Annotated in this window: 41 protein-coding genes, 1 tRNA gene and 2 pseudogenes; 29 read left to right on the top strand and 15 right to left on the bottom strand. The window is 43.8% G+C overall.

The genetic code is table 11. From position 1 onward, the window contains the following. Positions 1 to 4: 4 nt before the first annotated feature. From DWY57_RS19495 to DWY57_RS19450, 9 genes and pseudogenes are all read right to left on the bottom strand, one after another. Positions 5 to 733: a radical SAM protein gene (locus DWY57_RS19495; protein WP_133302577.1), complete on the bottom strand. Its 729-nt coding sequence runs from the start codon at positions 731 to 733 to the stop codon at positions 5 to 7. A 1-nt stretch (position 734) separates the two neighbouring features. Next, positions 735 to 1,547: a radical SAM protein gene (locus DWY57_RS19490; protein ID WP_227225950.1), complete on the bottom strand. Its 813-nt coding sequence runs from the start codon at positions 1,545 to 1,547 to the stop codon at positions 735 to 737. Beyond that, entirely contained in the window at positions 1,544 to 2,521 is a 978-nt protein-coding gene (locus tag DWY57_RS19485; RefSeq protein WP_117945666.1) for a radical SAM protein, read from the bottom strand. The genes DWY57_RS19490 and DWY57_RS19485 overlap by 4 nt, the downstream gene beginning before the upstream one ends. After that, positions 2,514 to 3,458, bottom strand: a complete 945-nt coding sequence (locus DWY57_RS19480) for an NAD-dependent epimerase/dehydratase family protein (RefSeq protein WP_207805193.1) — start codon at positions 3,456 to 3,458, stop codon at positions 2,514 to 2,516. The genes DWY57_RS19485 and DWY57_RS19480 overlap by 8 nt, the downstream gene beginning before the upstream one ends. A 13-nt stretch (positions 3,459 to 3,471) precedes the next feature. After that, entirely contained in the window at positions 3,472 to 4,719 is a 1,248-nt protein-coding gene (locus DWY57_RS19475; protein ID WP_119962295.1) for a nucleotide sugar dehydrogenase, read from the bottom strand. A gap of 139 nt (positions 4,720 to 4,858) precedes the next feature. Further along, the gene (locus DWY57_RS19470; RefSeq protein ID WP_117945663.1) at positions 4,859 to 5,101 is read right to left on the bottom strand and encodes a helix-turn-helix transcriptional regulator; all 243 of its coding nucleotides are present in this window, start codon (positions 5,099 to 5,101) and stop codon (positions 4,859 to 4,861) included. Positions 5,102 to 5,368: 267 nt separating this feature from the next. Beyond that, positions 5,369 to 5,638, bottom strand: a pseudogene (locus DWY57_RS19465) (M23 family metallopeptidase); the annotation flags it as partial. A gap of 490 nt (positions 5,639 to 6,128) precedes the next feature. Continuing rightward, complete coding sequence (locus DWY57_RS19460; protein ID WP_243634736.1) at positions 6,129 to 7,226, bottom strand: site-specific integrase; 1,098 nt, start codon at positions 7,224 to 7,226, stop codon at positions 6,129 to 6,131. Between the two features lie 242 nt (positions 7,227 to 7,468). Then, positions 7,469 to 7,542: transfer RNA gene (locus DWY57_RS19450), tRNA-Asp, on the bottom strand. A gap of 360 nt (positions 7,543 to 7,902) precedes the next feature. Here DWY57_RS19450 and purU point away from each other — a divergent pair. From purU to DWY57_RS19405, 9 genes are all read left to right on the top strand, one after another. Continuing rightward, positions 7,903 to 8,760: a formyltetrahydrofolate deformylase gene (purU, locus tag DWY57_RS19445; protein ID WP_117600329.1), complete on the top strand. Its 858-nt coding sequence runs from the start codon at positions 7,903 to 7,905 to the stop codon at positions 8,758 to 8,760. 74 nt (positions 8,761 to 8,834) lie between these two features. Further along, complete coding sequence (hisH, locus tag DWY57_RS19440; protein WP_117965314.1) at positions 8,835 to 9,425, top strand: imidazole glycerol phosphate synthase subunit HisH; 591 nt, start codon at positions 8,835 to 8,837, stop codon at positions 9,423 to 9,425. 20 nt (positions 9,426 to 9,445) lie between these two features. Further along, positions 9,446 to 10,168 carry a 1-(5-phosphoribosyl)-5-[(5-phosphoribosylamino)methylideneamino]imidazole-4-carboxamide isomerase gene (gene hisA, locus DWY57_RS19435; RefSeq protein WP_117600327.1) on the top strand — a complete coding sequence of 241 codons (723 nt, stop codon included), beginning with the start codon at positions 9,446 to 9,448 and terminating at the stop codon, positions 10,166 to 10,168. Between the two features lie 56 nt (positions 10,169 to 10,224). After that, entirely contained in the window at positions 10,225 to 10,980 is a 756-nt protein-coding gene (gene hisF / locus DWY57_RS19430; protein WP_117600326.1) for an imidazole glycerol phosphate synthase subunit HisF, read from the top strand. A gap of 120 nt (positions 10,981 to 11,100) precedes the next feature. After that, complete coding sequence (gene hisIE, locus DWY57_RS19425) at positions 11,101 to 11,706, top strand: bifunctional phosphoribosyl-AMP cyclohydrolase/phosphoribosyl-ATP diphosphatase HisIE (protein WP_117600325.1); 606 nt, start codon at positions 11,101 to 11,103, stop codon at positions 11,704 to 11,706. Positions 11,707 to 11,777: 71 nt separating this feature from the next. Then, positions 11,778 to 12,479 (top strand): ATP-binding cassette domain-containing protein, encoded by a 702-nt coding sequence (locus DWY57_RS19420; protein ID WP_117600324.1) that lies wholly within the window; start codon positions 11,778 to 11,780, stop codon positions 12,477 to 12,479. A 115-nt stretch (positions 12,480 to 12,594) separates the two neighbouring features. Continuing rightward, positions 12,595 to 13,914 carry an aspartate kinase gene (locus tag DWY57_RS19415; RefSeq protein ID WP_117600323.1) on the top strand — a complete coding sequence of 440 codons (1,320 nt, stop codon included), beginning with the start codon at positions 12,595 to 12,597 and terminating at the stop codon, positions 13,912 to 13,914. Between the two features lie 147 nt (positions 13,915 to 14,061). Further along, positions 14,062 to 15,222 carry a diaminopimelate decarboxylase gene (gene lysA, locus DWY57_RS19410; RefSeq protein ID WP_117600322.1) on the top strand — a complete coding sequence of 387 codons (1,161 nt, stop codon included), beginning with the start codon at positions 14,062 to 14,064 and terminating at the stop codon, positions 15,220 to 15,222. Positions 15,223 to 15,357: 135 nt separating this feature from the next. Then, positions 15,358 to 15,840: a ferritin gene (locus DWY57_RS19405; protein WP_117600321.1), complete on the top strand. Its 483-nt coding sequence runs from the start codon at positions 15,358 to 15,360 to the stop codon at positions 15,838 to 15,840. A gap of 65 nt (positions 15,841 to 15,905) precedes the next feature. Here the strand turns inward: DWY57_RS19405 and kbl are convergent, their stop codons facing one another. Further along, a complete protein-coding gene (gene kbl / locus DWY57_RS19400) occupies positions 15,906 to 17,093 on the bottom strand; it encodes a glycine C-acetyltransferase (protein WP_119962297.1) in 1,188 nt (395 codons plus the stop codon). A 154-nt stretch (positions 17,094 to 17,247) separates the two neighbouring features. On the opposite strand from kbl, the gene DWY57_RS19395 reads away from it, so the two are divergent. The 5 genes from DWY57_RS19395 to DWY57_RS19375 all read left to right on the top strand — a co-directional run bounded on the left by DWY57_RS19395 (position 17,248) and on the right by DWY57_RS19375 (position 22,628). Then, positions 17,248 to 18,204, top strand: coding sequence for an NAD-dependent epimerase/dehydratase family protein (locus tag DWY57_RS19395; RefSeq protein WP_117600320.1), 957 nt, complete (start codon positions 17,248 to 17,250; stop codon positions 18,202 to 18,204). A gap of 20 nt (positions 18,205 to 18,224) precedes the next feature. After that, positions 18,225 to 19,073, top strand: a complete 849-nt coding sequence (locus DWY57_RS19390) for a DUF4348 domain-containing protein (RefSeq protein ID WP_117600411.1) — start codon at positions 18,225 to 18,227, stop codon at positions 19,071 to 19,073. Positions 19,074 to 19,090: 17 nt separating this feature from the next. Next, complete coding sequence (gene murB, locus DWY57_RS19385) at positions 19,091 to 20,077, top strand: UDP-N-acetylmuramate dehydrogenase (protein WP_117965311.1); 987 nt, start codon at positions 19,091 to 19,093, stop codon at positions 20,075 to 20,077. A 70-nt stretch (positions 20,078 to 20,147) separates the two neighbouring features. Then, positions 20,148 to 20,915 carry an MBL fold metallo-hydrolase gene (locus DWY57_RS19380; RefSeq protein WP_117600318.1) on the top strand — a complete coding sequence of 256 codons (768 nt, stop codon included), beginning with the start codon at positions 20,148 to 20,150 and terminating at the stop codon, positions 20,913 to 20,915. Positions 20,916 to 20,987: 72 nt separating this feature from the next. Then, on the top strand, positions 20,988 to 22,628 hold the full coding sequence (locus DWY57_RS19375) for a DUF3352 domain-containing protein (RefSeq protein WP_117965309.1): 1,641 nt from the start codon (positions 20,988 to 20,990) through the stop codon (positions 22,626 to 22,628). A 164-nt stretch (positions 22,629 to 22,792) separates the two neighbouring features. Here the strand turns inward: DWY57_RS19375 and DWY57_RS19370 are convergent, their stop codons facing one another. Next, entirely contained in the window at positions 22,793 to 23,161 is a 369-nt protein-coding gene (locus tag DWY57_RS19370) for a DUF3127 domain-containing protein (protein ID WP_117600316.1), read from the bottom strand. A 187-nt stretch (positions 23,162 to 23,348) separates the two neighbouring features. On the opposite strand from DWY57_RS19370, the gene dnaN reads away from it, so the two are divergent. From dnaN to DWY57_RS19335, 7 genes are all read left to right on the top strand, one after another. Continuing rightward, a complete protein-coding gene (gene dnaN / locus DWY57_RS19365; protein WP_005831387.1) occupies positions 23,349 to 24,473 on the top strand; it encodes a DNA polymerase III subunit beta in 1,125 nt (374 codons plus the stop codon). Between the two features lie 138 nt (positions 24,474 to 24,611). Next, positions 24,612 to 25,382 carry a 3'-5' exonuclease gene (locus DWY57_RS19360; protein WP_005831385.1) on the top strand — a complete coding sequence of 257 codons (771 nt, stop codon included), beginning with the start codon at positions 24,612 to 24,614 and terminating at the stop codon, positions 25,380 to 25,382. Beyond that, on the top strand, positions 25,383 to 26,612 hold the full coding sequence (coaBC, locus tag DWY57_RS19355; RefSeq protein ID WP_119962293.1) for a bifunctional phosphopantothenoylcysteine decarboxylase/phosphopantothenate--cysteine ligase CoaBC: 1,230 nt from the start codon (positions 25,383 to 25,385) through the stop codon (positions 26,610 to 26,612). A 26-nt stretch (positions 26,613 to 26,638) separates the two neighbouring features. Beyond that, entirely contained in the window at positions 26,639 to 28,309 is a 1,671-nt protein-coding gene (gene recN, locus DWY57_RS19350; RefSeq protein ID WP_098032763.1) for a DNA repair protein RecN, read from the top strand. Positions 28,310 to 28,337: 28 nt separating this feature from the next. Next, complete coding sequence (rlmB, locus tag DWY57_RS19345) at positions 28,338 to 29,078, top strand: 23S rRNA (guanosine(2251)-2'-O)-methyltransferase RlmB (protein ID WP_005831382.1); 741 nt, start codon at positions 28,338 to 28,340, stop codon at positions 29,076 to 29,078. Positions 29,079 to 29,081: 3 nt separating this feature from the next. Next, complete coding sequence (locus DWY57_RS19340; RefSeq protein ID WP_119962292.1) at positions 29,082 to 30,785, top strand: serine protease; 1,704 nt, start codon at positions 29,082 to 29,084, stop codon at positions 30,783 to 30,785. 225 nt (positions 30,786 to 31,010) lie between these two features. After that, positions 31,011 to 31,385 (top strand): RidA family protein, encoded by a 375-nt coding sequence (locus DWY57_RS19335; RefSeq protein WP_005831379.1) that lies wholly within the window; start codon positions 31,011 to 31,013, stop codon positions 31,383 to 31,385. Here DWY57_RS19335 and DWY57_RS19330 read toward each other — a convergent pair. Further along, positions 31,353 to 32,606, bottom strand: a complete 1,254-nt coding sequence (locus DWY57_RS19330; RefSeq protein ID WP_117749765.1) for a folylpolyglutamate synthase/dihydrofolate synthase family protein — start codon at positions 32,604 to 32,606, stop codon at positions 31,353 to 31,355. The genes DWY57_RS19335 and DWY57_RS19330 overlap by 33 nt on opposite strands. Before the next feature lie 168 nt (positions 32,607 to 32,774). On the opposite strand from DWY57_RS19330, the gene DWY57_RS19325 reads away from it, so the two are divergent. Next, entirely contained in the window at positions 32,775 to 34,100 is a 1,326-nt protein-coding gene (locus tag DWY57_RS19325) for a PhoH family protein (RefSeq protein ID WP_117969084.1), read from the top strand. Between the two features lie 184 nt (positions 34,101 to 34,284). After that, positions 34,285 to 35,798: pseudogene (locus DWY57_RS19320) on the top strand (nucleoside-diphosphate sugar epimerase/dehydratase). Between the two features lie 90 nt (positions 35,799 to 35,888). Here DWY57_RS19320 and DWY57_RS19315 read toward each other — a convergent pair. From DWY57_RS19315 to DWY57_RS19305, 3 genes are all read right to left on the bottom strand, one after another. Continuing rightward, on the bottom strand, positions 35,889 to 36,866 hold the full coding sequence (locus DWY57_RS19315) for a dihydroorotate dehydrogenase-like protein (protein WP_009038219.1): 978 nt from the start codon (positions 36,864 to 36,866) through the stop codon (positions 35,889 to 35,891). 18 nt (positions 36,867 to 36,884) lie between these two features. Further along, positions 36,885 to 37,550: a YggS family pyridoxal phosphate-dependent enzyme gene (locus tag DWY57_RS19310; protein WP_057256432.1), complete on the bottom strand. Its 666-nt coding sequence runs from the start codon at positions 37,548 to 37,550 to the stop codon at positions 36,885 to 36,887. A gap of 140 nt (positions 37,551 to 37,690) precedes the next feature. After that, complete coding sequence (locus tag DWY57_RS19305) at positions 37,691 to 38,155, bottom strand: DUF4494 domain-containing protein (protein WP_005831367.1); 465 nt, start codon at positions 38,153 to 38,155, stop codon at positions 37,691 to 37,693. 1,395 nt (positions 38,156 to 39,550) lie between these two features. Here DWY57_RS19305 and DWY57_RS19295 point away from each other — a divergent pair. From DWY57_RS19295 to DWY57_RS19270, 6 genes are all read left to right on the top strand, one after another. Continuing rightward, positions 39,551 to 40,084 carry a UpxY family transcription antiterminator gene (locus DWY57_RS19295; protein WP_034526078.1) on the top strand — a complete coding sequence of 178 codons (534 nt, stop codon included), beginning with the start codon at positions 39,551 to 39,553 and terminating at the stop codon, positions 40,082 to 40,084. 45 nt (positions 40,085 to 40,129) lie between these two features. Continuing rightward, on the top strand, positions 40,130 to 40,612 hold the full coding sequence (locus DWY57_RS19290) for a UpxZ family transcription anti-terminator antagonist (RefSeq protein ID WP_005831355.1): 483 nt from the start codon (positions 40,130 to 40,132) through the stop codon (positions 40,610 to 40,612). Positions 40,613 to 40,786: 174 nt separating this feature from the next. Continuing rightward, positions 40,787 to 42,304: a hypothetical protein gene (locus tag DWY57_RS19285; RefSeq protein WP_005831353.1), complete on the top strand. Its 1,518-nt coding sequence runs from the start codon at positions 40,787 to 40,789 to the stop codon at positions 42,302 to 42,304. Then, the gene (locus DWY57_RS19280) at positions 42,294 to 43,232 is read left to right on the top strand and encodes an ATP-grasp fold amidoligase family protein (protein ID WP_005831351.1); all 939 of its coding nucleotides are present in this window, start codon (positions 42,294 to 42,296) and stop codon (positions 43,230 to 43,232) included. The genes DWY57_RS19285 and DWY57_RS19280 overlap by 11 nt, the downstream gene beginning before the upstream one ends. A gap of 33 nt (positions 43,233 to 43,265) precedes the next feature. Next, positions 43,266 to 44,579, top strand: a complete 1,314-nt coding sequence (locus tag DWY57_RS19275; protein WP_005831349.1) for a UDP-glucose/GDP-mannose dehydrogenase family protein — start codon at positions 43,266 to 43,268, stop codon at positions 44,577 to 44,579. Between the two features lie 8 nt (positions 44,580 to 44,587). After that, on the top strand, positions 44,588 to 44,818 hold the full coding sequence (locus DWY57_RS19270; protein WP_120164414.1) for a glycosyltransferase: 231 nt from the start codon (positions 44,588 to 44,590) through the stop codon (positions 44,816 to 44,818). Positions 44,819 to 44,822 lie beyond the last annotated feature (4 nt).

The raw sequence follows: 44,822 nt of genomic DNA, 5'->3' as shown, positions 1-44,822 counted from the left end.
TTGCTCAGGTACTTAAAAAAAATATTTTATAATAGTGTTGCGGAATTAAGGTTATACATTCTTCATAATGCTCTATGCATTGTGTTGACAATTCTTTCAGTTGACGTTGACTTGTTTTAGTGTGTTCCATCCTTCGAACAAGAATTTGTCTGACCTTTTTATCAACGCCAAGTCCATAAAGCAATTCGAGATCTTTCTGGATATCATAAATAGAACCGGTGAACATAAGTGTACACTTATTTAACGGTGCATACTTCAACAAAGTCATTGTTCTTTCACGTTCAGATCTTGGTATGATAGCCTCCCTCTTACCTTGCATAGTGATGAGTGATAAATCTATACCAAAATTCGGAATAGAATTAAGGAAATCCAATTTGTCTTCTCTGATATATGCACCGGTAGTAACGGTTGTTATCTTTTTTGTCGGGAAATATTCCGATGCAATTTTGATAAAATCATATATCTGAGGATGAAGAAATGGGTCTGTATGAGGTGCGACCAATACACCAGCACCCAGCCTTACGTAGTTAACATTCGGGTTGATAAAAGCAAAACCTTTTATAAGGTCTTCCTTATCAATCATTGGAATCTTTGGATAGTGTCCCAAATAGGAATCTGTGTGCACTTTACAAAATACACACCCTATACCACAGTACTGGCTTAAGATCGGAATATTGCCGAATGTAGCAATCTCCATTCTGAATGCATCAAATTGTTCTTGATTAAGTACCATCTTACACTTTATTAATCCAACTTGTGTCGGGTTCTACATACTTTACCTTGTTTGAAAAGATTAGCTCCTTCCATTTAGTTCCACAATAGTTCCATGTTTGAAATTCTGGATGCTCATTCGCATACATTTTATAGTTTTCTATAGCATATGTACATAGAGAACACACGTCATTCTTAAAATTTTCTCTTATAAACATTGAAACATCTTTTGGAAATTCATGCAAAAAATATTTATGATTTGATTGTTTCGCCATTATACAAGGGAAACAAGGAGCTGTATATGAAAAACCATAGACGGTATAATGAATACCACAAATATTGATTCTATCGCAGATTTTATAGTCTGCGCCAATGTCTTCCGGAGATAATGTTATATTTCTGTGCTTTATATTCTTGATTGAATATATTTCGTTCTTAGTCAATGGCCTACCTTTGTCTTCTATCATTTGACCTACAATTTGTGGCGCAAATACAATGTATGGAGAACAATAAGCAGGAATAGGCAATGTACCGTTGGTCACAATATTGATATTAGAAATATAGCCTTCGTCTTTCAGTAATTCAAAAGCTTGAACCGCCGGCTCTAATATCTTTGACAATAATGGCTCGCCTCCAAGTATTCGGATGGTTTCTATACTTCCTTTACGAATCGATTTAATCTCACGACACAGATAGTCTATATGCCGCATATCCATATCCAAAGAATTCCTAACTATTGCATACTGATTCTCAGCATTACAAAGACGATTGCAATGTCGACAAATAAGATTGCAACGATGTGTAATATCCACTTCTATGATTAACTTTTCCATCATCGTAGTGCTGGTGCGATATATTCATTATACTTCTGTAATCCCTCAATTGAAAGTGGACAAGATAGTACTTTAACTAAATTGGGGCAATGTTTGCAAGGTAAATCAATAGAGGTATCTCTCCCTTCAAAAAGAAGTTCAACTAATGCCTTGAACCCCTCGCTTTCTGTCCATTGAGTCAAAGACCCATCTTTGACGTTTCCAAGACTTCTCCACTTATTAACACTACATCCAAGGATATCCCCATTCCAATTAATTTGTGGACTTGAGAAACAATGATAGCATGGAGCTTTATATTCGTGATTATGCTTCAGACGGTATTCATCACGGTCTGCTACTCCAAGACCACTTTCTCGTCTTACAAATTCCTTGTCTTTTACAGGTGAGAATTGGGAATAATTAAGTTTGGGATTAAAAGCCATGTTGTACTTCAAGCACAACTCTTTAACCTTTGGTAAATCCTGTTCGTTATGGCCGAATATCACGAATTGCCATGATAACTTAGGGTACTCTGAGTTATATCGTTCTTTATAATTGTTCAGTCGCTCGATATTTTGAAGTACATTACAGAGATTACCACCCACGCGATAAATTGAATATGTCTCTTGTGTTGCTCCATCAATAGAAATATTTAGATACTCAACTCTATATTTGACCAGTGCTTCCAATGCTTCTTCCGAAACATTGTTGAAATTAGTACCGTTTCCGCAATATAAAGTAACTCCTTTTCTGAAAGCATACTCTAAAATTTTGACAATATCCTTGTTCAGAAATATTTCTCCCCAATTGGACATTTCTATTCTTTTAATCTCCGGATTAGTGTCAATAAAATTTGAAAAATCCTCAAAAGAAAGTTGACCTTTTCCCACAATCCCTGCATGAGTGATTCCTTTGGACGTTGAACACTCGACACAATGTAATTGACAGATTGTGGATAAATCTATCGACGCTTCTGTTATCTTAGGTAATTTAATCATTTTGTCTAAAATATTGAATTGTTTTACATAAACCGTCTTTCAGACTAACTGTGGGTTTCCAACTTATGACTCTTTCCGCTTTAAGTATTGAAGGCTTGCGCTTCCTGGGATCGTCTTCTAATCCGCTTAAATGTACAACAGGAACGTCACTATGTGTCAATGTTTTAATTATTCCTGCCAATTCATTAATGGTGTGCTCTTCATACGGATTCCCAATATTGATAGGAGTATCGAAACGGACGTCAGATTTAATCAACTGCTTTACAGCTTTTATTAAATCATCAATGAACATAAAGCTTCTAGTCTGATCACCACTCCCATATATCTCTATGGATTCTGACTTAAGAGCCTTATTAATAAACTCCGGTATAGCCCGACCATCAGCAGAATTCATCTTCGGACCATAAGTGTTGAATATACGTATAATCCGAACATCCATCTTGTGTGTGCGAATATAGTCCATACAAAGAGTCTCAGCGGCTCTTTTACCTTCATCATAACATGCTCTAGGACCGGTACAACTTACGTTACCATTGTAGGTCTCTTCTAAGATGTCTACATTAGGATCTCCATAAATTTCACTTGTAGATGCTTGAATTAACATGGCATTTTGAGTAAGAGCATAATCCAAGAGATTTTTGGTTCCCAAAACGGATGTCATTAAGGTGTCTACTGGCTGTTTATAGTAAGCCTTTGGAGAGGCAATGCAAGCAAGATTAATGATGACATCAATTGCGATAGATATAATTCCTCCTAAATCACAGGTTCTAACATCTTCATTAACAAACGTATATGTACCGTCCTCTAAGTCTCTAATATTTGCAAGGCTCCCAGTACTCAGGTTATCAAGGATTACAACTTTGTGTCCATCTTTAATTAATGATGCACAAAGATTAGAACCGATAAAACCGGCTCCGCCAGCGACTAATATGTTCATACAGTGTTGCATTTTATATTAAATCTTTTAATTCAAGAGTACTTATGGTTCCTCTAATATTAAATTTGTCAAATATCGAATGATTGACAAGCTTAATTACAATGTCGTATCTCTGGATAAGTTCCGATTGATCTTTAATAAACAGGGATTCTATTTCCGGTGAAAGAAGAGATGTATCAATTATCGGGTCAAAGGCCATTATCGTAACCCCTTGGTCATGTAGTCTTTTAATTATTTCAATCGACTTTGAATTCCGGATATCGCTTATATTGGCTTTGTATGACGCTCCGAGTATAAGAATGGAACAATCTTTGTCGCCAATTAAATCGGAGATCTTTTTTATCACGATAAAAGTCTCATTCTCATTGATGCATCTTGCTGTTGACACCAACGGCAAATCTAATGATTTGGATTTAGCCCTTTCTATTAAATAATATGGGTCAATACCAATACAATGCCCACCAACTAAGCCGGGGTAAATAGATGCGAAATTCCATTTTGTTGAAGCACATCGAGTGACCTCGAATGAATCAATTCTCTCTTTTCCACAATAAAGGGAAAATTCATTGGCCAAGGCAATGAGGGTATCGCGTTGAACATTTTCATACATCTTAGCCGCCTCAGCCACTTTAATGCTTGAAGCTCGACAGAGCGGAGCCGATATAATCGACGAATAGAGTTTTTCAATTTTATTCAATACTTCTGAGGATGAGCCAGAAATAATCTTAGGTGTTATTGAAAGATGATGTATCTCCTCTCCGACATTAATTCTTTCAGGAGAATATCCAACCCCAAAATCTATGTTAAGCGTTAAACCAGAATACTCTTCAAGGATAGGAATACATATTTCATCAGTTGCACCAGGGAAAACAGTCGATTCAAATATAACCAAATCTCCTTTTTTAAGATTGCTTCCAACAACGAAACATGCGCTTTTTAATGGGAACAAGTCCGGCTCGTGCGACGACGTGACGCCTGTTGGAACACATATTACAAAAACATTACAATCTCTGATAGCGTTACTATTAGAAACAATAATGCTGTTCCTAATAGCTGCATTTATATTTTCCTCTTTCTCGCACCTCTTAGCATCAATACCACGAGAAAGCAGAGTTGTTCTCTCATTATCTGAATCAAACCCTACGCAATGATAGTGTTTTGAAAATAGGCAAAACAATGGCAACCCAACATAACCAAGACCTAATACAGCAATCTTGGGAATAAAAAATTGTTGTATATCTTCGTTTTTATTCTTATTCATGATACTTTTTTTATCTCATATACTTGAAATTAAGAATGACAAACACGCTATAAACTAAAGATGCAAGAAGTATACGATCTGTAATGAATTGCATTCATCAATCTTATCGTATACATTTATAGAATCCGAGCCGTTAATGTCATTTCCATTGTTGTATGGAAGTTCCACCGTTGATGAGTCGGCGAGGATCTATTTTCAAGACAGAAGCTATCTTGATAACCATCTCAAGTGATGGTTGCGCCGTGTTAGAGCACCATCGAGAAACAGTTGCTTCATTTTTTCCTAGTTGCTGTGCCAACCATTTACCAGTACGATTCTTTTCGGCTAAAACCACTTTTAATCGATTAATCATCTTATTATCAGTAACTACCTCCGATTTCATAGATTAATTTATTGATGTAATGTGCAAATTTACAACAAAATCCACAATCTTCATTCATTCCAGAGAATGTTTTCACAGATAGACGACATTCGAAAGTTGAATGATTACTTTACTTCCCATTGAGGCATCATAAATATGTAACACAAAACTTACAATGAGTTTTTAAGTTTCGCAAGTAAATTTTAGCCCACCAGATCAGAATCACCTACTTGTCGAAGACCAATTTCACTGCTTTGATTTGTTTGTCGTTTGATATTACCTATTCAGTCAGATCCATGGTATCATAGTTATATGAGCTATATAATCAACAATTAGAATTGGATTGATAATACTTCCCTTGTATTTGCAGGTGATATGCAGATGTTCCTCGGTGCAGCGTCCCGTATTGCCTGTAATCCCAACAACATCACCAGACAAAACAGCCTGCCCTTGTGATACAGAGATTTGAAACAGGTGGTAATAGCTGACGGTGAAGCTGCTGTGTTGTAACGTGACATACTTTCCGGAGACTTTGTCCTATCCTACCTTTCGCATTCTACAGTAAATCCTCAGTTAGGTTTGTATTTTCTGTTTGATTGGGTAAGGATAAAGTTGAAATGGGTTAATATGAAGTATATCGGATTGCGATAATAATATCTATAGTGCTAAAAAGTCGCCACTCTCTTTGCCCATTCAATGATTTTGGCTACTTTTGCGGTTGAGTTATTTGACAGTAAAACATAGCAAAACGCTGAAAATCGCACGGTTTCTTAGTCGTTACCGCTACTTTTCAAATAGCTTGCTAAAAGTTTATTCCTCAAATGGTTAAGTCAAATCATTGAAAATCTAAAATAGAAGATATGAACTTAGAAAAGATATAAGGCTGTAGGATTGTAGGATTTTTCCAAAAAAATGCAAGAATAAAAATAAAAAAACGCTATCTTTGTGAAATAATAAAGCGTTCTTCAGATTTGATGCAAAATATAACGAATATATGTAGTTCGCTCGTTTCTAAATCGTTACCTGTTCAAAATTATAAGAGCTTTAATTATTTGTTTTTCAATAGGAAAAGGAAAATTGAATGTCGTGCAACATGAGTGGTCAGCCGTTTGGCTATGCCGCATACATCAGCAATTTCTTTTAAATAGGCGTTCATGCGTTGATTACTGATTACAGGCAAAAGTACTCCTTTTTTTATGCACTCTACATTATCTTCATATTTCCTCAATATCCTTTGAGGAATGGATAAAACAGGAATATTACACATCTGATTGGTTTTCTGTCGTGCCTTGCGTATCCACAAAGCACCGTTATTGTCTTTTATTAGGTGTTCACGGCTTAACTGCTGCACATCCACGAAAGCAAGTGCAGTAAAACAGCAAAAGATAAAAATATCTCTTACCTGCTCCAGCCGTTTGATAGCAAATTCCTTGTTCATCAGAATATCCAGTTCTTCACGTGAGAGAAACTCTACATTTACTTCCTCCTGCTTGAAGTGGATGCCGTAAAACGGGTCTTTCTTTATCCAGTCATTAGCCAAAGCAATGCGAACAACCTTTTTCAAGTTCTTCAAATGTTTCAATGCGGAATTGTTTTGGCAATGCTTCTCCGTTTTCAGCCAAAAATCAAAATCACGGATAAATTGCCCGTCCAGTTCTGCCAACATTATATCATCACAGTGGTAACAACTGCGGATATATTCTTTCAGCCGGTTTATGGAAGTATCAAACTTGGTAACGGTGCTTTCTGTATATTCCTTGCCAATCAGGGCACGACATTTTTCGTTATGCTCTGCATACACCTCCAGCAAGCTACGCTGTACCTTATCCCGTCCGTAGAAACAATCCTTAATTGTATCAGCTGTTATTGGCTTGTTGTCTATTTCCAGTTCACGGTGTATCTGTAATACTTTGGCACGAACCGTATTAATATAGTAGTTTAGTTCAGTGGCTACACGGTCTTTTCCTTTGGAACATTCCTTTTTCTGATTCCATAAATCTACAGGAATGCTCCGTTTAATCATAACTTCGGCTACTCGTTTGTTTACGGTGATGCGCATGCAGATAGGAGCTTCACCGTTTTTCAGAAGTTTCGCTTTCTTGATGATGAACAATACGCTTAGTGTGTTTCTTTTCACTGCTCCCATAATTCTTTGATTTTTAAGTGGTACAAAATTAGTTTGCTACACTCAAAACCAGCTACGCAAAAAGCTGACAATCAAAGACAAATGCGTCAATTCGTGGGAACAAAAACGGCTTTCAAAAAGTCCCACGAATAAGCCACGTGAGAACTGCCTGAAACCGCTATTTTTTGCCGAAGCAGAGAAAAAGAAAAAGCTCTGAAATCCTTGAATTTCAGAGCTTTGCTTTCATTTGCTATTTGCTTTCGCGGTGCGTACGGGACTCGAACCCGTGACCCCATGCGTGACAGGCATGTATTCTAACCAACTGAACTAACGCACCATTATTTCATTTTTTTTGTAGCTATCTCTCTCGATTGCGGTTGCAAAGGTAGGCATTTCTTTGATATCTGCAATAGCTATGACGAATTTTTTTTCAAGCGTTTTGTGCTGTATTTGCTTTATATCCTCATATTGAGAAGATTGTAAAAATGAGAGAAAAGTAAATTTAACAACTGTTTAGAAATTTGTTTATGCACTGTTTTGTTCTTGATATGAAAATCTCTCCTGGAGAAAACGAAACATTTCGGAGCTTGTTTTAAACTTCTTGCTCGAAAAGTTCTTTGTTTTGCAATAAATCGTTATTTTTGCGAACTCAAAACGAGAATGTTGTAATTTGAAAAATGATAAAAAACATTTTAGGATGATGAAAACAGCCAAACTGTTGCTGCACTGCCCTGACAAACCTGGCATATTGGCAGAAGTAACAGACTTTATAACGGTGAACAAAGGTAATATTATCTATCTAGATCAGTATGTAGACCATGTAGAGAATATCTTTTTCATGCGTATAGAATGGGAATTGAAGGATTTTCTGGTACCTCAAGAAAAGATTGAAGATTATTTTGCCACCTTGTATGCACAGAAGTATGAGATGAATTTTCGTCTCTATTTCTCCGATACAAAACCGCGCATGGCTATCTTTGTCTCGAAGATGTCCCATTGCTTGTTCGACTTGCTGGCGCGTTATACTGCCGGTGAGTGGAACGTAGAGATACCTCTTATCATAAGCAATCATCCTGATTTGCAGCATGTGGCAGAGCGTTTCGGTATTCCTTTCCATCTTTTCCCCATCACCAAAGAGACAAAGGAAGAACAAGAGAAGAAGGAAATGGAGCTACTGGCAGAACATAAGATAACTTTCATAGTGCTGGCACGCTACATGCAGGTCATTTCCGAGCAAATGATAAATGCTTATCCTAATAGGATAATCAATATCCATCATTCTTTCCTTCCGGCATTTGTAGGAGCGAAGCCCTATCATGCTGCGTTTGAACGTGGAGTGAAGATTATTGGAGCCACCAGCCACTATGTTACCACAGAGTTGGATGCCGGTCCTATCATAGAGCAGGATGTGGTGCGTATTACACACAAGGACACTGTGCAAGATTTGGTGAACAAGGGCAAGGACTTGGAAAAGATTGTACTTTCCCGTGCTGTTCAGAAGCATATTGAACGCAAGGTGTTGGCATATAGGAATAAAACAGTAATATTTAATTAGTTGATAATTGATGGTGTGGAACCAGTCATTACCTTTCAATTATCACCTTTCAATTGTCAATTCTCAATAAAAAAATGAAGGTTGCAGTTATCAAATATAATGCAGGCAATATCCGTTCGGTGGATTATGCTTTGAAACGCCTGGGAGTAGAGGCAGTGATTACAGCGGATGAGGCTGTGTTACGTGCTGCCGATAAGGTTATCTTTCCCGGTGTGGGAGAGGCGGAAACCACTATGGACTTTTTGCGTGCCAGTGGTATGGATAGGTTGATAAAGGAATTACGCCAGCCGGTATTGGGCATTTGTCTGGGCATGCAGTTGATGTGCCGTCATTCTGAAGAGGGGGATGTGGATTGTCTGGGTATTTTTGATACTGATGTGAAACGTTTCATTTCTCAGAGGCACGAGGATAAAGTGCCTCATATGGGATGGAATACCATTGCTCGGATAAATAGTGGCCTTTTTAAAGGCTTTACTAAAGAAGAGTTTGTCTATTTCGTACATAGTTTCTATGTGCCTGTCAGTGATTGTACGGCAGCCGTGACGGATTATATTCATCCGTTCAGTGCCGCTTTGCATAAAGACAATTACTACGCCACACAGTTCCATCCGGAAAAGAGTGGAAGTGTGGGAGAGCGTATTTTGCGGAATTTCCTGGAACTGTAAATCGCCAAATCGTAAATGAAATGATAGAACTGATTCCCGCTATTGACATTATTGACGGAAAATGTGTACGCCTTTCCCAAGGCAATTATGACAGCAAGAAGGTGTACAATGAAAATCCCGTGGAAGTGGCCTTGGAACTGGAGGCTCATGGTATCCGCAGACTTCATGTGGTCGATTTGGACGGTGCGGTTTCCCATCATGTGGTAAACTACCGCACGTTGGAACAGATAGCTGTGCGTACGTCTCTTATTATAGATTTTGGAGGTGGGGTAAAGAGTGATGAAGATTTGGTGATAGCTTTTGAGAACGGTGCGCAGATGGTGACTGGCGGCAGCATTGCTGTGAAGAATCCCGAATTGTTCTGCAAATGGCTTCAAATGTATGGCTCTGAGAAAATTATTCTTGGCGCTGATGTGAAAGAGCATAAAATAGCCGTCAATGGTTGGAAGGATGAGAGTGGTTGCGAACTGTTTCCGTTCTTGAAAGACTATGTGGAGAAGGGGGTTCATAAGGTTATCTGTACTGATATCAGTTGTGATGGAATGCTGCAAGGACCATCGATAGCGCTGTATAAGGAGATATTGGAGCACCGCCCTGAACTCTATTTGATAGCCAGTGGAGGAGTAAGTTGTGCTGATGATATCCGCCAGCTGGAAACTGCCGGTATACCTGCCGTTATTTTCGGTAAGGCTCTGTACGAAGGTCGCATTACCTTCAAAGAGCTGGAAAACTTTGTTGGTTGAAAGGTGAAAATTGAAAATTAAAAATTAATCACTTATAACTCATAACTCAAACCGCCGTGTTAGCAAAAAGAATCATTCCTTGCCTCGACATAAAAGATGGGCAGACCGTGAAAGGTGTCAATTTTGTGAACCTCCGCCAGGCAGGTGACCCGGTAGAACTGGCGCGTGCTTATAGTGAGCAGGGTGCCGACGAACTGGTTTTTCTCGACATCACAGCCAGTTTTGAAGGTCGTAAGACTTTCACAGAATTGGTGAAACGCATAGCTGCGAATATCAGTATTCCTTTTACTGTAGGTGGAGGCATTCATGAACTGGGTGACGTGGATAGGCTACTGAATGCAGGTGCCGATAAAATCTCCATCAATTCCTCTGCTATCCGCCGTCCCGGATTGATAGACGAGATTGCGAAGAACTTCGGTTCGCAGGTTTGTGTACTGGCAGTTGATGCCAAACAGACTGAGAAGGGATGGTGGTGTTACTTGAACGGTGGCCGTGTGGAAACGGATAAGGAACTGTTTGCGTGGACAAAAGAAGCCCAGGAACGTGGTGCGGGCGAGATATTGTTCACTAGCATGAATCACGACGGTGTCAAGACTGGTTATGCCAATGAAGCGCTTTCCAGCCTTGCCGACAATTTGTCCATCCCTATCATTGCATCGGGGGGAGCAGGTGTCAAAGAGCATTTTCGTGATGTCTTTTTGCAGGGAAAAGCAGATGCTGCTCTGGCAGCCAGTGTTTTTCATTTCGGAGAAATCAAAATTCCCGAATTAAAATCGTACCTTTGTGCCCAAGGAATTGCGATGAGAGGATGAAGGTGAGTTTACGATTGGACGATTTACGATTTACGATTGGGATTACTCAAGCAAATCATAAGTCTCCAGTCACTTAAAATAATTCAATCGTAAATAGTAAATAGCTAAATCGTAAATAAAATGGATTTTGACAAGATGAACGGACTTGTTCCGGCGATTATACAAGATGCAGATACCGCTAAGGTGCTGATGCTTGGCTTTATGAATAAGGAGGCTTATGACAAGACGGTGGAAACCGGAAAGGTGACTTTCTTCAGTCGTACCAAGAACCGTCTTTGGACGAAAGGCGAGGAGAGTGGTAACTTCCTGAATGTGGTTTCCATGAAGGAAGACTGTGACCGGGATACGTTACTGGTGCAGGTACATCCCGTAGGCTCGGTTTGCCATACCGGTGCAGATACTTGCTGGGGTGAGAAGAACGAACAACCTGTTATGTTCTTGAAGCTTCTTCAGGATTTTATCTGTAAGCGTTATGATGAGATGCCCGAAGGTTCCTATACGACTAGTCTTTTCCAGTCCGGTGTCAACAAAATGGCACAGAAGGTAGGCGAAGAGGCTGTGGAAACTGTCATTGAGGCTTGCAACGGTACGGACGAACGCCTGATTTATGAAGGAGCTGATTTGTTGTATCACCTCATCGTGCTACTCACATCCAAAGGATACCGCATTGAAGACCTTGCGCGTGAATTGGAGGAACGTCACAGTGCGACGTGGAAGAAACACTAAACAATTAAAAATTAATAATTAAAAATTAACAATTAAAAATTAAAAATTAAAAATTAAAAATTAAAATAGGGGTGGGCGAGGCGCTGATAAGATATACGGACGTAGAGATACACCAGCAGGAGTTGTGCGTACTGAACGGTGTGAATTTGGAACTTCACAAAGGGGAGTTCGTGTACTTGGTAGGTAAAGTGGGTTCTGGCAAGACGAGCCTGCTCAAGACTTTCTATGGTGAACTGGATATTGCATCGGGCAAGGCTGAGGTATTGGGGTATGACATGCTCCATATTAAGCGTAAGCACATCCCACAGTTGCGCCGCAAACTGGGAATCGTATTCCAGGACTTCCAGTTGCTGACAGACCGTACGGTGTACGACAATCTTGAATTTGTTCTCCGTGCTACCGGTTGGAAGAGCAAAGGGGAGATTAAGGACAAAATAGAAGAGGTGCTGAACCTGGTGGGGATGAGCAACAAAGGGTATAAGTTGCCCAATGAACTGTCGGGCGGTGAGCAGCAGCGCATTGTGATTGCGCGTGCAGTTCTCAACTCTCCGGAGATAATCCTTGCGGATGAACCTACCGGAAACCTGGATTCGGAAACCGGACATGTTATTGCAGAGCTTCTGCACGGCATCAGTGAAGCCGGCGCACTGGTGGTGATGACCACGCACAACTTGCAGTTGCTGCGAGAGTTTCCCGGTAAGGTGTACCGGTGCGCAGACCACCTGATGACTGATGTTACGGCAGAATACGCCCCTACAATAACCAATGATTAGTAGTTATCTCTGACTACTGATTCTTATAAAGAACAGAAATTAACGATAGAGCTCCGTAGCTGCCTACTTGTAGCTCGTAGCTTGTAACTATAAACTAATTAATACAGAAACGAAAATGAAAGTTTTAAAGTTTGGAGGTACTTCAGTAGGTTCGGCTCAGCGAATGAAGGAAGTGGCCAAATTGATTACCGATGGTGAACGTAAGATTGTGGTTCTCTCTGCCATGTCGGGTACCACAAACACATTGGTTGAGATTTCGGACTATCTGTACAAGAAGAATCCGGAAGGTGCCAACGAGATTATCAACAAGCTGGAAAGTAAATATCGCCAGCACATTGATGAACTTTTTGCTACTCCGGAGTATAAACAGAAAGGCTTGGAGCTCATCAAATCTCATTTTGACTATATCCGTTCTTATACCAAAGACCTCTTCACTCTGTTTGAGGAGAAGGTGGTGTTGGCTCAGGGCGAGTTGATTTCCACCGCCATGATGAATTACTATCTGCAGGAATGCGGTGTGAAGTCTGTGTTGCTTCCGGCTTTAGAATACATGCGTACGGATAAGAATGCCGAACCCGATCCGGTCTATATCAAGGATAAGCTTCAGATTCAGCTGGAATTACATCCGGATGCTGAGATTTATATTACTCAGGGGTATATCTGCCGTAACGCCTACGGAGAGATAGACAATCTGCAGCGTGGCGGAAGCGACTATACGGCTTCGCTGATCGGTGCTGCCATCAACGCTTCTGAAATTCAGATTTGGACGGATATCGACGGCATGCACAACAATGATCCCCGTATTGTGGACAAAACTGCGCCGGTGCGTCATCTGCACTTCGAAGAGGCCGCAGAGCTGGCATATTTTGGTGCCAAGATTCTGCACCCCACCTGCATTCAGCCTGCCAAGTATGCCAATATTCCCGTCCGTCTGCTCAATACGATGGACCCCACTGCTCCGGGTACACTGATTTCTAACGATACGGAGAAGGGTAAGATTAAGGCGGTGGCTGCCAAGGACAACATTACGGCTATCAAGATAAAGTCCAGCCGCATGTTGCTTGCTCACGGATTCTTGCGTAAGGTTTTCGAGATATTCGAGAGCTACCAGACTTCCATTGATATGATTTGTACCTCAGAAGTGGGTGTGTCCGTATCTATCGACAATGTGAAGCATCTTAATGAAATTCTGGATGACTTGAAGAAGTATGGTACAGTGACGGTGGACAAGGACATGTGTATCATCTGTGTGGTGGGCGATCTCGAATGGGAGAACGTCGGTTTCGAAGCCAAGGCATTGGATGCCATGCGCGACATACCGGTACGTATGATTTCTTTCGGTGGTAGCAACTATAATATTTCTTTCCTCATCCGAGAGTGTGACAAGAAAGTGGCGTTGCAGTCACTCAGCAATGCGCTGTTTAACGGCGAATAAATATTTTTTTAGGGTGTAGATTACGCGGATTGTACGAATTCTTTTTGTTTTTTATCCGTACAATCCGCGTAATCTACGCTCTAAAAAGAGTTGCAAACACTTCTTTCATTTCCTTTTTTAAAACTAAACAAAGATTACAGCTATTATATGAAAGGAACATTTCCCATCAATAAATTCCGCGAATTGCGTACTCCCTTCTATTACTACGATACAAAGGTTTTGCGTGATACGCTTGCCTGCATTCGTACGGAGGCGGCGAAGTATGGTAATTATTCAGTGCATTATGCCGTGAAGGCCAACGCCAATCCCAAAGTGCTTGCCATTATCCGCGAGAATGGTTTGGGTGCCGACTGTGTAAGTGGCGGTGAGATCCGTGCTGCCATCAAAGCCGGTTTTCCCACTGGCAAGATTGTTTTTGCCGGGGTGGGTAAGGCTGATTGGGAAATTAATCTGGGGCTGGATTATGATATTTTCTGCTTTAATGTGGAATCTGTCCCTGAGCTGGAAATTATCAATGAGCTGGCTGCCGCTAAAGGTAAGGTAGCCAATGTGGCTTTCCGTATCAATCCCAATGTAGGTGCCCATACCCATGCCAATATTACCACTGGGCTGGCCGAAAATAAGTTCGGTATCAGTATGCAGGATATGGACCGTGTGATAGACATTGCGCAGAATATGAAGAATCTGAGACTCATCGGACTGCATTTCCATATCGGTTCCCAGATATTGGATATGGGTGATTTCGTGGCTTTGTGTAACCGTGTCAACGAATTACAAGATAAGTTGGAAGCCCGTCATATCCGCATTGAGCACGTCAATGTGGGGGGGGGGCTCGGAATCGACTATGGTCACCCCAACCGTCAGCCGATACCTGACTTTAAAAGCTACTTCGAGACTTACAGCAGCCATTTGAAACTTCGTCCCCATCAGACGCTTCACTTTGAGCTGGGACGTGCGGTAGTGGGACAATGTGGTTCATTGATTTCGCAGGTACTTTATGTGAAGCAGGGTACCAACAAGCAGTTTGCCATCTTGGATGCTGGCATGACGGATTTGATTCGTCCGGCACTCTACCAAGCGTTCCATAAAATAGAGAATATCACTTCGGATGCGCCGGTTCAGGCTTATGATGTAGTAGGACCCATCTGCGAGTCTTCCGATGTATTTGGTAAGGCTATTGATTTGAATGGCGTGAAGCGTGGTGACCTTATCGCCCTCCGTTCGGCAGGGGCTTATGGTGAAATTATGGCTTCGGGCTATAACTGCCGTGAGCTTCCTCAAGGATATACATCGGACGAGCTGGTATAGAGCGGCTGGAGACGTGTTGCATGGATGACGAAGCATTCCAAGACCTTTGTTTTTGTATAAAAAATGTTATTGTGTGAACAACTTTTAAGGTTTCTTGTTACTTTTGTAATGATTTCAATTTTAATAAATACGATTATGATTACAGAAAAATTACAGAATGCAATTAATGAGCAGATTACGGCTGAGATGTGGTCTTCCAATCTTTATTTAGCGATGTCTTTCTATATGGAGAAAGAAGGTTATAACGGTATAGCTGCTTGGTTGAAGAAGCAGGCTTCTGAAGAAAAAGCTCATGCTTGCGAAATGGCTTCTTATATCATCAAGCGTGGCGGTAAGGCTAAATTGGATAAGATTGATGTTGTTCCTAATGATTTTGGTACTCCGTTGGAAGTATTCGAGCAGGTTTATGAACACGAATGCCGTGTTTCAAAGATGATTGATGCATTGGTGGATGTTGCTGCTGCAGAAAAAGATAAGGCTACACAAGATTTCCTTTGGGGATTTGTACGTGAGCAGGTAGAAGAAGAAGCTACTGCTGCTGGTATTGTGGATATGGTGAAGAAAGCTGGTACTACCGGAATCTTCTTTGTTGATGCAAAGTTGGGAGAACGCAAATAAGAAACAACAAAAAATCCCGCGGCTAATCAGTCGTGGGATTTTTTTGTTTGGTTATAACTTATAATTCACTTCAGCACTCCAAGCTCTTTCCCCACCTTAATAAATGCGGCAATACATTTGTCCAGATGTTCCTTTTCGTGTCCGGCAGAAATTTGTACGCGGATGCGTGCCTGGTCTTTGGGCACTACGGGGTAGTAGAAGCCGGTAACGTAGATACCTTCTTCTTGCATACGGGCGGCATAAATCTGGGAAAGTTTGGCATCATACAGCATGACGGCGCAGATGGCGCTCTGTGTCGGCTTGATGTCGAAGCCAGCGGCAGTCATTTTGTCGCGGAAGTAATTCACGTTTTCCAGCAGTTTGTCATGCAGGGTATTACTCTCTTTAAGCATCTTGAATACCTCGAGACTGGCGCCGATGATACCTGGCGCCAATGAATTGGAAAAGAGGTACGGACGGCTGCGTTGGCGCAGCAGGTCAATGATTTCCTTACGTCCGGTAGTGAATCCTCCCAAAGCGCCGCCAAAGGCTTTGCCCAAAGTTCCAGTGTAGATGTCTACGCGTCCGTAGGTGCCATATTGTTCGCTTACGCCGTGTCCCGTGGGGCCTACCACACCGGCAGAGTGTGATTCGTCCACCATGACCAGCGCGTCGTATTTCTCGGCAAGGTCGCAAATTCGGTCCATCGGGGCAACGTTGCCGTCCATGGAGAATACCCCGTCCGTAACAATGATACGGAAACGCTGTGCTTGGGCTTCCTGCAGGCATTTTTCCAGGTCGGCCATGTCGGCATTGGCGTAGCGATAGCGTTTGGCTTTGCAGAGGCGTACGCCGTCAATGATGGAAGCATGGTTCAGGGAGTCCGAGATAATAGCGTCTTCTTCGGTGAAGAGGGGTTCAAATACCCCGCCATTGGCGTCGAAGCAAGCGGCATAGAGAATGGTGTCTTCAGTCTTGAAGTAGTCGGAGATGGCTGCTTCAAGCTCCTTGTGGATGTCCTGCGTTCCGCAGATGAAACGTACGGACGACATGCCGTATCCGCGGTGTTCCATAATCTGCTGGGCGGCGGCAATCAGCCGCGGGTGGTTGGACAGTCCCAGGTAGTTGTTGGCACAGAAGTTCAGTACCTCTTTGCCTTTTACGGTGATGGCAGCTTGTTGTGCACTCTTAATCAGTCGCTCTTCCTTGTAGAGTCCGGCTTCTTTTATTTCAGCAATAGTCTTGCTGAGATGGTCTTTCATTTTACCGTACATAGCATTTTTATTTTTTAGGTAATACGTTGTCGTTACATTTCCCACAAAGAACATCATTTTTCTTGGAATAAACAATAACAATATGGCAGAAATATGAAAAAAAAGTGTGTATATTTGCACCATATATAATAACGAAACCTTATAAATAACTCGTATGAAGAATATTTTGGTAATTGGAGCTACCGGACAGATTGGATCGGAACTCACACTGGAGTTGCGCAAACGTTATGGCGATGACCATGTTGTGGCAGGATACATTCCGAGTGCTATGCCCAAGGGAGAATTGAAAGCATCCGGTCCTTCGGCTATTGCCGATGTGACAGACCGTCAGTCCATCGAGGTGGTGGCGCGTCAGTTCAAGATTGATACAATCTACAACCTGGCTGCCTTGCTTTCGGTAGTTGCCGAAAGCCGTCCGGCCATGGCTTGGAAAATCGGTATCGACGGGTTGTGGAATGTACTTGAAGTGGCGCGCGAGTACAATTGTGCCGTGTTTACCCCGAGTTCCATCGGTTCGTTCGGCGAAGCTACGCCTCACGTGAAGACACCACAGGACACTATCCAGCGTCCGCGTACCATGTATGGCGTGACTAAAGTGACGACTGAATTGTTGAGTGACTATTACTATACAAAATATGGTGTGGATACACGCTCGGTACGTTTTCCGGGAATCATTTCGAACGTGACCCCTCCGGGTGGCGGCACTACGGACTATGCGGTAGATATTTTCTACTCTGCCGTGAAGGGAGAAAAATTCGTATGTCCGGTGAAGGCCGGTACGTATATGGATATGATGTATATGCCTGATGCACTGAATGCGGCCATCTCACTGATGGAAGCAGCACCGGCAAGGCTGAAGCACCGCAACGCCTTCAACATCGCCTCCATGAGTTTTGACCCTGAACAGATTTATCAGGAAATCAAGAAGCATGTGCCTGATTTTGAGATGGTATACGAGATTGATCCGCTGAAGCAGGCCATTGCTGATAGCTGGCCCGACTCTCTGGATGACTCTTGTGCACGCGAGGAATGGGACTGGATGCCGCAGTATGACCTGGAGTCCATGACCGTAGACATGCTTGAGAAATTGAAGGCTAAATTAAATAGGTGACCGTAAGCGGTCCGCAAAGAATGAAAAAACTTTTATTGGGATTTTTGTTACTCGCCTTTTTGATTTCGTGTGGAAACAAAAAGGCGAAAATGGATCCCTTTGCTACCATTGCGGAAATGGTGGATTCGGCCGGTTACAAGGCCGATACGCTGCAGGAAGCAGAAGTGAAGGAAGAACCGAAGCCGATGGTGGCAGACGAGCTGTTTGATGATTTTATCTTCAATTATGCTTCGGATGATGCCCTGCAAAGGCAGAGGACGGTATTTCCTTTGCCCTATTATGACCGTGATACTCCGCTGAAGATAGAGGCGGACTTCTGGAAGCACGATTATCTGTTTACCAAGGAGAACTGTTACACCTTGCTTTTTGATAAGGAAGAGGATATGGACATGGTGGGTGATACTACGCTGACATCGGTACAAGTGGAGTGGATTTTCTTGAAAACGCGTATGGTGAAGCGTTATTATTTTGAGCGGAAGCGGGGAATGTGGATGCTCGAGGCCATCAACCTGCGCGAGATGGAGAAAGGTGAAAATGAGGACTTCGTGGAATTCTATACCCGTTTTGTGAGGGACAGTGTCTATCAAAGCAAGCATATCAGCCATCCGCTACAATTCATCACCATAGACCCTGATGACGAGTTTTCTATCCTGGAAACTACTTTGGATGTGGACCAGTGGTATGCCTTCCGTCCGGTAATGCCTACCGACAGATTGTCTAATATCAATTACGGACAGAAGAATGAGGACTTGTCGGATACCAAGATACTGAAGGTAAATGGTATAGGCAACGGGTACTCCAATATCTTCTATTTCCGCAAACGCGGTAAGGGATGGGAGCTGTACAAATATGAAGACACGAGCATTTAAAATAGAGGAGGAAAGGTTTGAGGAAAATACCCAATACATTTGGAATTGACGTTACTGCTGCAAGATTTCTGGAATACGGTTCGGAGGATGAACTGCGGGAATTGATTGCGGCAGGACATGTTGTTGCACCTTGGCTACATATCGGTGGAGGGAGCAACCTGCTCTTTATCAAGGATTATGAAGGCACGGTGCTGCATTCACGCATCGGTGGCCTGGAGGTGACGTCAGAGGATGAGGAGCACGTGTCGGTGCGTGTGGGCGCCGGTGTGATATGGGACGATTTTGTGGCCTACTGTGTGGAGCGGCGTTGGTATGGTGCCGAGAACCTTTCGCTGATACCGGGTGAGGTAGGGGCGAGTGCAGTACAGAATATCGGTGCCTATGGTGTGGAAGTAAAGGACCTGATAACATCCGTGGAAACCATAAACATGGCAGGGGAGAAGCGTATCTACGGAGTGGACGAGTGCGGCTACTCTTACAGAAAGAGCTTGTTTAAGCAACCGGAGATGAAGACCGTGTTTGTGACTTATGTGAACTTCTGCCTGGGTAAACGGGAACATTATACATTGGGTTACGGTACTATCCAGCAGGAGCTGGAGAAATATCCGGTGCTGAATTTGGAAACTTTGCGCCGGGTGATTATAGACATCCGTCAAAGCAAATTGCCCGATCCGAAGGTGCTGGGCAATGCGGGTAGTTTTTTTATGAACCCCATTGTGCCGCGTCGGCAGTTGGAGTCCTTGCAACGGGAATATCCGGACATGCCCCACTATGATGTGGATGCCGGCCGGGTAAAGATACCGGCTGCCTGGATGATAGACCGGTGTGGCTGGAAAGGTAAAGCGCTGGGGCCTGCTGCGGTGCACGATCGGCAGGCGTTGGTACTGGTGAATTCGGGTGGTGCCACGGGAGCGGATATTGTCGCTCTTTCAGATGCCGTGCGCGCTTCTGTCCGCGAGAAATTCGGCATTGATATTCACCCGGAAGTTTGTTTGATAAAATAGTAAGAGAGTTTTGACACACCCAAACATCGTTGTATATAACCTGATTTTAGAAATTTATTTGATTTAGTCAATGGGGAAACTCAGAATATTAGGAAGCGGGACTTCGACCGGTGTGCCTGAGATAGGCTGTACTTGTCCGGTCTGTACTTCCACTGACCCGCGGGACAACCGCTTGCGTGCGTCATCCCTGCTGCATACGGATGATGCGGTGATATTGATAGATTGTGGTCCTGACTTCAGGGAACAGATGCTGTGCGCCTCTTCTTTTGAGAAGATAGACGGCGTACTGGTGACACACGAACATTATGACCATGTGGGCGGTCTGGATGATTTGCGTCCGTTCGGTCGTTTTGCCGATATTCCTATCTACTCCGATGCCTACACTGCTGCCCATCTGCGGACAAGGATGCCTTACTGTTTTGTCGATAAAGTATATCCGGGAGTTCCGCGTATTTATCTGCAGGAAGTGGAGGCGGGGCAAGTGTTTCACATCAACAGGACGGAGGTGCTGCCTTTACGGGTGATGCACGGCAGGCTTCCCATCCTGGGCTACCGCATTGGCGGCCGCTTGGGATATATCACGGATATGCACACAATGCCTGAGGAATCTTATGAACAATTGAAAGGCTTGGATGTTTTGGTAATGAATGCTTTACGGCCAAAGCCGCATCCTACGCACCAGAGTATTTCGGAGGCGTTGGAGGCTGCCGGACGTATTGGTGCCAAAGAGACCTATTTTATCCATATGAGCCATCATGCAGGGCTTCATACTGACATCGAAAAGCGGCTGCCACCCCATGTGCACTTTGCCTACGATGGACTTGAAATAGATTTCTAAACTTTTTGAAACATTTGTTTTGTTTTATTAGTAGAAAATGTTATTTTTGCCAAAAGTTGATGAATAAATGCCATGAAACTCCGACTCCTCATACAGATAGCTGTCGTTGTGTCCATAGTGCTGCTATGTACCGGCTTTGGCGTGTATTCTTTCCTGCGGTTGAATTCGGTGGAGAACCGGCAGGATTTCAATCTTTATACTTTGGTGCCGCAAGATGCCACAGCCATACTCGAAACCGACCGTATGGCAGACCTCGTGGAAGATATCAATGAGTTGAATTGCAGCAAAGACAATCATTTTCTATACGTATCGGAGCTTTTTGTTTACTTGAAGAAGTATTTGTATACTTTGGTGGAAGATACTCCACATGGACTGAGTAAACAGATGAACAAGATGCTGATTAGCTTTCACGAGCCAGATACACCGATGAACCAAGTATTGTATTGCAGTTTGGGTTCGGGTGATTATGAGTTAGTGGAGTCTTTTGTGGAGAAGTACTGCTCCAGTTCGTTCCCTTCCAAGTATTTCGATTACAAGGGAGAGGAGATACGTATCTATCCCATGGCAGACGGTCGTTTTCTGGCTGCCTACTTCACTCCCGATTTTCTGGTTGTAAGTTTCCAGAAGCGTTTGATAGAACATGTGATTGATGCGCGGCGCAGCAAAAAGTCCCTGATGAACCTCCCTTCTTTCCGTACTATGCACGCGGGCAAACACAACAATGTAGCTGCCACAGTCTATGTGCGTATGAAAGGAGTGGGTATGGGGAAAACTACGGACGGTATTCGTTCGCAGACGCAGCTGGGCAGTTGGGCAGAGTTTGACATGAAGTTCAATGAAGATGCCATCTATTGTTCCGGTGTCAGCCACGGATCGGATTCCACACAGACGTTTATCAATGCCTTGCGGGTGCAGCAGCCGGTAGAGGACGGATTTTCCGGGTCTCTGCTTCCGTCTTCCACTTTCTTTTACGATCGCTGGGCAATGTCTGACAGAGATGCCTGGTTTGGCTTCACTGCCAGTCAGGAGTATGCCAAGGCCACCTATTCAGACTATATCAAGCAGCGCGACGAAGAGTGGATTGCTTACTTGAATGAGCATGCGGGGGAGAACGTGATGTCTTGCTTGTTTCAGTCGAAAGACACGTTGGACAAGCTGCCTTGCGCCGTGATGTGTATTCCTCTCAAGGATGAGCTGGCAGCGGAACGCTGCTTGCAGTCTTTGCTTTACAGTACTCCCAAGGAAGAGGATGCTCCGCTTATGCCGAAGGTGGTTTCAAATAATTCGTTGTATCCCAAAGCAAGGAGGTTTTCTAAATATGTGCTGCCCCGTAACACGCTGCTTACCCAGTTGACGGGTATCACGGAGTCTGCCCTTTATACCTTTGCCTGTTTCTATCGGGGTAGTCTGTTGCTGGCTCCTGATGCACTGAGCCTTTCTGCCTATATTGAAGCGGTGGAGAGTGGAGATGTATTGGACGGAACACCGGTGTATGAAGAGGGTATCGGCAGTCTTTCACCCATATATAATTTTGTAATGATGGTGGATATGGAGATGATGCTGAGTCAGCCGGAAACGTATGTGCGTCTGATACCGAACTTCTTCTTCCGCCAATCCAACTTCTTCCGTCACTTCATGCTTGCAGTACAGTTCACTTGTACAGAAGGGGTGGTTTATCCGAATATTGTATTGCTTTATAAGGGGGATGATTAATCAGTCGTGCTGTAGTGTGCTGAGGGATAATAGGCACAAGGAAAGTCAAAATATACATTCACCACAGAATTACACAGATTGCTGCAATTGAAGATGTCGATTATCAATGTTTTAGGGTAATATGCGTTAATCTGTACAATTTTGTGGTGAGTTATAACTTAGTTTTAGAACGGCAAGTCATCCTTTGCATCCCCTGCGAGGAATTCCGGTGCGGCAGTGGGAGCTGGCGGCGGAACGGGAGCGCCCGGAGTGGGTGCGGCAGTGCTTACGCGTTCTATCTTCCATGCGCGAATACTGTTGAACCAACGGTCTTGCCATTGGCGTGCGTCTATATCAAAAGATACTGTCAACTCTTCACCCATCTGAATATTGAACTGTTCTATTTTGTCTGCTCCAAACACGTCAAAACACATTTTACGCGGGTATTGACCATGATCTTCAATCACATATTCCTGTGCTTTCCATTCGTTACCCGACTTGGAAACTCCGCCTCTGGGCTGGAGTATAGCGATGATTTTTCCTGTAAATTCCATTGTTTTCTTTTTAAATGATGCGGCGAAGTTACAATTTTTTAGGAATATGAGACGAATATTCGGCTGTTTTTTCTTGCTATTTCTTTGTCGTAGGGAATTCTTTTTTTAACTTTGTCCGTCAGTTTGAAAAATATAAAAACGGTTTCTAAGACGTTAGCAAAATAAAAAACTTAAATATACAGAAGATATGAAATTTATCGTTTCGAGTACTGCGCTCTCCAGTCATTTGCAGGCTATCAGCCGTGTGATTAATTCGAAGAATGCGTTGCCTATTTTGGATTGTTTCCTCTTTGAACTGCAAGACGGAACCTTGTCTGCAACTGTTTCCGACAGTGAAACGACGATGGTCACTACGGTCGAAGTGAATGAAAGTGATATGGACGGCCGTTTTGCCGTCACAGCCAAAACCCTTTTGGACGCTTTGAAGGAAATTCCCGAACAACCGTTGACTTTTGAAATCAATACGGATTCCCTTGAAATCACGGTACAGTATCAGAACGGTAAATACAGCCTGATGGGGCAGAATGCGGACGAGTTCCCTCAGTCTGCCATGTTGGGTGACAATGCCGTACGTGTGGAAATGGATGCACAAGTGTTGCTGGGTGGTATCAACCGTGCCGTGTTTGCTACGGCTGATGACGAGCTTCGTCCCGTGATGAACGGTATCTATTTCGATATCACAACGGAGGACATCACGATGGTGGCATCAGACGGTCATAAGCTGGTGCGCTGCAAGACACTGGCCGCCAAAGGTAACGAACGTGCCGCCTTTATCCTGCCCAAGAAGCCGGCTTCGCTGATGAAGAATCTGCTGCCGAAAGAGCAAGGCATGGTGACTATCGAGTTCGACGAACGCAACGCTGTGTTCACACTGGAAAGCTACCGCATGGTGTGCCGTCTTATCGAAGGTCGCTATCCCAACTACAACTCTGTGATTCCGCAGAACAACCCTTATAAAGTGACGGTAGACCGCCTGCAACTGCTCGGTGCTTTGCGCCGTGTGTCCATTTTTTCTTCGCAGGCAAGCAGCCTTATCAAGCTGCGTATGCAGGAGAATCTAATTGTCATCTCCGCACAGGACATCGATTTCTCTACATCGGCCGAAGAAACACTGGTTTGCCAGTATGCGGGCAATCCGATGAGCATCGGTTTCAAGTCCACTTTCCTGATTGACATTCTGAATAACATTTCTGCCGATGAAATCGTTATCGAACTGGCAGATCCTTCACGTGCAGGTGTCATTATTCCGGTAGAGCAGGAAGAGAACGAAGACTTGCTGATGCTGCTGATGCCGATGATGCTGAATGACTGATGAATATTAGCAATCGGATTATGAGCTACGAGCTACAAGTGGCTGCGCAATTATGCCGCACGGTACTTGTAGCTCGTGGCTTGTAAGTTAAACTTATAATTTATAGCTCATAGCCAGAGCTTATAAAACGAAAAAACAATGAAATTGAATCTGAAAAATCCGATAGTCTTTTTTGATTTGGAGACTACGGGTACCAATATCAACTCAGACCGAATTGTCGAAATTTGTTACCTCAAGGTATATCCCAACGGGAATGAGGAGTCCAAAACCATGCGTATCAATCCCGAAATGCCCATTCCTGCCGAAGCATCTGCCGTTCATGGCATCTACGATGCCGATATAGCCGACTGCCCCACATTCAAGGAAGTGGCGCGCAACATTGCCAATGACATTGAAGGATGCGACTTGGCGGGCTTCAACTCCAACCGTTTTGATATCCCCGTCCTGGCGGAAGAGTTCCTTCGTGCCGGTGTGGACATTGACATGAGCCGCCGCAAGTTTGTGGACGTGCAGGTCATCTTCCACAAGATGGAGCAACGCACGCTGTCTGCTGCCTATAAATTCTATTGCGGCAAGAATTTGGAAGACGCCCATACGGCAGAGGCTGATACACGTGCCACCTACGAGGTGCTGATGTCGCAGTTGGACCGCTATCCGGAGTTGCAGAATGACGTGGCTTTCCTTGCCGACTATTCCAGCTTCAACAAGAATGTGGACTTTGCCGGTCGTATGGTTTACGATGACAAAGGTGTGGAAGTATTCAACTTCGGCAAGTACAAGGGCATGTCGGTATCCGATGTCCTGAAGCGCGATCCCGGCTATTACAGTTGGATTCTGAACAGTGATTTTACTTTGAATACCAAAGCCACGCTGACCAAGATACGTCTGCGTGAAATGACTCAGAAATAAATGGCAAATATACTGAAAGGGAAGAAAATAGTATTGGGCATTACTGGCAGCATTGCAGCCTATAAAGCATGTTATATTATTCGCGGACTGATTAAGCGTGGTGCAGAGGTGCAGGTGGTCATTACGCCTGCCGGTAAGGAATTTATTACCCCCATCACGCTCTCTGCCCTGACTAGCAAACCGGTTATCAGTGAGTTCTTTGCACAACGTGATGGCACCTGGAACAGTCATGTGAACCTCGGTCTGTGGGCAGATGCCATGCTGATAGCCCCGGCTACGGCTTCCACCATCGGCAAGATGGCGAATGGCGTGGCAGACAATATGCTGATTACCACCTATCTTTCCGCCAAAGCTCCGGTGTTTGTGGCGCCTGCCATGGACCTGGACATGTATGCCCATCCTTCCACCCAAAAGAATCTGGATATACTCCGTTCTTATGGAAACCACATCATAGAACCCGCTACGGGAGAACTCGCCAGCCATCTGGTGGGGAAAGGCCGTATGGAGGAACCGGAGAATATCATTTGCCATCTGGAAATGTACTTTGCTGCCAAAGAGGGAGACCTGGTGGGGAAGACAGTGATGATAACCGCAGGACCTACTTATGAGAAGATAGACCCGGTGCGCTTCATCGGCAACTATTCTTCCGGTAAGATGGGATTTGCCTTGGCAGACGAATGCGCTGCAAGGGGAGCCAAGGTGATACTGATTGCCGGTCCGGTGCAGCAGACCACTTATTTTCCGATGCATCAATACCATGCGGTAGAGTCGGCGCAGGAGATGTTCGATGCTGCATCCGCAGCCTTTGTCCATGCCGATGCCGCCATCTTGACGGCTGCTGTGGCAGACTATACTCCCGAACAAGTTGCCGATGAGAAAATCAAGCGCGAAAAGACCGGGGAGATGAGTTTGAACTTGAAACCTACCCGCGACATAGCCGCTTTCTTAGGTAATCTGAAGAACGATACAGAGCACCAACGGCGCCTCCTCGTAGGCTTTGCCCTTGAGACTCATAACGAGCAGATGAATGCGGAAGACAAGCTCAACCGCAAGAATCTGGACTTCATCGTGCTGAACTCCCTGAACGACAAGGGAGCCGGTTTTCGTTGCGATACCAATAAAATCAGTATCATAGACCACCAGGGAAAGACGGACTACCCCTTGAAGTCCAAAGCCGAAGTGGCTGCCGACATCGTAGACCGTCTGGTGAAAGATTTAAATAGTAAATAGTAAATCGTCAAATCGTCAATATCCTTATGTTGCGTTCGCTTTACATACAGAATTATGCGCTTATTGAAAAGCTCGATATCAGCTTCAGCAGCGGTTTCTCGGTGATAACGGGTGAGACCGGTGCTGGAAAATCCATTATTCTGGGTGCCATCGGTCTGCTGCTGGGACAGCGTGCCGATGTGAAAGCCATTCGTGTAGGAGCTTCGAAGTGCATTATCGAGGCCCGTTTTGATATTTCCGCTTACGGTATGCAGCCTTTCTTTGAGGAGAATGAGTTGGAGTACGAGGAAGAATGCATCCTGCGCCGCGAGGTGTCCGCTTCGGGCAAGAGCCGGGCATTCATCAATGACACGCCTGCTTCATTGGCTCAGATGAAGGAGTTGGGAGAACAGCTGATTGACGTGCATTCCCAGCATCAGAACCTATTGCTGAACAAGGAAGGGTTTCAGTTGAATGTACTGGACATCTTGTCGCATAACGAAGAGGCCTTGTCTGCTTACCAGCATATCTTCGGAGCATGGAAGCAGGCACAGCAGGATTTGGAGGCCCTTGTTGCCCGTGCCAATCAGGATAAGTCGGACGAAGACTATATCCGTTTCCAACTGGAACAGTTGGAAGAGGCACACTTGTCTGCCGGTGAGCAGGAGGAGCTGGAGCAAGAGGCAGATACGCTGAGCCATGCGGAAGAGATAAAGGCCGGACTCTATCGGGTAGGGCAGACGCTCTACTCGGACGAAGGAGGCTTGTTGTCCGGGCTGAAGGAATGCCTGAATACGATGCTCGGCCTGCAGAGGGTTTATCCGGTTGCCGGGGAACTTGCCGAACGCATGGAAAGCACTTATATCGAGTTGAAGGATATTTCGCAGGAAGTGTCGGGTAAGGAGGATGAAATAGAGTTCAACCCCGAACGTCTGGATGAAGTGAACGAACGTCTGAACTTGATTTATACGCTCCAACAGAAGCACCGCGTTTCCACTGTCGGTGAACTTCTGGCGCTGACGGATGAATACGCCGCCAAACTCTCCGCCATCACTTCGTCCGACGAGCACATCGAGGAACTGAAAGCGCGTTGCGACGCTTTATATAATAAGGTGAAAAAGCAGGCTGCCGTCCTCACCAAGGCGCGTACTGCCGTTGCCCGTGAAGTGGAGAAGCAGATGGCTGCGCGGCTGGTTCCGTTGGGCATGCCCAATGTCCGTTTCCAGGTAGAGATAGGTGCCCGCAAAGAGCCGGGCATACACGGGGCGGATACTGTGAACTTCTTGTTTTCCGCGAATAAGAACGGGGCATTGCAAAGCGTCTCCTCCGTAGCTTCGGGTGGTGAAATAGCCCGCGTCATGCTCTCCATCAAGGCAATGATAGCCGGTGCCGTCAAGCTTCCTACCATTGTATTCGACGAAATAGATACCGGAGTCTCCGGCGAGATAGCCGACCGCATGGCGGATATCATGCAGGAGATGGGCGAGCAGGACCGCCAGGTAATCAGTATCACCCATCTGCCCCAGATTGCTGCCCGCGGACGCGCCCATTATAAGGTGTACAAGCAGGACAACGAGACGGAAACAAACAGTCACATCCGTCGTCTGACCGACGATGAACGTGTGGAAGAAATAGCCCATATGCTGAGTGGTGCTAAGCTGACCGAAGCCGCACTGAACAATGCCAGAGCATTGCTGGAAGTATCAAATAGTAAATAGTAAATCGTCAAATAGTAAATACCCATATATGGTTGATAACAGTGAAATGATTTTCGGCGTTCGTGCCGTGATAGAAGCCATTCAGGCAGGAAAAGAGATAGACAAGATATTGGTAAAGAAGGACATTCAGAGTGATTTGTCAAAAGAGCTGTTCGCTGTCTTGAAAGGGACTTTGATACCGGTACAGCGCGTTCCGGTGGAACGCATCAACCGCGTGACGCGGAAGAATCACCAGGGAGTGATTGCCTTCATCTCTTCAGTCACTTACCAGAAGACGGAGGACTTGGTACCTTTCCTTTTCGAGCAGGGCAAGAATCCTCTGTTTGTGATGCTCGACGGCATCACGGATGTCCGCAATTTCGGTGCCATTGCCCGTACTTGCGAGTGTGCGGCGGTAGATGCCGTGATTATCCCTGCACGGAACAGTGTATCTGTCAACGCAGATGCCATGAAAACCTCGGCAGGAGCCTTGCACACTTTGCCCGTTTGCCGCGAACACAGCCTGAAAGAGACCCTGCAATTCCTCAAGAATAGTGGTTTCCATATCGTGGCAGCCACGGAGAAAGGCGATTACGACTATACCAAAGCCGACTATACCGGTCCGATGTGCATCATTATGGGTGCCGAAGACAAGGGGGTGTCCTATGACAACCTGGCGTTGTGTGACGAGTGGGTGAAGATTCCCATGTTGGGAACCATCGAGTCCCTCAATGTTTCCGTTGCAGCCGGCATTTTGATTTATGAAGCGGTAAAACAAAGAACCAACTAAGATATGAAAAAGAAATTGCTGTTGATGCTCACTCTCTGTTTATTGGCTCAGTGGAGTGTGGCACAAGCCCCGAAGTGGGTAGACAAAGCCAAACGTGCCGTTTTTTCGGTGGTGACCTACGACCAGGACGATAAGATACTGAATACTGGAAACGGCTTTTTTGTCACTGAAGATGGCGTTGCGCTTTCTGACTACACCTTGTTCAAAGGTGCCCGGCGCGCCGTTGTGATGAGCTCGGACGGGGCACAGATGCCGGTGGAGGCCATTATGGGAGCTGATGACATGTACGATGTTGTCAAGTTCCGTGTCGGCATCCCCGGAAAGAAAGTCACGGCACTCACTTTGGCTGCTGTGGCTCCGGCCGTCGGTGCGGATGTATATCTGCTGCCTTATTCCACCCAGAAGGACCGTTCCTTCACTGCCGGGAAAGTAAAGGAAGCTGATAAGATTTCCGGTAACTATTCCTATTATACACTTGATATGCGTTTGAAGGACAAGATGGTGAGTTGTCCGCTGATGACTGTGGACGGGCAGGTCTTCGGCCTTGCGCAGAAGTCCTCCGGACAAGACACGGCTACCATCTGCTATGCCATTGATGCCAATTTCGCCATGTCGCAGAATATCTCCGCATTGTCTTATGGAGATATGTCATTGAAGGGCATCGGTATCAAGAAGGCATTGCCCGATACCGAAGAGCAGGCTTTGGTGTTCCTCTACATGGCTTCTTCCCAACTGTCTCCGGAGAAGTATATGGAGACTCTGAATGATTTCATTGCACAATATCCTGCCAGTGCCGACGGTTATCTGCGCCGTGCTTCCCAGCATCTGTTCATGTCCCGTGAAGATGCTTCCATGGATAAGGTCGCCGCAGATATGGATAAGGCTTTGGAGGTTGCCGCAAAGAAAGATGATGTGTATTACAACCGGGCCAAGATAATCTATAATTATGCATTGGGCAAGCCCGAGAAAGTTTATAAGGACTGGTCGCTCGACAAGGCTTTGGACGAGGTACGGAAAGCGATAGCCATTGACGAGCTTCCGGTTTATGTCCAGTTGGAGGGTGACATCCAGTTTGCCAAGCAGGACTATCCGTCGGCATTTACCAGCTATGATAAAGTGAATAAGACCATTCTGGCCTCTCCGGCCACCTTCTTCAGTGCCGCCAAGACCAAGGAATTGATGCAGGCGCCTGCCGAGGAGGTACTGGCTCTGATGGACAGTTGTGTGGCCCGCTTTACCCAGCCCTATACGGAGGAAACCGCCCCTTACTTGCTGGAGCGTGCCCAAGCCCGTATGAATGCAGACCAGGCGCGTAATGCCATGCTGGATTATGACGCCTATTACAATGCCGTGAACGGTAAAGTGAACGACATGTTCTACTATTACCGTGAGCAGGCTGCTTTGAAGGCCAAGCAGTACCAGCGTGCGCTGGACGATATGGCGAAAGCCATCGAACTGAATCCGGAGGATTTGACTTACCGTGCCGAACTGGCAGTGGTGAATCTTCGCGTGGGACGTTACGAAGAGGCGTTGAATGTGCTGAAGGCTGCTCTGGAGAAAGACCCTAAGTATGCCGAGGCCTACCGTCTGATGGGTATCGCCCAGCTGCAGATGAAGAAGGACAAGGAAGCTTGTGCCAGCTTTGCCAAGGCAAAGGAATTGGGTGACCCCAATGTGGATGCTTTGATAGAGAAGCATTGCAAGTAAAGGGATGGGATAGAATAAAGGCTCTGCTTTCGCAAGCAGAGCCTCTGTTTTGGGGAACTCCCCCGTGTTAAATGAGTTAAGTCTAGGTATAACAGGTTATGAGTGAAATTACGTTGTTTTATTTATAAAATGCGTGGATTTCCGGAATACTGCATATACTTCGGATTTTTTTATGAGAAAAAAGAAAATAGCCCCGATTATTAATAAAAACAAACTTTGACAATCATGAAGAAAGTGATTTGCAGCCAGAAGGCACCGGGCGCCATAGGCCCTTATAGCCAGGCTATCGAAGCCGGCGGAATGGTATTTGTATCAGGTCAGTTGCCTATTGACGCAGCTACCGGAGTGATGGCTGAAGGTGCTGAAGCGCAAGCCCGCCAGTCCTTGGAGAATATAAAGCATATTCTGGAAGAGGCAGGCCTGGGCATGGCAAATATTGTGAAGACAACCGTTTTCCTGGCAGACATGTCCTTGTTCGCTGATATGAACAAGGTATATGCCACTTATTTTGACGGTGCTTTCCCGGCACGTTCGGCTGTGGCAGTGAAGGCGCTGCCTAAAGACGCCTTAGTAGAGATTGAGTGCATCGCGGTTCGCTAACAAGTCGGCCACAATGAAACTGCTGCCTCCCACGAAGATGAAATCTTCCGGGAGGCTTTTTTCTTGTGCGGCCCGCACGGCGGCGGGTACGTCAGGATAGCAATGCCCTTTTAGGCCAGCTGCTGCGGCCAGCTCCTGCAGTTCGCTTTCGGGCAATGCCCGCTTCACGCTGGCTTTGGTGAAGTAGTAGGTCGCTTCCCGGGGTAGCAAGGCCAGTACCCCCCGTATATCCTTGTCATTCACCATGCCTATGACGATGTGTAGCTGTCGGTAAGTCTGTTGCTTCAGTTGTTCTGTAATGTAGGTGATGCCTCCCACATTGTGGCCGGTGTCACAAATCAGGGTGGGCGAGTCCTGCAGTTTTTGCCAGCGTCCCATCAAGCCCGTCAGTTCCACCACACGGGCAAAGCCACTGCGCACTGCTTGTCCGTCCAGCCGGTAGCCGGCTTCTTTCAGTAGCGGGAGGGCGGTGAGGATGGTCCGGGCATTTTTCTGCTGGTAGAGTCCTTTCAGTTCGTATTCTATTCCGGGATAGTCTTCACGGTCATTCTCCTCGGCAAAGTAGATGGGAGCACCCGTTGTCTGTGCTTTTTCCAGAAATACCGGTTTCGTTTCGGGAGTGGTCTCGCCGATTACAACGGGGATACCGCTTTTGATGATTCCTGCCTTCTCTCCTGCGATTTTTGCTAAGGTGTCCCCCAGGAATTGGGTATGGTCAAAACTGATGTTGGTGATGATGCATACATCCGGACGGATGATATTGGTACAGTCCAGGCGTCCGCCTAGTCCCACCTCGATTACGGCTACATCCACCTTCTCATCGGCAAAGTAGCGGAAGGCCATGGCAGTGGTCAGCTCAAAGAAAGAGGGATGGAGGGGTTCGAAGAAGCCACGTTCCTGCTCTACAAAACGGATGACGTATTCCTCGGGTATAGGCTGTCCATTAATCCGGATGCGCTCCCGGAAATCCACCAGATGGGGCGAGGTATAGAGCCCGACCCTGTATCCTGCCTCTTGCAGTATGGCGGCAAGCGTATGCGAGCAGGAGCCCTTTCCATTGGTACCGGCCACATGAATGCTGCGGAAACTGCGGTGGGGATGTTCGAAGTGTGCGTCCAGGGTCAGAGTGTTTTCCAATCCTTCCTTGTATGCTGAGCCGCCCACTTGCTGAAACATGGGCACACTGTTATATAAGTAAGTTAAAGTGTCCTGATAATCCATCTTTTATAATATTTAACGGAGAAGCAATCCTTTCTCCCTATTAATTTGTTATCTTTAAAAGCGACAAAGATAATGCAGACCGAACGCAATCAAGCTTGCTTGAAATTGCTTGCAGTGTAGCTTATCTTAAGCTTATGCAAAGGTATTAACAATTTAAATCTAACGTGTATGGGAGCTAAGAAAAATTTTGTGATTGATACGAATGTGATTCTTCACGATTATAATTGTTTGAAGAATTTTCAAGAGAATGACATTTATCTTCCCATCGTAGTCCTTGAAGAACTGGACAAATTCAAGAAAGGTAATGAGCAGATTAATTTCAATGCGCGTGAGTTCGTCCGTGAGCTAGATTTGATTACCGATGACAATCTGTTCACCAAAGGGGCGCCATTGGGAGAGGGCTTGGGCCGTCTGTTTGTGGTGGCAGGCATGGTGGACTCTCCCCGAGTACGTGATTCCTTTCCCGAACGCATCCCCGACCATCAGATTCTGTCGGTAGTGGACTGGCTTTCCACCAAAAAGCCTAAAATGAAAACCATCCTTGTCACGAAAGACGTGAATCTGCGCATGAAGGCGCGTTCCATCGGTCTGCTGTGCGAAGACTATATCAATGATAAGGTAATCAATGTGGATATATTCGAAAAGTCGAATGAAGTGTTCGAGGGTATTGACCCTGTGCTGATAGACCGCATTTATTCTTCCAAAGAAGGACTGGACATCAACGAGTTCGATTTTAAGGACATCATTCGCCCCAACGAATGCTTTGTGCTGAAGAGTGACCGCAGCAGTGTGCTTGCACGTTATAATCCCTTTACCCATTCGATTTGTCGGGTCAACAAGACAAAGAACTATGGCATTGAACCGCGTAATGCCGAGCAGAGCTTTGCTTTTGAGGTGCTGAACGACCCGAATATCAAGCTGGTTGCCCTGACCGGTAAGGCGGGAACCGGTAAGACCCTGCTGGCACTGGCCGCCGCATTGGGAAAACTTACCGACTACAAGCAGATTCTTCTGGCACGTCCCATCGTGGCCTTATCCAATAAAGACCTTGGATTCCTTCCTGGTGATGCCAATGAGAAAGTGGCTCCTTACATGCAGCCTTTGTTCGATAATTTGAATGTAATCAAGCATCAGTTCGCTGCCAATTCCTCTGAAGTGAAACGCTTGGAGGATATGCAAAAAAGTGAACAATTGGTCATCGAGGCATTAGCCTTTATCCGTGGGCGCAGCTTGAGCGAAACCTACTGTATTATCGATGAAGCCCAGAACCTGACCCCACATGAGATTAAGACCATCATCACCCGTGCCGGCGAAGGTACAAAAATGGTGTTTACCGGTGATATTCAGCAGATAGACCAACCCTATCTGGACAGTCAGTCCAACGGGCTTGTCTATATGATAGACCGCATGAGAGACCAGAATTTGTTTGCCCATGTCAATCTGGTGAAAGGGGAGCGCAGCCAGTTGAGCGAGTTGGCAAGTAATCTGATGTAGCGGATACCGCATTTTCCGGGGCAAAACTATTTCTATCCCGCTTTCTGACTGTTAAAACGGGGGAGGTGGGATGGTTTCTTTATAGACGATAAATAATTGTTATAACATTTTTTTATCGATTTATTGTCTGTTTTGACTAAAATAGTGTATCTTTGCCTCGCCTAAAACAAAACTGTCAAGCGAAATGAAGCGAAATTTTTTTCATCGGTATCTTTCCGCGAAAGTGCTTCCGATATGGACTATTCTGTTAATTGATGTATTTATCATCGTCATATCCAGTCTGTTGGCCTATGCTCTCCGATATGATTTCAGAAGCATTTTTCTGGAATCATCTACCATTGACAAGACCATTTTATGGACGGTTGCTGTCAACCTGATTTTCTTCCGTGTTTTCCGTACCCCAACGATGATACGCTGATTGATGTGCTGAACGACCGCGATGTGCAGACTATTATCATTTCTCCCGCCAAGATGGAAGAATTGAAGAAGTCCGACATGGCTGACCGCCTGCTGGTGCACAACATCAAACTGATGACCGCACCCCCCTTGAGCGAGTGGAACGGCCAGGCGCTGAGCCGTACGCAGCTGAAGGAAATTCAGATTGAGGACCTGCTTCAGCGCAATCCCATCGAGATAGATATCCGTAAGGTTGCCTCTCATCTGGAGGGCAAGCGTGTGATGATTACGGGCGCCGCCGGTTCTATCGGCAGCGAAATCATGCGCCAGGTGGCTTCGTTCAATCCCTACAAGCTTATTTTAGTGGACCAAGCCGAGACTCCTCTGCATGACATCCGTCTGGAACTTCAGGACCGTTGGCGGGACATCGATGCCGAGACCATCATAGCCGACATCTCCAATGCCACGCGCATGGAGGATATCTTCAGGGAGTTCAAGCCCCAGTATATTTTCCATGCGGCCGCCTACAAGCATGTGCCGATGATGGAGGACAACGTTTCCGAGTCCATCCAGGTGAACGTATTCGGTACGCGCACCGTTGCCGATCTTGCCGTGAAATACGGTGCCGAGAAGTTTGTGATGATTTCTACGGACAAGGCTGTTAACCCTACAAACGTGATGGGCTGTTCCAAGCGTATTTGCGAGATTTATGTGCAGTCTCTTGCGAAGAAGTTGCAGAAGGAGGGAGGCCATGCCACTCAGTTCATCACTACGCGTTTCGGCAATGTGCTGGGTTCCAACGGTTCTGTCATTCCCCGTTTCCGCGACCAGATTCAGCGTGGCGGCCCGGTGACAGTGACCCATCCTGAGATAATCCGTTACTTCATGACCATTCCCGAAGCTTGCCGCCTTGTCCTTGAGGCCGGCAGTATGGGTAACGGCGGTGAAATCTACATCTTCGACATGGGTAAGCCGGTGAAGATTGTGGATCTTGCCAAGCGTATGATCAGCCTTTCCGGACGTACGGATGTGAAGATTGAATTTACCGGTCTCCGTCATGGCGAGAAGCTCTACGAGGAACTCTTGAATGTGAAGGAGCTTACAAAGCCCACCTATCATGAGAAGATTATGATTGCCACGGTGCGTGAGTATGACTATGACGAGGTGAAGGAGCGTATCCAGAAGCTGATTGATGTAAGTTACACTTATGACCAGATGAAAATTGTTGCTGCCATGAAGGATATTGTTCCGGAATTCGTGAGCAAGAATTCCTGCTTTGAGGCGCTGGATAAGAAGAAATGAAAAGATAGCGGTATAGTATAAAATGAAGGGTGATAACGTCATTGTAGTGTTATCACCCTTTCATTTTTATTGTCTTGTCACCCTTTTGTCTCATTCATGTGAAGAGAAGTATTTCAAGAACTGTGTACGTTCGAAAGTATTGACTCCCTTCGGGTCGTTTACGTTCAGAATACCTTTGAACTGGCTGATGGTTTCCATACCTTTGCGGTCCATCCACAAGTTGAGGAAGCGGATGTATTCTTCAATGATGGTAGCTGAATTCTGATAAAGCACACTGCATATCTCTACGGCCGAAGCACCTGCTAATATTGCCTTGACAACGCCTTCGGGCGAGTGGATACCACCGGAAGCAGCATAATCGAGTTTGTTTACGGCTGCCGAAGCGATGCCTATCCAGCGCAGGGCTTTGGACAAATCGGCTTCATTGCTGAATACGTTGCCGGATACTTGTATCATTTTCTCAATGTTGATGTCCGGCTGGTAGAAGCGGTTGAACAGCACTACTGCGGCGGCACCGTTGGCATACAGCTGGTCTATCAGAGCTATCGGATTGGTCAGGTTGTCACCCAGCTTCATGATGACGGGTATCTTGACCGTCTTCTTGATGTGGCTCAGAATGTCGATGTGGCGTTGCTCGAAGGTTCCATATGTATACTGTACATCCGTCTGCAGTGCAAGGATATTGATTTCCAGTGCGTCTGCGCCGGCTTCTTCTATTTTGGCGGCAAATTCCACCCAGTCGGCATTCTGATAGCAGTTGATGCTGGCTATGATGGGGATATTGCAAACCTTTTTGCTTTCCTTAATCAGGTTCAGATATTCACCCAGCTTATGTTCGCGGATATATCCTACAAGGTAGTCACTGCCTTCGGGGTACATGTTCGGGTCTCCCATCCAGTCAGCCTCCATCATGATTTGCTCTTCAAAGAGTGATTTTAGCACAATGGCACCTGCGCCGGCCTCAGATAGTTTCTGATTCTTGGCGGCGCTGTCTGTCAGTCCGGAGCTGCTGACGATAATGGGGTTTCTGAGTTTCAGCCCTGCAAAAGTAGTTTCTAATGTTGCCATGATAATGATTTTTTATGGTTAATAGTTTCTTTCTCCAAAAATCTTGCTTCCTACACGTATCAAGGTGCTCCCGGCTGCAATGGCCTCGTGATAGTCGTGAGACATCCCCATGGACAGTTCCCGGAATGACTCTGCATCGGCAAACCACTTGGCTTTCACTTCATTGAAGAAGCTATTTAAAGAACAAAACTCTGTTTTGATTTGTTCGTCATTGTCCGTATTTGTGGCCATGCCCATCAATCCGCATATCCGGATATGCTTGAGCTCTCTCCATTCACCGGCTGCCAGCATTTCCCGGCATTCGTCAAAGCTGAATCCAAACTTGGTCTCTTCTCGGGCAATGTGCAACTGCAGTAGGCAGTTGACGGTTTTTCCGGCTTTGGCAGCCTGCTTGTCCACTTCGGCCAACAGCTTGTAGGAGTCTATGCCATGAATCAGCGCTACGTAAGGAACGATATATTTTATTTTGTTTGTTTGCAGATGCCCGATGAAATGCCATTCTATGTCTTTGGGTAGACTTTCGTATTTGGCAGTCATTTCCTGCACCTTACTTTCTCCGAACACACGCTGGCCGGCACGATACGCTTCTTCTATCGCCTCGTTGGGGTGAAATTTGGAAACAGCCACCAGCCGTACCTTTTCAGGCAGTTCGCTCAGTACTTGTTTTAAATTCTCTGCAATCATCTTTTTAGGGGTTAATGAGTTAATGTGCCAATGTGCTAATGTGCTAATATGCTAATTGGCTGTGCTATGTTTATCTTGTGCTCTCACGCCGCAGGTCATTGGCATATTTGCACATTAGCACATTACGAAGCTCTGCTTCGTTACACTTCCGGTTTGTCGTCAGGCTCTGCACTGTACGGATATACATCCATAATGGCGGTTTCCGCTACAGATGCTATCTGATAATCGGCCATTGTGCCTTTCATGCCCTCATCCAGTTTCTTCACTGCATCACGCAGGTCGGCAGCCTGTACCAATACCTGGGTAGAGGTTTTCTTTTCCGCACCGCTTTTCTCGTCCAATGTGATGAAAACCAGTTTACATTTAAACCAGCGGTCGGCAGCTTCCTCTTCGCTGGGGAACAATTCGCTATAGTTGGCACGTTTGATGTCCGATACGGTGAACTCTCCCGAAATGAACGGCGTCATCTCTTCGATGATGCGTGCTTCCGCTTCCGTAAAACTGAGGGCATCCACCAAATACGGTTCGGTCACCTTCTTGTTCATTCCATTTTCCATTGTTTTCTCGTAACGGATCTTACATTCAAACCATGTATGCATTGCCATAATTTTCTGTTTTTAATTATTGATTTATTGTTAGTTAAGCTGCTTTATGCGTGCCTATGCCCGCCAAAAGCAGTGCAAAGATAGCCAAAAACTAAATGGATATAAAAAGTTGCCTTGCATTTTATGTGAAAATTTTATTGGAGAACCGGGACGGTACGTATGGGCATAAAAAAAGGAGTACCGCTGTACTCCAACCTTTGTTAACCTTAAATCTAATACTATGAAAAACACATTGCAAAGGTACGGACTTTTTCGACATTTGCAAGAGTAACGGGGTATAAAGTGTGTATTTGTAACACTTATTATATATTATGTCTTTGTACTACATCTTTTTTAAAACTTGAGGCGTGTTGCTGAAACATAAATTTGCATCTGCTTTGCTTCCACACTTCCACCCAACTCCTGTATCTCCCTATTCATCGGCATTTGCCCTGCGGTGGGAGCAACCTGAAAAGGTGGAAGCAAAATTTGCTTCCACCTGCCAAAAACGTCTGAGTTTTGCCGTAACTTATTATCCTCTACCATAATACCGCGCGTGGGTTACATAAATCGGTCGATGTAGTTTTCCTGCATTTTCGAGTTTGCCCGACTATGAATAGTGGAGTCTAATGTCTTTTAAGTTGCTGTACAATACGTTTGCACCTTGTGCGCAATAGGCGCGGGCTACGTACTTCATCTGTAAAAGCCCTGGAGTTAGTGACGCCTAACGGCCATGAACAACCCTGCTAACGGCCATGAAGCAATCGTTTGACGGCCATAAGCAGAGCTGTTCATGGCCGTTAGGCGTTATTAATTTCCTATGCAACAGTGGACAAACAAAGGGTGAAAAGCAAAGGAATGCTTGTGTTTTAAATAGAAATTCACGGGCTTGCACTCTCTCTCCATAGATTATGGAAGTGGGCTTTTATTTCACTTGCGTTTTGTGCGATAAATTCCCATTTATCAGCAGGCATCTTTGCGAAACTTCAATAATGCATTTATGAGGGTAAGATATTGGAATGTAGAATGATATATTGGAAATGATGAGGTGTTTTTTAAACGTTCGTTTAATGAACGCAAAGATAAGCTGTATTTTTTGAACTAACAAAATGTTTAATAAAAATATTTCCTAAGTGTTTTCTGTCTCATCTTAATGCATTGAAATTTAGTAGTATACATCTAATATTTAACATCTTAAAGTTCTGTTCCTTTTTAACTTTTATACCTCTACTTATTTTCTTAAAAATAGACGTTTATTAAACGAACGTTTATTGGACATTTCTATGGTCTAATATCTTCTTTAATAGCTTATTATCATTGCAAAAGTGTACAATACGGTTTGGGTGGGAAAATGTCTCGTTCAAACCGCGAAGCGCACCCGGAACTGAGCTGATTCATTCGAAAGAAAATTCCTAAGTGACTGAACAACAGAAATATTGGTTTGCAGCCCGCACCCGTGACAAGCAGGAATTCACAGTCCGGAAATCTCTGGACCGACTTAAATCGGAAGAACATTTGGACCTTGACTATTATCTTCCCACGCGTTTTGTCATTTCGCAATTGAAGTATCGCCGTAAGCGTAGCGAAGTTCCAGTAATCCGTAATCTGGTGTTTGTTCATTCCACCAAGCAGACAGCCTGCGATATATCCAACATCTATAATGTCCCCCTTTTTTATATGAAGGACCTTTCCACGCATTCCATGCTGGTGGTGCCGGATAAGCAAATGGAGGATTTTATGTTCGTGATGGATCTGAATCCTGACGGTGTCAGCCTTAATAGCGAAATTCTTACTGTTGGGCATAAAGTAAAAGTTATCAAAGGCGAATTCAGCGGTATTGAAGGTGAGGTTGCCATCGAAGCCAATAAAACATACGTCGTTATCCGTATTAAAGATCTTTTGACGGCAAGTGTCAAAGTCCCCAAATCTTATCTGAAAATAATCGGGTGACTTCTAAATAAGTATAATCTTATATTTTAATCATATATCATAATAATGAATGATTTAACTTCCCGTGCTCTTGAGCTTCAACATGCAGCTCATGAGCTGATGTATCTTGGTATGGACGGTGAGCCGGTCTATTCCGACACTTTTTGCCGGTTGAATAAGGAAGTGCTTGTTAAGTCCGATTCTCTTTTTTCTGCTCAGAGTTCCGATGTTGAGGAGGAGGCGAATTTGTGCTTGGCTCTTTTGATGGGGTATAATGCTACCATTTATGATTATGGAGATAAAGAGCGGAAAAAACAGGTGGTTTTAGAGCGTATCTATAATGTTCTGGAGAAGCTTCCCGTTTCTTTGCTTAAGGTCCATTTACTGGTTTATACCTATGGTGAGGTTTATGAAGAATCCATGCGATGCGAAACTTATAACATAATGAAAAACTGGAATATGTTAGATTTATCTACTGAGCAAAAGAAGGTAATAGATATTTTGAAAAATATTGAGGAGAATCCGTATCCTTTAGAGATCATTGAGTAATAGTGGTATAACTTAGTGTTAACTGTGATATAATTTCCGAGTATATAAAAATAGTAAAATTCAGACTCTAACCCTTTTCTCATGTAATCTTGATTATTTAGGATTTAAGGTTAAAGAACAGTAGTTCTTTGCTTAATAATTACTTATTTATACATATATTAATAATGTATTTTAATGGATTCTTCTACGCGTGTTGTTGTTAATACTGGTATTCAGTACGTGCGTACAGTGGTACAAGTGGCTATAATGCTTTATACCTCAAGAGTTGTACTTGATAATCTTGGAGTAGAAGATTATGGAATATACAATCTTGTAGGAGGAGTTATAGCTATGCTTTCTTTTATTCAGATAAATTTAGCTAATACCACTATACGGTATCTTTCATATCATCATGGGAAAAATGATATGCCAATGGTGATTAAAATCTTTAATAATAGTCTTTGTATACAACTTTTTTTTGGATTGGTTATATGTGTTCTATTAGTTTGTGCTACTGATTTTGTGTTTGCCAATATGTTAAATATAAGCATGGAAAGACTGTCTGTGGCAAAGGTTGTATATTATCTAATGATTGGCTCTCTATTTTTTAATCTTGTTAGTACTCCATATTTTGCATCTCTTATATCTCATGAGAATCTTGTTTATTCATCTATGGTACAGATTGTCGATTCCATTCTTAAAGTACCCATTGTTGTTTCTTTAATTTATGTTACATTTGATAAATTAATTTGGTATTCTTGTGGCTCTTTATTTCTTGTGATATTTAATTTTATATTATATTATATTTATTGCAGAAAGAAATATGAAGAATGCCGTCATTTTAATTTTAGAACTTTTGAATATTCTTTGTTTAAAGAGATGTTCTCATTTATGGGATGGAATGTATATGGGACTTGTTGTATTGTAGGTCGTGGGCAAGGTGTGGCAATACTTTTGAATAATTTTTATTCAGCTGCGATTAATGCTGCCTATGGAATAGGTAATCAAGTAGCTGGACAGTTGAATTTTTTATCTAATGCATTAACTACAGCTATTAATCCTCAAATAATAAAAGCTGAAGGTGCAGGTGATAGACAGAAGATGTTTCGATTGGCAGAAATCTCATGTAAGTTTTCTTTTTTGTTGATGTCAATGATAAGTGTACCTGCATTTATATTTATGGATAAGTTGCTTGCTATTTGGCTAAGGGAAGTTCCTGATTATACAACGATGTTTTGTAGGATGTTTCTTTTGGCTATTCAGATTGATTTGTTAACTATGAATATGGCAGTGGCTAATCAAGCTGTGGGTAATGTTAAAGTCTATAGTATATGTATTAATACTATAAAGATTCTAACTTTACCTATAGTTTATATTATTTTAAAAATGGGGTACTCAGCCGAAATGGTAATGTTGGTATATGTGTTGTTTGAATCAATTTGTGCTGTCGGACGTATTTTGTTTTTACATATAAATATAAATCTTTCAATTATGCAGTATCTTAGAAACGTTTGTTTTGGGGGGATTCCTGTTTTTATATTAAATGCATTGATTTGTTTTTATATTAGTAGATATTTTATAAATTGGTTATTTTTGTTGATATTTTTATCTGCTGTTCAAACTTTATTTTTTGCTTTTCTGTTTGGTTTGAGAGAAGACGAAAAGAGTATAATAAAGAAAATATTTATAAAATTAAAAAATAATGAAAGATGAAAATTGTGAAAAAATTAAGAATGTATTGAGGGTTATTTTTTATCCTCTTGTACTCATTCGTCGCAAGATTTTTGTTTATTTATGTGAGTATTATAGGAAACGTGACTTAAAAAAACTTGCTTCTTTATTATATTATAATATTTCTCACAAAAAAATCAATTGGAGTTCTCCGAAAAATTTGAATGAAAAAATCAATTGGTTGAAATTCAATTCTGACACTTCTGTTTGGACAAAGCTTGCTGATAAATATCTAGTACGAGATTATGTGAAAGAGCGTGGCCTTTCCAGTATTTTAGTGGAACTCTACGGTGTTTGGGATGATGCTTGTGATATTGATTTCAACCTATTACCGACATCATTTGTGCTTAAGACAAATCATGGTTGTGGTACTATTATTGTTGTTAAGAATAAAAATAGTATAAATGAGGATGAAGTAAGAAAACAACTGAATACTTGGCTTCAATTGAAATTCGGAACAATTTACGCAGAACCTCATTATAATAGTATAAAACCTAAGATTATAGCTGAGGAGTATTTAAAGAATGATAATGCTAATTCTACCTCTTTGGTTGATTATAAGGTATTTTGTTTAGAAGGGAAACCTTATTCAATTTTGGTATGTGCTGACAGAGTATTATATAAAGGTTGTTGTTTGGCATGGTATGATTTAGAATGGAATCCAAAACCAGATATGCTGTCAGGTGGTCATAAGCAGGATTGTGTGACGATTGAAAAACCTACATGTTTGTCTGATATGTTACAAGCTGCTGAAATTTTGTCAAAAGGCCATCATCAAGTCCGGATTGATTTTTATATTACAAATGGCAAATTGTATTTTGGTGAAATGACGTTTACTTCTTTAGGGGGATATATGAGCTATATTGCCCCTAAATATCTAGACGAAATGGGTAGTTTGATTCATTTATAATGATAAGATATTCCTTAAATTAATTTAGCTTTTATGAATATTGCAATTGTTGGTACTGGCTATGTAGGTTTGGTATCAGGGACTTGTTTTGCCGAAATGGGGGTAAATGTCACTTGTGTAGATGTAAATGCAGAGAAAATAAAATTATTACAGTCTGGCCAATTACCTATTTATGAGCCTGGATTGGATGAAATGGTACTTCGTAATCATCGTGAAGGTCGTTTAAATTTTACTACTGATTTGATTTCTTGTCTTGATAATGTTGATATTGTATTCAGTGCTGTAGGTACACCCTCTGATAGTGATGGCTCTGCTGATCTCCAATATGTCTTATCTGTAGCTCGTTTATTTGGTCAGAATATTAAGAAATATACTATTCTTGTTACTAAATCTACCGTTCCTGTAGGTACAGCTCAGAAAGTAAAGGCTGTTATTTGTGAAGAACTTGATAGCCGTGGTGTAGAAATACCGTTTGATGTGGCTAGTAACCCGGAGTTTTTGAAGGAAGGTGCAGCTATTAAAGATTTTATGAGTCCTGATCGTGTAGTAGTGGGGGTAGAATCGGAGAAGGCAAAAGAGATGATGACCAAACTCTATCGTCCTTTTTTGCTTAATAACTTTCGTGTTATCTTTACTGATATATCTAGTGCGGAGATGATTAAATATGCAGCAAATTCTATGCTGGCTACTCGCATCTCTTTTATGAACGATATAGCGAATCTTTGTGAGTTAGTAGGTGCTGATGTGAATATGGTACGTAAAGGGATTGGCAGTGATAGCCGTATTGGAAGTAAATTTCTCTATCCGGGTTGTGGTTATGGAGGTAGTTGCTTTCCTAAAGATGTGAAAGCACTTATTAAAACGGCTGAGAAGAAGGGGTATCAGATGCAGGTGTTAAAAGCTGTGGTAGCTGTGAATGAGAGTCAAAAAACTATTCTTTATAATAAACTGAAGAAGTATTATAGAGACAATTTGCGAGGAAAGACTATTGCTTTGTGGGGGCTTGCTTTCAAGCCGGAAACTGATGATATGCGTGAGGCCACTGCACTTGTCACCATAAAGTTGTTGTTAGAAGCTGGCTGTATTATTAAGGTGTTTGACCCTGTGGCCATGAATGAATGTAAACGTCGTATTGGTGATGCAATTACATATGCTAATGATATGTATGATGCTGTACTTGACGCCGATGCATTGTTGGTACTTACAGAATGGAAGCAGTTTCGTTTACCAAGTTGGGGCGTTATTGTCAAAAGTATGAAAAATTGTGTAGTGGTAGATGGCAGGAATATTTATGATTCTGACGAGTTGGAGCAATTAGGAATTCAATATTACTGCATAGGGAAATAATAAACTGTATGTTGAAACGTAATTTAATTAGTATCATAATTCCGGTATACAATGCTTCTGCTTTTATCTCCAATACTATTGATAATCTTTTAGCACAAGAAGTAGAAAAAGAGTTATTATTGGTAAATGATGGTTCTACTGACAATAGTCTGAATATTCTGAATGATTATGCTCAAAAGTATTCATGTATAACCTTAATTCCGCAACACTATTATAAAATATTTTTTTTAAGTACCTGAGCAA

It is taken from the genome of Bacteroides sp. AF25-5LB (genome assembly GCF_003602965.1).
Classification (GTDB): Bacteria; Bacteroidota; Bacteroidia; order Bacteroidales; family Bacteroidaceae; genus Bacteroides; species Bacteroides uniformis.
Note: the sequence above shows the minus strand (reverse complement) of the source record. Positions and strands in the feature narration are given on the sequence as shown.

Excerpts from the sequence above, each read along its gene's own strand:
- DWY57_RS19380 (WP_117600318.1), top strand. The coding sequence starts at position 20,148 with ATGGGGAAACTCAGAATATTAGGAAGCGGGACTTCGACCGGTGTGCCT.
- DWY57_RS19480 (WP_207805193.1), bottom strand. The coding sequence starts at position 3,458 with ATGAACATATTAGTCGCTGGCGGAGCCGGTTTTATCGGTTCTAATCTT.
- DWY57_RS19330 (WP_117749765.1), bottom strand. The coding sequence starts at position 32,606 with ATGGATTATCAGGACACTTTAACTTACTTATATAACAGTGTGCCCATG.
- DWY57_RS19270 (WP_120164414.1), top strand. The coding sequence starts at position 44,588 with ATGTTGAAACGTAATTTAATTAGTATCATAATTCCGGTATACAATGCT.
- rlmB (WP_005831382.1), top strand. The coding sequence starts at position 28,338 with ATGGTTGATAACAGTGAAATGATTTTCGGCGTTCGTGCCGTGATAGAA.
- DWY57_RS19470 (WP_117945663.1), bottom strand. The coding sequence starts at position 5,101 with ATGAAATCGGAGGTAGTTACTGATAATAAGATGATTAATCGATTAAAA.
- DWY57_RS19415 (WP_117600323.1), top strand. The coding sequence starts at position 12,595 with ATGAAAGTTTTAAAGTTTGGAGGTACTTCAGTAGGTTCGGCTCAGCGA.
- DWY57_RS19405 (WP_117600321.1), top strand. The coding sequence starts at position 15,358 with ATGATTACAGAAAAATTACAGAATGCAATTAATGAGCAGATTACGGCT.
- DWY57_RS19325 (WP_117969084.1), top strand. The coding sequence starts at position 32,775 with ATGGGAGCTAAGAAAAATTTTGTGATTGATACGAATGTGATTCTTCAC.
- hisA (WP_117600327.1), top strand. The coding sequence starts at position 9,446 with ATGATAGAACTGATTCCCGCTATTGACATTATTGACGGAAAATGTGTA.
- DWY57_RS19485 (WP_117945666.1), bottom strand. The coding sequence starts at position 2,521 with ATGATTAAATTACCTAAGATAACAGAAGCGTCGATAGATTTATCCACA.
- DWY57_RS19490 (WP_227225950.1), bottom strand. The coding sequence starts at position 1,547 with ATGATGGAAAAGTTAATCATAGAAGTGGATATTACACATCGTTGCAAT.
- DWY57_RS19290 (WP_005831355.1), top strand. The coding sequence starts at position 40,130 with ATGAATGATTTAACTTCCCGTGCTCTTGAGCTTCAACATGCAGCTCAT.
- DWY57_RS19390 (WP_117600411.1), top strand. The coding sequence starts at position 18,225 with ATGAAAAAACTTTTATTGGGATTTTTGTTACTCGCCTTTTTGATTTCG.
- hisH (WP_117965314.1), top strand. The coding sequence starts at position 8,835 with ATGAAGGTTGCAGTTATCAAATATAATGCAGGCAATATCCGTTCGGTG.
- DWY57_RS19275 (WP_005831349.1), top strand. The coding sequence starts at position 43,266 with ATGAATATTGCAATTGTTGGTACTGGCTATGTAGGTTTGGTATCAGGG.
- DWY57_RS19315 (WP_009038219.1), bottom strand. The coding sequence starts at position 36,866 with ATGGCAACATTAGAAACTACTTTTGCAGGGCTGAAACTCAGAAACCCC.
- dnaN (WP_005831387.1), top strand. The coding sequence starts at position 23,349 with ATGAAATTTATCGTTTCGAGTACTGCGCTCTCCAGTCATTTGCAGGCT.
- DWY57_RS19285 (WP_005831353.1), top strand. The coding sequence starts at position 40,787 with ATGGATTCTTCTACGCGTGTTGTTGTTAATACTGGTATTCAGTACGTG.
- DWY57_RS19335 (WP_005831379.1), top strand. The coding sequence starts at position 31,011 with ATGAAGAAAGTGATTTGCAGCCAGAAGGCACCGGGCGCCATAGGCCCT.
- coaBC (WP_119962293.1), top strand. The coding sequence starts at position 25,383 with ATGGCAAATATACTGAAAGGGAAGAAAATAGTATTGGGCATTACTGGC.
- DWY57_RS19395 (WP_117600320.1), top strand. The coding sequence starts at position 17,248 with ATGAAGAATATTTTGGTAATTGGAGCTACCGGACAGATTGGATCGGAA.
- DWY57_RS19460 (WP_243634736.1), bottom strand. The coding sequence starts at position 7,226 with ATGGGAGCAGTGAAAAGAAACACACTAAGCGTATTGTTCATCATCAAG.
- DWY57_RS19340 (WP_119962292.1), top strand. The coding sequence starts at position 29,082 with ATGAAAAAGAAATTGCTGTTGATGCTCACTCTCTGTTTATTGGCTCAG.
- DWY57_RS19305 (WP_005831367.1), bottom strand. The coding sequence starts at position 38,155 with ATGGCAATGCATACATGGTTTGAATGTAAGATCCGTTACGAGAAAACA.
- purU (WP_117600329.1), top strand. The coding sequence starts at position 7,903 with ATGATGAAAACAGCCAAACTGTTGCTGCACTGCCCTGACAAACCTGGC.
- recN (WP_098032763.1), top strand. The coding sequence starts at position 26,639 with ATGTTGCGTTCGCTTTACATACAGAATTATGCGCTTATTGAAAAGCTC.
- DWY57_RS19370 (WP_117600316.1), bottom strand. The coding sequence starts at position 23,161 with ATGGAATTTACAGGAAAAATCATCGCTATACTCCAGCCCAGAGGCGGA.
- DWY57_RS19280 (WP_005831351.1), top strand. The coding sequence starts at position 42,294 with ATGAAAGATGAAAATTGTGAAAAAATTAAGAATGTATTGAGGGTTATT.
- DWY57_RS19310 (WP_057256432.1), bottom strand. The coding sequence starts at position 37,550 with ATGATTGCAGAGAATTTAAAACAAGTACTGAGCGAACTGCCTGAAAAG.
- DWY57_RS19375 (WP_117965309.1), top strand. The coding sequence starts at position 20,988 with ATGAAACTCCGACTCCTCATACAGATAGCTGTCGTTGTGTCCATAGTG.
- DWY57_RS19495 (WP_133302577.1), bottom strand. The coding sequence starts at position 733 with ATGGTACTTAATCAAGAACAATTTGATGCATTCAGAATGGAGATTGCT.
- DWY57_RS19360 (WP_005831385.1), top strand. The coding sequence starts at position 24,612 with ATGAAATTGAATCTGAAAAATCCGATAGTCTTTTTTGATTTGGAGACT.
- kbl (WP_119962297.1), bottom strand. The coding sequence starts at position 17,093 with ATGTACGGTAAAATGAAAGACCATCTCAGCAAGACTATTGCTGAAATA.
- lysA (WP_117600322.1), top strand. The coding sequence starts at position 14,062 with ATGAAAGGAACATTTCCCATCAATAAATTCCGCGAATTGCGTACTCCC.
- DWY57_RS19475 (WP_119962295.1), bottom strand. The coding sequence starts at position 4,719 with ATGAATAAGAATAAAAACGAAGATATACAACAATTTTTTATTCCCAAG.
- hisIE (WP_117600325.1), top strand. The coding sequence starts at position 11,101 with ATGGATTTTGACAAGATGAACGGACTTGTTCCGGCGATTATACAAGAT.